53 protein-coding genes, 3 tRNA genes and 3 pseudogenes (1 of these 59 cut by a window edge) are annotated in these 56944 nt (G+C 70.6%); 31 read left to right on the forward strand and 28 right to left on the reverse strand.

Annotation, left to right across the window (positions count from 1 at the left end):
- The coding region (locus SM447_RS03430) for an ISL3 family transposase (RefSeq protein ID WP_474571263.1) at positions 1-1050 on the forward strand (1050 nt) is incomplete at its 5' end.
- Positions 1051-1234: 184 nt separating this feature from the next.
- On the opposite strand, the gene SM447_RS03435 is transcribed toward SM447_RS03430, so the two are convergent.
- The 3 genes from SM447_RS03435 to SM447_RS03445 all read right to left on the reverse strand — a co-directional run bounded on the left by SM447_RS03435 (position 1235) and on the right by SM447_RS03445 (position 2500).
- A tRNA-Arg gene (locus tag SM447_RS03435) sits at positions 1235-1307 on the reverse strand.
- A gap of 35 nt (positions 1308-1342) precedes the next feature.
- Positions 1343-1433 (reverse strand) — tRNA-Ser (locus tag SM447_RS03440).
- Between the two features lie 62 nt (positions 1434-1495).
- Positions 1496-2500, reverse strand: a complete 1005-nt coding sequence (locus tag SM447_RS03445; protein WP_474571264.1) for a hypothetical protein — start codon at positions 2498-2500, stop codon at positions 1496-1498.
- On the opposite strand from SM447_RS03445, the gene SM447_RS03450 reads away from it, so the two are divergent.
- Positions 2469-3248 (forward strand): hypothetical protein, encoded by a 780-nt coding sequence (locus tag SM447_RS03450; RefSeq protein ID WP_474571265.1) that lies wholly within the window; start codon positions 2469-2471, stop codon positions 3246-3248. The genes SM447_RS03445 and SM447_RS03450 overlap by 32 nt on opposite strands.
- A 111-nt stretch (positions 3249-3359) precedes the next feature.
- Here SM447_RS03450 and SM447_RS03455 read toward each other — a convergent pair whose 3' ends face one another.
- Positions 3360-4130: a CPBP family intramembrane glutamic endopeptidase gene (locus SM447_RS03455; RefSeq protein ID WP_474571266.1), complete on the reverse strand. Its 771-nt coding sequence runs from the start codon at positions 4128-4130 to the stop codon at positions 3360-3362.
- Positions 4131-4284: 154 nt separating this feature from the next.
- Here SM447_RS03455 and SM447_RS03460 point away from each other — a divergent pair, with 154 nt between their 5' ends.
- Positions 4285-5406 (forward strand): globin domain-containing protein, encoded by a 1122-nt coding sequence (locus SM447_RS03460; protein WP_474571267.1) that lies wholly within the window; start codon positions 4285-4287, stop codon positions 5404-5406.
- A gap of 160 nt (positions 5407-5566) precedes the next feature.
- Here the strand turns inward: SM447_RS03460 and SM447_RS03465 are convergent, their stop codons facing one another.
- Positions 5567-7081: a peptide deformylase gene (locus SM447_RS03465; protein WP_474571268.1), complete on the reverse strand. Its 1515-nt coding sequence runs from the start codon at positions 7079-7081 to the stop codon at positions 5567-5569.
- 353 nt (positions 7082-7434) lie between these two features.
- Between SM447_RS03465 and SM447_RS03470 the strand changes: the two genes are divergently transcribed.
- Positions 7435-8151 carry a hypothetical protein gene (locus tag SM447_RS03470; RefSeq protein ID WP_474571871.1) on the forward strand — a complete coding sequence of 239 codons (717 nt, stop codon included), beginning with the start codon at positions 7435-7437 and terminating at the stop codon, positions 8149-8151.
- 14 nt (positions 8152-8165) lie between these two features.
- On the opposite strand, the gene SM447_RS03475 is transcribed toward SM447_RS03470, so the two are convergent.
- Positions 8166-9992, reverse strand: coding sequence for a DUF6311 domain-containing protein (locus tag SM447_RS03475; protein WP_474571269.1), 1827 nt, complete (start codon positions 9990-9992; stop codon positions 8166-8168).
- Positions 9993-10205: 213 nt separating this feature from the next.
- On the opposite strand from SM447_RS03475, the gene SM447_RS03480 reads away from it, so the two are divergent.
- A complete protein-coding gene (locus SM447_RS03480) occupies positions 10206-10916 on the forward strand; it encodes a class I SAM-dependent methyltransferase (protein ID WP_474571270.1) in 711 nt (236 codons plus the stop codon).
- Between the two features lie 94 nt (positions 10917-11010).
- On the opposite strand, the gene SM447_RS03485 is transcribed toward SM447_RS03480, so the two are convergent.
- The gene (locus SM447_RS03485) at positions 11011-11544 is read right to left on the reverse strand and encodes a YbhB/YbcL family Raf kinase inhibitor-like protein (protein ID WP_474571271.1); all 534 of its coding nucleotides are present in this window, start codon (positions 11542-11544) and stop codon (positions 11011-11013) included.
- Between the two features lie 149 nt (positions 11545-11693).
- Here SM447_RS03485 and SM447_RS03490 point away from each other — a divergent pair, with 149 nt between their 5' ends.
- Complete coding sequence (locus SM447_RS03490) at positions 11694-11849, forward strand: hypothetical protein (RefSeq protein WP_474571272.1); 156 nt, start codon at positions 11694-11696, stop codon at positions 11847-11849.
- A 16-nt stretch (positions 11850-11865) separates the two neighbouring features.
- Here SM447_RS03490 and SM447_RS03495 read toward each other — a convergent pair whose 3' ends face one another.
- The gene (locus SM447_RS03495) at positions 11866-12219 is read right to left on the reverse strand and encodes a hypothetical protein (protein WP_474571273.1); all 354 of its coding nucleotides are present in this window, start codon (positions 12217-12219) and stop codon (positions 11866-11868) included.
- A gap of 85 nt (positions 12220-12304) precedes the next feature.
- Positions 12305-12781, reverse strand: coding sequence for a hypothetical protein (locus SM447_RS03500; RefSeq protein ID WP_474571274.1), 477 nt, complete (start codon positions 12779-12781; stop codon positions 12305-12307).
- 321 nt (positions 12782-13102) lie between these two features.
- On the opposite strand from SM447_RS03500, the gene SM447_RS03505 reads away from it, so the two are divergent.
- Positions 13103-14050 (forward strand): DUF6414 family protein, encoded by a 948-nt coding sequence (locus SM447_RS03505; protein WP_474571275.1) that lies wholly within the window; start codon positions 13103-13105, stop codon positions 14048-14050.
- 656 nt (positions 14051-14706) lie between these two features.
- Here SM447_RS03505 and SM447_RS03510 read toward each other — a convergent pair.
- The 4 genes and pseudogenes from SM447_RS03510 to SM447_RS03525 form a co-directional block, all read right to left on the reverse strand.
- Positions 14707-15306 (reverse strand): annotated as a pseudogene (locus SM447_RS03510) (HAD family hydrolase).
- Entirely contained in the window at positions 15303-16163 is an 861-nt protein-coding gene (locus SM447_RS03515) for a winged helix-turn-helix domain-containing protein (protein WP_474571276.1), read from the reverse strand. Before SM447_RS03515 ends, SM447_RS03510 begins: the two are co-directional and overlap by 4 nt.
- Positions 16164-16304: 141 nt before the next feature.
- Positions 16305-16520: a hypothetical protein gene (locus SM447_RS03520; RefSeq protein WP_474571277.1), complete on the reverse strand. Its 216-nt coding sequence runs from the start codon at positions 16518-16520 to the stop codon at positions 16305-16307.
- Between the two features lie 644 nt (positions 16521-17164).
- Positions 17165-17251: transfer RNA gene (locus SM447_RS03525), tRNA-Ser, on the reverse strand.
- A gap of 136 nt (positions 17252-17387) precedes the next feature.
- Here SM447_RS03525 and SM447_RS03530 point away from each other — a divergent pair.
- The gene (locus SM447_RS03530) at positions 17388-18365 is read left to right on the forward strand and encodes an NAD(P)H-quinone oxidoreductase (RefSeq protein WP_474571278.1); all 978 of its coding nucleotides are present in this window, start codon (positions 17388-17390) and stop codon (positions 18363-18365) included.
- 13 nt (positions 18366-18378) lie between these two features.
- Here SM447_RS03530 and soxR read toward each other — a convergent pair whose 3' ends face one another.
- Complete coding sequence (soxR, locus tag SM447_RS03535; protein ID WP_474571279.1) at positions 18379-18816, reverse strand: redox-sensitive transcriptional activator SoxR; 438 nt, start codon at positions 18814-18816, stop codon at positions 18379-18381.
- Positions 18817-18862: 46 nt separating this feature from the next.
- Here soxR and SM447_RS03540 point away from each other — a divergent pair, with 46 nt between their 5' ends.
- Positions 18863-19588, forward strand: a complete 726-nt coding sequence (locus SM447_RS03540; protein WP_474571280.1) for a transketolase — start codon at positions 18863-18865, stop codon at positions 19586-19588.
- Positions 19589-19590: 2 nt separating this feature from the next.
- Positions 19591-20481: a transketolase family protein gene (locus tag SM447_RS03545; protein ID WP_474571281.1), complete on the forward strand. Its 891-nt coding sequence runs from the start codon at positions 19591-19593 to the stop codon at positions 20479-20481.
- Positions 20482-20581: 100 nt separating this feature from the next.
- On the opposite strand, the gene SM447_RS03550 is transcribed toward SM447_RS03545, so the two are convergent.
- Positions 20582-21286: a glycosyltransferase family 2 protein gene (locus SM447_RS03550; RefSeq protein WP_204009047.1), complete on the reverse strand. Its 705-nt coding sequence runs from the start codon at positions 21284-21286 to the stop codon at positions 20582-20584.
- Between the two features lie 125 nt (positions 21287-21411).
- Between SM447_RS03550 and SM447_RS03555 the strand changes: the two genes are divergently transcribed.
- Together SM447_RS03555 and SM447_RS03560 are read left to right on the forward strand one after the other, a co-directional pair.
- Positions 21412-23679 carry a hypothetical protein gene (locus SM447_RS03555; RefSeq protein ID WP_474571282.1) on the forward strand — a complete coding sequence of 756 codons (2268 nt, stop codon included), beginning with the start codon at positions 21412-21414 and terminating at the stop codon, positions 23677-23679.
- A 186-nt stretch (positions 23680-23865) separates the two neighbouring features.
- Positions 23866-25464, forward strand: a complete 1599-nt coding sequence (locus tag SM447_RS03560) for a ricin-type beta-trefoil lectin domain protein (RefSeq protein ID WP_474571283.1) — start codon at positions 23866-23868, stop codon at positions 25462-25464.
- A gap of 77 nt (positions 25465-25541) precedes the next feature.
- On the opposite strand, the gene SM447_RS03565 is transcribed toward SM447_RS03560, so the two are convergent.
- The 6 genes and pseudogenes from SM447_RS03565 to SM447_RS03590 all read right to left on the reverse strand — a co-directional run bounded on the left by SM447_RS03565 (position 25542) and on the right by SM447_RS03590 (position 31215).
- Complete coding sequence (locus SM447_RS03565; RefSeq protein WP_474571284.1) at positions 25542-26132, reverse strand: hypothetical protein; 591 nt, start codon at positions 26130-26132, stop codon at positions 25542-25544.
- Positions 26133-26233: 101 nt separating this feature from the next.
- Positions 26234-27621, reverse strand: a pseudogene (locus tag SM447_RS03570) (sensor histidine kinase).
- On the reverse strand, positions 27614-28306 hold the full coding sequence (locus tag SM447_RS03575) for a response regulator (RefSeq protein ID WP_474571285.1): 693 nt from the start codon (positions 28304-28306) through the stop codon (positions 27614-27616). The pseudogene SM447_RS03570 and the gene SM447_RS03575 overlap by 8 nt, the downstream one beginning before the upstream one ends.
- A gap of 70 nt (positions 28307-28376) precedes the next feature.
- Complete coding sequence (locus SM447_RS03580) at positions 28377-28886, reverse strand: hypothetical protein (protein WP_474571286.1); 510 nt, start codon at positions 28884-28886, stop codon at positions 28377-28379.
- Between the two features lie 88 nt (positions 28887-28974).
- The gene (locus tag SM447_RS03585) at positions 28975-29967 is read right to left on the reverse strand and encodes a phosphotransferase (RefSeq protein ID WP_474571287.1); all 993 of its coding nucleotides are present in this window, start codon (positions 29965-29967) and stop codon (positions 28975-28977) included.
- Positions 29968-30042: 75 nt separating this feature from the next.
- The gene (locus SM447_RS03590) at positions 30043-31215 is read right to left on the reverse strand and encodes a thiolase family protein (protein WP_474571288.1); all 1173 of its coding nucleotides are present in this window, start codon (positions 31213-31215) and stop codon (positions 30043-30045) included.
- Between the two features lie 136 nt (positions 31216-31351).
- Here SM447_RS03590 and SM447_RS03595 point away from each other — a divergent pair, with 136 nt between their 5' ends.
- On the forward strand, positions 31352-31807 hold the full coding sequence (locus SM447_RS03595) for a PH domain-containing protein (RefSeq protein WP_474571289.1): 456 nt from the start codon (positions 31352-31354) through the stop codon (positions 31805-31807).
- 7 nt (positions 31808-31814) lie between these two features.
- Here the strand turns inward: SM447_RS03595 and SM447_RS03600 are convergent, their stop codons facing one another.
- Together SM447_RS03600 and SM447_RS03605 are read right to left on the reverse strand one after the other, a co-directional pair.
- Positions 31815-32726 carry a rhomboid family intramembrane serine protease gene (locus SM447_RS03600; RefSeq protein WP_474571290.1) on the reverse strand — a complete coding sequence of 304 codons (912 nt, stop codon included), beginning with the start codon at positions 32724-32726 and terminating at the stop codon, positions 31815-31817.
- Positions 32727-32870: 144 nt separating this feature from the next.
- A complete protein-coding gene (locus SM447_RS03605; RefSeq protein WP_474571291.1) occupies positions 32871-33398 on the reverse strand; it encodes a peptidylprolyl isomerase in 528 nt (175 codons plus the stop codon).
- 59 nt (positions 33399-33457) lie between these two features.
- Here SM447_RS03605 and SM447_RS03610 point away from each other — a divergent pair, with 59 nt between their 5' ends.
- On the forward strand, positions 33458-34255 hold the full coding sequence (locus SM447_RS03610; RefSeq protein ID WP_474571292.1) for a hypothetical protein: 798 nt from the start codon (positions 33458-33460) through the stop codon (positions 34253-34255).
- 151 nt (positions 34256-34406) lie between these two features.
- On the opposite strand, the gene corA is transcribed toward SM447_RS03610, so the two are convergent.
- From corA to SM447_RS03630, 4 genes are all read right to left on the reverse strand, one after another.
- On the reverse strand, positions 34407-35465 hold the full coding sequence (corA, locus tag SM447_RS03615; RefSeq protein WP_474571872.1) for a magnesium/cobalt transporter CorA: 1059 nt from the start codon (positions 35463-35465) through the stop codon (positions 34407-34409).
- A 466-nt stretch (positions 35466-35931) separates the two neighbouring features.
- On the reverse strand, positions 35932-37026 hold the full coding sequence (locus SM447_RS03620; protein ID WP_474571293.1) for an aminotransferase-like domain-containing protein: 1095 nt from the start codon (positions 37024-37026) through the stop codon (positions 35932-35934).
- A 129-nt stretch (positions 37027-37155) separates the two neighbouring features.
- Positions 37156-37614, reverse strand: a complete 459-nt coding sequence (locus tag SM447_RS03625) for an ester cyclase (protein ID WP_474571294.1) — start codon at positions 37612-37614, stop codon at positions 37156-37158.
- Positions 37615-37711: 97 nt separating this feature from the next.
- Complete coding sequence (locus SM447_RS03630) at positions 37712-38104, reverse strand: CBS domain-containing protein (RefSeq protein WP_474571295.1); 393 nt, start codon at positions 38102-38104, stop codon at positions 37712-37714.
- Between the two features lie 115 nt (positions 38105-38219).
- Here SM447_RS03630 and SM447_RS03635 point away from each other — a divergent pair, with 115 nt between their 5' ends.
- The 5 genes from SM447_RS03635 (at position 38220) to SM447_RS03655 (ending at position 42022) form a co-directional block, all read left to right on the forward strand.
- Positions 38220-38669: an NUDIX domain-containing protein gene (locus tag SM447_RS03635; protein ID WP_474571296.1), complete on the forward strand. Its 450-nt coding sequence runs from the start codon at positions 38220-38222 to the stop codon at positions 38667-38669.
- Positions 38666-39409, forward strand: a complete 744-nt coding sequence (locus tag SM447_RS03640) for a hypothetical protein (RefSeq protein WP_474571297.1) — start codon at positions 38666-38668, stop codon at positions 39407-39409. The genes SM447_RS03635 and SM447_RS03640 overlap by 4 nt, the downstream gene beginning before the upstream one ends.
- A gap of 126 nt (positions 39410-39535) precedes the next feature.
- Positions 39536-40267, forward strand: a complete 732-nt coding sequence (locus SM447_RS03645; protein WP_474571873.1) for a phosphocholine cytidylyltransferase family protein — start codon at positions 39536-39538, stop codon at positions 40265-40267.
- Entirely contained in the window at positions 40255-41322 is a 1068-nt protein-coding gene (locus SM447_RS03650) for an iron-containing alcohol dehydrogenase family protein (RefSeq protein ID WP_474571298.1), read from the forward strand. The genes SM447_RS03645 and SM447_RS03650 overlap by 13 nt, the downstream gene beginning before the upstream one ends.
- Positions 41306-42022 carry a CDP-alcohol phosphatidyltransferase family protein gene (locus tag SM447_RS03655; protein ID WP_474571299.1) on the forward strand — a complete coding sequence of 239 codons (717 nt, stop codon included), beginning with the start codon at positions 41306-41308 and terminating at the stop codon, positions 42020-42022. Before SM447_RS03650 ends, SM447_RS03655 begins: the two co-directional genes overlap by 17 nt.
- A gap of 98 nt (positions 42023-42120) precedes the next feature.
- Here SM447_RS03655 and SM447_RS03660 read toward each other — a convergent pair whose 3' ends face one another.
- Complete coding sequence (locus SM447_RS03660) at positions 42121-43425, reverse strand: glycosyltransferase (protein WP_474571300.1); 1305 nt, start codon at positions 43423-43425, stop codon at positions 42121-42123.
- Positions 43426-43449: 24 nt separating this feature from the next.
- Here SM447_RS03660 and SM447_RS03665 point away from each other — a divergent pair, with 24 nt between their 5' ends.
- The 12 genes and pseudogenes from SM447_RS03665 to SM447_RS03720 all read left to right on the forward strand — a co-directional run.
- Positions 43450-44310 carry an Fpg/Nei family DNA glycosylase gene (locus tag SM447_RS03665; protein ID WP_474571301.1) on the forward strand — a complete coding sequence of 287 codons (861 nt, stop codon included), beginning with the start codon at positions 43450-43452 and terminating at the stop codon, positions 44308-44310.
- A gap of 266 nt (positions 44311-44576) precedes the next feature.
- The gene (locus SM447_RS03670; protein WP_474571874.1) at positions 44577-46148 is read left to right on the forward strand and encodes a sugar transferase; all 1572 of its coding nucleotides are present in this window, start codon (positions 44577-44579) and stop codon (positions 46146-46148) included.
- 50 nt (positions 46149-46198) lie between these two features.
- Positions 46199-47425, forward strand: coding sequence for a sensor histidine kinase (locus SM447_RS03675; protein ID WP_474571302.1), 1227 nt, complete (start codon positions 46199-46201; stop codon positions 47423-47425).
- Entirely contained in the window at positions 47422-48201 is a 780-nt protein-coding gene (locus SM447_RS03680; protein ID WP_474571303.1) for a LytR/AlgR family response regulator transcription factor, read from the forward strand. Before SM447_RS03675 ends, SM447_RS03680 begins: the two co-directional genes overlap by 4 nt.
- A gap of 101 nt (positions 48202-48302) precedes the next feature.
- Entirely contained in the window at positions 48303-48749 is a 447-nt protein-coding gene (locus tag SM447_RS03685) for a hypothetical protein (protein WP_474571304.1), read from the forward strand.
- Between the two features lies 1 nt (position 48750).
- Positions 48751-50391, forward strand: a complete 1641-nt coding sequence (locus SM447_RS03690) for a sodium/solute symporter (RefSeq protein ID WP_474571305.1) — start codon at positions 48751-48753, stop codon at positions 50389-50391.
- Between the two features lie 91 nt (positions 50392-50482).
- Positions 50483-51247, forward strand: coding sequence for an ABC transporter ATP-binding protein (locus tag SM447_RS03695; RefSeq protein WP_474571306.1), 765 nt, complete (start codon positions 50483-50485; stop codon positions 51245-51247).
- Positions 51232-52923, forward strand: a complete 1692-nt coding sequence (locus tag SM447_RS03700) for an ABC transporter permease (protein ID WP_474571307.1) — start codon at positions 51232-51234, stop codon at positions 52921-52923. Before SM447_RS03695 ends, SM447_RS03700 begins: the two co-directional genes overlap by 16 nt.
- An 87-nt stretch (positions 52924-53010) precedes the next feature.
- Entirely contained in the window at positions 53011-54375 is a 1365-nt protein-coding gene (locus tag SM447_RS03705) for a hypothetical protein (RefSeq protein WP_474571308.1), read from the forward strand.
- Between the two features lie 44 nt (positions 54376-54419).
- Positions 54420-54953, forward strand: a pseudogene (locus SM447_RS03710) (flavin reductase family protein); the annotation flags it as partial.
- Positions 54954-54999: 46 nt separating this feature from the next.
- Positions 55000-55974: an NAD-dependent epimerase/dehydratase family protein gene (locus tag SM447_RS03715; protein WP_474571309.1), complete on the forward strand. Its 975-nt coding sequence runs from the start codon at positions 55000-55002 to the stop codon at positions 55972-55974.
- 66 nt (positions 55975-56040) lie between these two features.
- On the forward strand, positions 56041-56944 hold the 5' portion of the coding sequence (locus tag SM447_RS03720; protein ID WP_474571310.1) for an LCP family protein. Its footprint extends 323 nt past the window's final position; 904 of the gene's 1227 nt are visible here — the first part of the coding sequence; it begins with the start codon at positions 56041-56043; its stop codon lies off the right edge, out of view.

Here is a 56944-nt window from a genome sequence, read left to right on the forward strand (position 1 = left end):
GTCGACGACTTCGCGCTGTGCCGCCGTCGCCGTTACGCCACCGTCCTGATCGACGCGGTCACCCGTGAACGCATCGATATGCTGCCCGACCGCAAGGCCGCAACGCTGGAAACGTGGCTGCGTGAGCATCCCGGTGTCGAGGTGGTGTGCCGGGACTCCTCCGGCGCCTACGCCGAAGCGGTCCGCCGCGCCCTACCCGAGGCGGTGCAGGTCGCCGACCGCTGGCACCTGTGGCACAACCTCGCCGAAGCCGTCCGCAAAGAGGTCACCGCCCACAGCACGTGCTGGGCCACCGGCCTGCCGCCGCAGGACGGTAAACGGGCGGTGACCACCCGGCAGCGGTGGCAGCAGGTCCACGACCTGCTCGACAAGGGCGTCGGCCTACTCGAATGCGCCCGCCGACTCAACCTCGGCCTCAACACCATCAAACGCTACGCCCGAATCAGCGAACCCGAACGCCTGGTCCGCGCACCGCAGTACCGGCCCACCCTCGTCGACCCCTACCGTGACCACCTGCGCCGACGCCGGGAACAAGACCCCGCCGTCGGCGCCACCCAACTTCTCGCCGAGATCAGGGAACTGGGCTACACCGGCAGCCTCAACCTGCTCTACCGCTACATCACCCAAGGCCGCGTCGAAGCCGACCGCCCAGCTCTGTCTCCCAGGCGTTTGACCCGCTACCTCCTGACCACACCTGACCAGCTCACAGACCATCAGCGCACGCTCGTCAACGCTCTCACCAGCGCCTGTCCACAGATGACCGCGCTGGCCGCCTTCATCGGCTCGTTCGCCGCGCTCCTCACACCCACAGCCGGTAACGGCGACCGTCTCGACACGTGGATCGCCGAGGTCAAGGCCACCGACCTACCCCACCTGCACACGTTCACCCGCGGCCTCGGCCTGGACCGCGACGCCGTCAACGCCGCCCTGACCCACCCCTTCCACAACGGCGGCACCGAAGGCGTCAACACCAAAACCAAACTGATCAAACGACAGATGTACGGACGAGCGGGCTTCGCTCTCCTGCGCCATCGAATCCTGCTCGGCTGACCAGCACCCTCCATCACCACCGAATGTGAGACAAAGCCGAAATCTACGCAGTCCCCTGGACCGGCCGGGACACGAGGGATGCTCGTCGCACGAGCACCATCCGAGCAACCAACCGACCACAACGGACACAACAGGGAAGGGGCCTGACTGCCCGTTCCGGCAGGTCAGACCCCTTATGATCTTGCGCGCCCGAAGGGACTCGAACCCCTAACCTTCTGATCCGTAGTCAGATGCTCTATCCGTTGAGCTACGGGCGCTGGTGCTCGGCCAGTTTACACACCCGGCCTTCGCGCGGAGACTCCGGGATTCGAACCCGGGAGGGGCTTTAAGACCCCAACCGCATTAGCAGTGCGGCGCCATAGACCAGACTAGGCGAAGTCTCCCAGGTGGCCCGCAGACCACCGCGCCCGAGGATACAGGCCCCGGCCGGCCGGGAGCAAAGCGACTACCGGAACAAGCCCCGCTCCGGCGGCCAGGACGGCTCGCGCTGTGCGTTGCTGTGATCCAGACTACGCTCCATCGACATGCAGGAGCAGTCGCCCAGCGAGCAGAACCGCCGTGAACCTGCTGAGGGAGCGCGTCGACGCTCCCCGGAGGCGACCTTCACGCCGCCTCCGGCACCGGCACCACCGCCTCGGAAGGAAGAGGAGAACCCTCCTGCTTCCCGCCCTCGACGAGCGAAGGCCGCGCCGAGCGTGCTCTTCCAGCCACCACCCGTGCCGGAGCAACCACTGCCGCGCCAGTCCCGGCCGGCGACGTCCGGGCCGCCGGCCGTTCCGCCGTTCACCACCGGCGCCGGTGTGGCCGGAGATAGCGACCGGACCGCTCCACCGGCCGCCGGGCCGGGCGGTGAGATCGTCCCCGCGCCCAGCTCACGTCGCCGTGGTAGTACCGACCGGCCGGCGACGGGCGACGACACCACTGGGAATGACGCTTCCCCGGCCGCCGTTCGACCGGCCCGGAGGAGGGCCGCCACGAGAACGGCATCGCCGTCCGAGGCCGGGCCATCCCGCGCCGGGAACGAATCGCTGCCGGACGCTGCCTCCGACACCGGGGAGACGGGCACCGAGAGTGCGGTCGCCGCGACGGCCGACGCCGGAGATAGCGACAGCGCACCGCCCGCCGAGAGGATCGACGTGCCGCCCGCCGATGCCACGGGAACTCCGGCGGGGAAGGCAAAGACCAGGAAGACAACGGCCAGGACGACGGCGCGCAAGAGGGCGGTACGGCCGAGCGACGAGCAGGCAGAGACGCCGGAACCGACGGTCGAGCCGACCAGCGTCGCGAAGCCGACGAGGAAGGCTGTCAGACGTCCGGCAACCGGTGCGTCAACCACGGCGCACGCGACCGCTCCGACGGGGCCGACGTCGATCGGGCAGGAGCCGGTGAAGACGGCCAGGAAGACCGCGAAGAAGGCGGTGCGGAAGACGACCGCCAGCGAGGCGAACACCAGCGAAGTAACCCCGGAACTCCGGTCCGAGGATCCGGGCAGCGGGCTCGCAGTTTCAGCGGTCGGAGCCGTACCCGTCGGTGAAGGTGGTCCGGAGGGCTCGGGGCGTACGCGGGAAATGGAGCTGCGGGCGCTCGTGGCGCGGGCGCTCGATCATCCGGGATTTGCTCCGGAGCTGCTGGCCCTGACCGCTGTGGAGGCCCTCGGGCCGGGCGCGGCCGAGTGGGCGCGGCGGCTTCGGGAGATGTACCCGAAGGCGGGTGCGGACGGGCTGGCCCGGCTGGCCACCCGGCGCTTCGTCCGGCAGGCCGGCGTCGGTGGGGCCACCGCCGCACTGGCCGGGGTCTTCGCGCCGGTGGTCGAGCTGGCGGTGGTGGTGTGGTCGCAGGCGAACCTGGTGCTGCACCTGGCGGCGGCGTACGACCATGATCCGACGCATCCGGACCGGGCGGCGGAGTTGCTCACGCTGACCCAGGTGCACCCGGACCTCGCGAGCGCCGGATCGGCGCTGGCGGCGGCGCGGGCGGCGCAGGGTCCGGGTGAGGAACCCGGGCTCCGGGCGGTCGAGGCGGCCTGGCGGCTGGCGGCTCCACTGACCGCGCAGGCGGGCGGTTGGTTGGCTCTGCGGTTCGCGTCCCGGCTGCTGCCGGGTACGGCGGCGTTGACCGCGGCGGCCGGCAACTCGGCCGTGGCCGAGCGCCTGGCGGCCCGCGCCACCGCCCTCTACCGCCCACCCACCCCCCGCTGAGGACCAGGGCCTGTCGATCAGGAGGTTCGCGTCGCGACACGCCGATCAGGCGGACCGAACCTCTTGATCGTCGCGGAGCGGGGGCGACGGCGAGCGACACCGGGACGCGGGTCAGAGCCAGGTGAACCATTCGCGCGGCAGCAGGGTATAGCCGAGGAAGGCGACGATGTCGAGCAGGGCGTGTGCCACGATCAGCGGCATCACCCGGCGGGTACGCAGGTAGAAGAGGCTAAACACCACTCCCATCACCGCGTTGCCGATGAACGCGCCGAAGCCCTGGTAGAGGTGGTACGAGGCGCGCAGCAGCGCGCTGGTGGCGACGATCGCGCCGACCCCCCACTGGAGCTGACGCAGCCGGGTCATCAGGTAGCCGACCACGATCACCTCCTCCAGGATGCTGTTCTGGAACGCGGCGAGGATCAGCACCGGCACCGTCCACCACAGGTCGGGCAGGGCGGCCGGTATCAGGGTGGCGTTGATGCCGAGTTGGGCTGCCGCCCAGAACAGCGCCAGGCCGGGAAGCCCGATCAGCGCCGCCAGTCCGGCCCCCCGGGCCAGGTCGTAACCGGGCCGCCCGGCGTCCAGACCGAGCGTCCGCACCGGGTCGCCCGGGTCCCGCGCCAGCAGGTGCAGGGCGAGCAGCACCGGCAGCAACGCGAACACGATGCCGAGCAACTGGTACGTGAGGTCGAGGTACGGGCGTGCGGACGCGGAGGTGTTCAACGCGGCGGTCTGCCGGGACAGCCCGCCCTCCGCGGTTAACTTCGCGATGATCGAAACGGTGGCGTAGACGGCCGACTGACCGAGGGAGAGGCCGAGCACCAGCATCGTCTCGGTGCCGAGCGTCCGGCGGGACACCGGGCGGGTGAGCTCAACGGTCACCGGACCACTCTGCCTGACCGGAGGCCCGCTGGTGACATTCGCCCTCCGGCGAGCAGCTCTCACGATGCGATCGCACATTCTGTGCGACCTTCATACACGCTCCGTGGAGATTCTGTCTGGGCCCGATCCGCCGTCAGAAGAAGGAGCGCCCCCGGTGGACAACTTCGCGCGGCTGCTGAAGGAGAGCTGGACCCTGGTCGAGGAGGACCGGGTCCGGCTGAGCGGTTACTTCTACGCCCGGCTCTTCCTCCTCGATCCCGAGCTGCGCAAGCTCTTCCCGGTCCAGATGACCGGCCAGGGCGACCGGTTGCTCGAAGCGATCATCGCGGCGATCCACACGGTGGACGACCCGGAGGGCTTCGACGAGTTCCTCCGCGCCCTCGGCCGGGACCACCGCAAGTACCACGTCGAGGCGGCCCACTACGACACGATGGGCGTCGCGCTGCTGGACGCGTTGCGCAGCACCGCTGGCGACGGTTGGAACCTGGAGTACGACCAGGCGTGGCGGGACGCGTACGCGGCGATCGCCGAGAAGATGCTCGCCGGGGCAGCCGCGGACGACGATCCGCCGTTCTGGCACGCCGAGGTCCTGACCCATCAGCGGTACGGCCCGGACACGGCCGTCGTCACCTGCCGGGCGCTGCAGTACCCCCTGGCGTGGAAGGCGGGTCAGTACGTCAGCGTGGAGGTGCCCCGGCACCATCCCCGTGTGTGGCGGACGTACTCGATCGCGAACGCGCCGAACGACGACAACGTGCTGGAGTTCCACGTCCGTACGCCGGCCGACGCCGCCGGCTGGGTGTCCGGCGCGCTGGTCCGCCGGACCAAGCCGGGCGACCTGCTGCGGGTGGCGGCGCCGATGGGTTCGATGACGGTGGACCGCTCGTCCGAGCGGGACATCCTCTGCGTCGCCGGAGGCGTCGGACTGGCTCCGATCAAGGCACTGGTCGAGGAGCTGACCGGCTACAACCGGGCCCGCTGGGTGCACGTCTTCTACGGTGCCCGCACCGAGGCGGACCTCTACGGGCTGGACCGGTTGCGGGAGATGGTCGCCGCCCACCCGTGGCTGTCGGTGACCCCGGCGTGCAGTGACGACCCGGCGTTCGACGGTGAGCAGGGCGACATCTCCGACGTGGTGGCCCGGTACGGACCATGGACGGCCCACGACTGCTTCGTCTCCGGATCGGCGTCGATGGTGCGTTCGACGCTTCGGGTCCTCGCCGCGGACGACGTACCACCGCAGCGCACCCGGTACGACACGTTCGGCAACCTGTAGAGCTTTGCTCCCCCCGCACCGGGGCGCGTGCCCCTGCCCCCTGGGGCACGCGCCCCGGTCCCCCGATCGGGCGGACCGGCACCGCCCCGCGCCATCTCGCCCGTCCGGCCGTCGTTCCCACCCGGGCGGGCGAGGTGACGCCGCGCGGAGCTGGCCACGTTCAGTAGCGCCAGGGGTGGCCGGATTCGCGGTACTCCTCGATTGGCACCAACGGCACGCCCGGTGCCATCCGGTCGACGTAGAGCCGGCCCTCCAGGTGGTCGATCTCGTGCGCGACCAGCCGGGCCATGCCGAACTCGAAGGACGTGATGATCCGGCCTCCGTCGAGCTGCGCGTGCTCGACGTCCAGCCGCAGCGGTCGCGGCACCAGTCCTCGGTGGTCGAAGAAGGAGAGGCATCCCTCGTACTGCTCATCGGTGTGTGGTGCGGCGTCGACCACCCGGGGGTTGAGCAGCACGACGGGCTCGGCCGTACGGTCCGGCGGGCGGACCACCGCCGCGGCCCGACCGATGTCGAGTTGCGGGGCGGCGATTCCCACCCCCTTGGTGAACGGGTGCAGTTCGTCCAGTCGGGCCAGTGCGGTGACCAGGCGGTCGACGATCTCCCGGGCGAGCTGCTCCTCGCGGGGCAGGTCGAACGGGCGGGCCGGCTGCCGCAGCAGGTCGGCGCCGCGCTGGACGATGCCGAGCCCGCGCATCCGGTCGGACGGTCGGACCCGGCCCCCCTCCGGCTCTGGCTCGGGTTGCGCCCGGAACCGCCATTGCAGCCGGTACCGGGCGTTCAGCGGCGGATCGTCGGTGGCCCAGTCGAAGATCGCCCGGTCGTCCTCGTCGCGCCGGGTCACCGCGGTGCGCAGCGGGCCCTCCTCCGCCGAGAGCGAGGTCTCCGCGCCCCAGACCTGCGGGTCCAGCCCGGCCGGCAGGTTCAGGCGTACGGCGAGGTGCCGGGTCGGTACGCGGACCGCACGCTGGAACCACGGCCCCCACTTGTCCTGCCCGACGGTGTACGCGTACTCGATGGTGGCGCGGCGGCCCGGGTAGAGCGGGAAGCGCCGTTCGGCGTTCTCGAAGAGCAGCCAGATCTCCTTGAAGGCGTCCCGGTCGTGCTTGGCACGCCAGTGCATGGCCTCACGTTCGCCGGCCTCCTCGCGGCACGCGCGCAGTTGCAGTTCGGCGAAGCTGAGCGGGTGTTCCCGATGGTGCCGATTGGAGCGGCCGGGGTCGCTGGGGTAGCGGTCCACGGCGACGCGGACCAGGTAGCGGGTGACCGGCTCGACTCCCGCGTTGTACAACTCGCGTCGGATGACGCAGCGGTAGGCGTCGTCGGTGTGGGTGAGGGTGGCCGTCTCGCGTTCGACGATCAGGCCGGTGCCCGGGGGCATCCACTGGCCGGGCAGGCTGGACTCGCGGTGGTTGCGTTCGCTGCGGGCGTGGCGCAGGTCGTCGTATTCCCGGAAGCGCTGCCAGATCGCGCCGCTGGCCTCCAGGACGGCCTCGGCGCGGCGGGCGAAGTCCTCCGTCGGCCGGTGCCTCCGTCCCTCGACGTGGCTGACGTACGACGGGTCGAAGCCCATCAGGTTGGCTAGTTGCTTCTTGGACAGCCCCCGCTCCGTCCGATGCCGTGCGAGTTCGGCGGCGAAGGAGTCGGCAGCCCGATCGAGCGGTGAGGTCGTCATCAGCTTCCTCGTGGCCGGGAGTACCAAGTTTCACGTTGAGTCGCCGGTCGCACACATAACTGGCACCTAATCGACAGGAGCCTTGACTGTTGACTGTTTCGTGTCGATACTGCCCCGAGTCCCCGAACCGCCACGCTGAGTAGTTCTCGTCCCGGCAGATGGAGCGGGTCACCCGCCTTACCCCCCGCTGGGTTTCCCTGCGCCAGAAGTGTGGTTAGGCTAGCCTTAGTGCGGTCAAGACGCTTCGAATCGATGGGCCAGATGGCGTGGGGGTGGATGAGGTGACAGCGGTGCTGCCCGTCCGGGACCCCGCCACCACACCCCTGGCCCCGGTCACCGCGACCCTGCGGGCCATGTTCGGCACCGACGACCTGCCCGGGCTGGCACCGGGTCTGCTGGTCGTCGACGAGGCCGGTTGGGTCCCGGCGACGACGCTGACCGGAGCACGGCTCCCGGAACTGCTCGACTCGGCCGTTCGCCTCTGGGGTGGCACACCACACGCCTCCGCCGCGCTCGCCTGGAAGGCGTACAGCTACTGGGCCGCGCTGCCGGTGGTGCTCGGCTGGGCCGCCGCCCGACGGGTGCCGCTGCTCGACCATGACGCGGCCCTGATCCACTTCGCCGACCGTCGCGCCCTGGTGACCCTGGGACTACGGGAGTCGATCCCGGTCGCGGTACTGCCCAACGACCCGCTGGCGCTCGCCGGGGTGCCCCAGGTCCGGGTCGTGGCCGACGAGCGGGAACTGCTGGACGCGCTGCGTGCCTCGCTGCTGGACGCGCACCTGTCCCCGGTGGTCGCCGCGATCCAGGGTGAGGTCCGCATCGGTGCCCGTACCCTGCTCGGCTCGGTGGCCTCCGGCGTCGCCCACGGGTTGCTGCGCGCCGCCGACGCGCTGCCCGGCTCCGCGGTCGACGCGATCGGCACGCTGCTTGACGCGCTCGACCTCGCCGACCTGGTGGAGCTGGTGCCGGGGCCGAACGGCGAGCCGATCGTGCAGCGCCGCACCTGCTGCCTGGCCTTCACCCTGCCGAAGCCGAAGGTCTGCCAGGGCTGCTGCATCCGCAGCTGAGCTGGTCCCTTCACTCACCCCGTCAGCGGGCGCACGTCCCACACCCAGACGCCACCGACGAATTCCGGCTCGATGCCGGTCAGTTCGGTCATTCCCGCACGCAACGCCTCGGCGTGCTCGTGCGGGCCGAGGATCACCACGCCGGCCCGCCAGTAGCGCAGGTCCTCCACCGCCTCCCGGCGGGATCGCTCGGTGACCGGCGGCACCTCACCGGTACGCCGGATGGTGCCGAAGAAGCTGCTGGTGGGGCGCGGTGGCGCGGTGAACAGGGCGACCCGGTTCCGGCCCGGTCGGGTGTCCGGGCCGAGGAAGTATCCCCGGGCAATCGGCATCTCCAGCCGGGTCCGCGCCGACCACCGCAGCGGTTCGGCGTACTCGGTGTCGGGCAGCGGCAGGGTCACCACGCTGCGCCCGCCGGCCAGGTAGGGACGCCAGGCCCCGGAGGTGACGAATTCCGGGACCGGTTCGAGCCGCTTGGTCGGCAGCGGAGTGGGCAGCACCGGCACCAGCGCCATCGCCAGGCCCACCACGGTGGCGAAGCGGATCTGTGGGCGGTGGTTCGGGTACCGCCCCGCCAACTCGCGGACCCGCTCGGCACCGTAGGCCAGCAGCAACCCGATGATCGGGGTGATGGCCAGCGCCCAGCGGGTCGGCACCACCGAGTGCAGGACCGGAAGGTCCTCCAGCAACGCCCACGGTCCGGGTACGCCCGTCCCGCGGCGGTCGAAGCGGATCTCCCGGCCGAGCGAGAGCACCGCGAAGAGCAGCCCGAGCACGGCCAGGCCGATCACCACGGCGTTGCGGCGCAGCCACCACACCAGCGCCAGCACCAGGATCACCAGTGGCCAACCGAAGAAGGCGTTCTCCTCGGTCGGGTTCTTGGCCAGCCCGGCGGCGCTGCGGGCGTCGCCGGCCAGTGACTCCCGGGAGTAGGCGAAGAACGAGGCCAGGTCCGTGGAGTAGCCCCGGATCAACCAGGGCAGCCCGTGATAGGCACCGGGACCGAAGAACTGCACGTACAGCGGATAGGCCAGCAGCACGGCGGTGACGGCGGCGGCGACACCGAGTCCGGCGAGGAATGGGCGGGCCCGGGCTCGCAGCTCGGGCCGGCCGATCACCATGGCGACGACCACCACGCCGAGGCCGATGGCGACCATCAGCAGGATCTCCAGGTTGAGGAACGCCTGCCAGACGATCACCAGGGCGAGCAGGAGGCCGTTGCGTAGCCAACGTCCGGGCTCGGCGAGCCGGAGCGTACGCCAGATGATCAGTGGCACCACGTACTGCGACACGATGTTCGGATGCGCGTTGGCGTGCGAGACCATGGCCGGCGCGTACGCGCAGAACGTGGCGCCCAGCCAGGCCGGCCCCCGCGAACCCGGGAGGATGACCCGGGAGAGCAGGAGGTACCAGGCGGTGGCGGTCGCGATCATGCCGAGGGTGAGGAAGAGCAGGAACGCGGCGCGGGTACCGAACAGCAGGGTGATCGGCGTCATCGGCAACGAAACGGACAAGACGGAGGTGTTTGCCATCAGATTGACCGATTCGGGCACGTTCATCCGATCCGACGAGAACGGATAGGCGAATTCCGTCACGACCCGGGCACCGTGCGCCATCATCCATTCGAACTGCGCCATATCGGTCGGATTATCCCGAATTCCATCACCGGGGTTCAGCCACATCCGCGCGGTGACCCAGAAGCCGAGGGCGGCGAAGCTCGCCACCGCCGCGATGTCCTTCCACCGCCCTGAGCTGGCCCTGTTGGCCGTCCCGCGCGCTCGGACAGTCCTCCTTCCCGGGTCGGACTGCTCGACAGGTCGGTCCGAATCGGGAGTAGTCATAACAATTCAGAGCGTAGTCCGCCTATGTGGCCACCGTGCAGGGTTCGGGGCACTGGCGTAGTATCGGCCGGGTTCGCTGACCACCACCGATCGTGTGCACCCAACCCCGACCGTTATTCGGCCATCGCGGGCCCCGATATCCCCGCCGTCCGGGCGGATGGTTCACTCAGTCGGTCCCGGCGCGGGTCGAGTCGTATCGTGAGGAATCGACGCATGGCAGAAATCACTGGGGATCAGCGCGTGCAGTCGGAGGTCCTGGAGGGCCTCGCCACCGCCGTCAATCACCGGCGCTGGTTCGTCGAGCTGGCCGTGCCGTACCTGGGCGACAACCCCATCGAGATCGGCAGCGGCCTCGGCGACTACGCCCTGGAGTGGAGCGAGAGCTTCCCCCGGTTCACCGCCACCGAGGCCGATCCGGACCGCCTGGTGGCCCTCAAGGAGCGCCTCGCCGACCGGCCCTCGATCGAGGTCCGCCAGATGCTGCTGCCCCACTCCGAGCGGGGCGACTACAGCGCCGCGGTCTCGTACAACGTGCTGGAGCACATCGAGGACCACGTCGGAGCGCTGCGCAGCATGGGTCAGCTGGTCCGGCCCGGGGGCGCCGTGGTCATCATCGTGCCGGCGTTCCAGTTCGCGATGAGCCCGGCGGACATCGCCACCGGCCACGTCCGCCGCTACACGAAGAAGACCCTGTCGGCGGCGATGACCGAGGCGGGCCTGCGGGTGGAGAAGATCCACTACGCGAACGCACTCGGCCTGATCGGCTACTTCATGGCCACCAAGGTCTTCCGCCTGATGCCGAAGGAGGGCCCCATGGTCAAGGTCTACGACACCCTGGTCCTCCCCGCCACCAAGGCCGCCGAACAACTGGTCCGCCCGCCCTTCGGCCAGTCCGTCTTCGCCGTCGCCCGCACCCCGGCCTGACCTGACCACCCCTCCCCCGTTGATCATGAGGTTAGCGGCACTTTTATAGATCAACTCTGCCGCCAACCTCATGATCAACCGAGGGTGGGCCGGGTCAGCCGGTGATCTGGTAGGTGGGGCGGATGGTGGCTCGCGCCAGGGTGTGGAAGGCGAGGTTGAAGCCGACGTAGGCGGGGGTCGCCTCCGGGGTGACGTCGAGGCGCTCCACGTCGAGGGCGTGCACCGCGAAGACGTACCGGTGCGGACGGTCACCCGACGGCGGCGCGGCGCCGCCGAAGCCGTGCTCGCCGTAGTCGTTGCGCACGGTGAACGCACCCCGCAGGTCATCGCCGGTCGCGCCGCGCGGCAACTCCGTCACCTCGGCCGGCAGGTTGACCAGTACCCAGTGCCAGAAACCACTGCCGGTCGGCGCGTCCGGGTCGAAACAGGTCACCACGAAGCCCTTGGTCTCCGCCGGGAAACCCGACCAGGCCAGATGCGGCGACACGTTGTCACCACCGGTGCTGCCGTGGGCGTGTGCCGCGTCCATCGGCTCACCGTTCTGTACATCCTCACTGGTCAGCGTGAAGGAGGCGACGGTCGGCAGCAGCTCGTACGGGTCCGGAGCGATGGGGCGTTCCAGGGTCATCGACACAGGTCCTTCCGGTGGAAGTGATGTTCTGCGACCCCTTCATACCCTGTGACGCGCTGGCATTCGACAGAACCGACCCCGAGTCCGCCGTAACCGAAAGCACCTCACGGCGGTTGTCACCCTGCACCATCTAGCGAAGGAGTCTCTTGGCCGGGGTCTGGCGCGACTTCATCACCGCCGTCATCGACGCCGTACGTCGTCGTGACGAGGCGGCCCTCAGCGAGGAACGCCGCCGGGCACTCGACCGGCTCGCCGACGAGAAGATCCGCGAAGAACAGCAGAAGCGTCCACCGGAGGGGTGACACGACCGTCCGCAGATCACCCCTTGGTTCGGATGTCCTCGCTGCCTTCGACGTTGAGGAGCTGGATGACGGGGTCGCCTGGGGCGAACGACGAGAACCGTCGCCTCCTGGCCTCTCCCGCCACCACGCTGCCGACAACCGCACCCAGCACCGTGCCCAGCCCCGGCAGCAGCACCGAGCCGATCACGGAGCCCGTGAAGGCTCCCGTGGCCGTACCGCCAGTCCAGGCCGGACCTCCCACGGCTTTCGCGAGATCGTCCTTGGACGCGAACTCGGTGAATGCCCGGCCGACCGACTCGCCCGGTTCGACGCTCACAATCTTCAGCAGGGCGGAGTGGACCTGCCGGTTGTCGATGATCGCGAACCGCATGCCGACCTCGACCCCGTGCCGGGCGCCTATGTCCAACCGGAAGCTCTGATTTCCCAGCACCTCACGAACTCGACCCTCAAGTCGGTCAACCACGCCACACCTCCGCCGACCGATTCGGAGACACAAATTCCCCGCTGCGGATCTTTCCCAGTTCCCCAGGGTGGAAGTGACGCCACTCATCGATCATGTCGCTCGCGTCTTCCTGCACGTACGACAGCAGCAGACCGATCTGCCCCAACGCCTCCCGGCTCTTCACCGTGCTGCCCGAGTCCTTGGTCATGTTCGCCCACTGTTCGGCCTGCTGGGCGCGGAGACCGATCCGGGTCAGCCGGGTGACCGCGCTCCGCGCGTGTCCCGGGTCGACCTTCCCCGCTCGGGCCGCAGCGGTGGCACCGAGGATCTGGAACAGACCGGACAGTACCGTGAGGAAAGCGGTCGTCACTCCGTCGAGCGGTTGTGCGGACCCGCCCTTCACCGCCACCCACACCGTGACGCCGAGGCTGCACAGCACCAACGTTCCGGCTGCAAGATATCCACGGATCCGATTGGCACCAATAGTCACGCGCGCATGGTCGCAGACGCCCGCCGTTGTGGCTGTCCTGAAGAGGACAACAATGCCGAAAACTTGCTCAGGGCGGAGGGTGTGGGATTCGAACCCACGAAGACATTGCTGCCTTACCGGTTTTCAAGACCAAGAGCGTTGGGGCTCTGAGCTGCTGCTATGCGGTCCATCAGCCACTCTGCGACACAAACACGGCACGCGCGTCGCGCTTGGGTCCACACCCCGACTTCTACTCACGTCCCTGCCATCCGCCGCACCTCGTGTCGTCGCGTGGAACGTGAGTTTCGGTCCTATGCTGAGGCGCTACCCCTAGGAAGGACGATGACTGTGGCAAGGACAACCAAGACCAGCTCAATACTGCTCGCACATCCTGTCTACCTCGATGTGCCGATGATGGTCAGCTTCCTGGCAACCCTCGATGACGGAGTGGCGTACACCAGCGAGGTCGCCGAGCGCCTTGGATCAACAAAGGAGGGCGAGGGCGAGGGATCCGCCAAGGCGGGTGTCCCTAGCCTCGCCCAGTGGCTCGGCCTTACTCTAAGCGCCGAGGGCAGGTACCGCAGACGTTCGCAGAGCGACGAATCAGTCGAGGCCAGGCTAGTTCGTGAACACACATCAGCCTCGCTATTCAACATCCTTCGGCAACGGCTCGAATCAGCCAACGCGATTAAAACTTTTGAAGCTTCCACGAAACTGTCAGATGTTCAAGTTGGCGACCTCGTGGAGGTAAGGGGGACAATCACCGGAGACCCGCTGCGGAAAGTGATCGACCTCATGTCCGCCATCGCTCCTTATGTCGGCTGGGATTTGGATGGCGATCCGAAGGCCCAGGCGTCCCGGCCAGCCAAGAGGAAGGGCAACCAGAATACCTCTTCGCAGAGCCAGAGCCTCGAACCCGACAACCTTGAAATGTTTCGCATCCTAAAGGCGGACATAGCGAAGTCAAGCGTTCTAGACCTCACGATGACCCTGGACAATGACCGACACGCCATCTTGGCAGCATCGAATGAGTACATTACGGAAGCTACACAACAGCACATAATGGCTGGATCGTTTACAGCGCTGGGAAAGGTGACTCAGATCCTCCAGCCGGGCGAGAAGGTGAACCTTCTCCGGCGGACAGTATTCTCCGTACTTGATGCAACGGGAACGGGATCTGCCGAGGATGCTTTCTCCGGCCTGCGGGATGCGATGCCGGGCATGGACCTCTCGAACTTGGCAATAACTGGCCCTGGGATCCAGGTTCTACCCCTGGCGATCTACGTCTAGTGAGCCGTACCGTGCCAATCCTCGACAGCAAGGATGCTTGGATAACGCCGAGCATCGCCGTGGCAGTCCTGGCCCTACTCTTTACAGTTGCCTCCTTCTGGTGGATTCAGGTTCGGCGCGGGCGTCTGCGCTGCTACACCTCTCATGCGTACAGTGGATCTTTTTCTTCCAACAAGTTGGTCCTTGTGCTTTCACTGGTCTTACACAACCCTGCCCCTGCCGCGTTGGTTGTGACCGACCTACGGCTTCACATCGATCGGAAGGGTGACCCTAGTAGTGAGAAAGATGATCTACCCATGAAGCTCCGGTGGATCGCCTCCCACACGGCCGTTTACCCTAAGAACGAGACACGCACATTCGCGTCCCCCTTCACAGTTAACGGCCGGTCGGCTGAGGAGCGCTTCATCGAGTTTCAGCGCGATAACCCTTATAGCACGCTTGAAGACGGACCCTACAAGGCAACAATCGAAGCGCTTGTCGAGCCTCGACCATGGTGGGGCCGCCGTAGGTGGACCCCTCTCTTGACATATACGTTCAACTCGCAACTGGCGGTGGCCAGCCGAACGAGCCTCATACCTCGCACCAACGACCCCGACCTCTTTGGCGATGGCGATGAAGTCTGGCAGTGATGCGTCCGGGTAAGGCCCTGCTGTGAATCAGATCCGTTCTATCAGTACGCCGGCTATCTCGCCCCATGCTCTTGATTAGCACGTCCGCCCCGGCAGCCCGGAACGCCTCAACCTTGTGCGACCGGTTCGCGTAGCCGATTACGCGCACTCCTGCGCCACGTGCCCCGTTGATATCCGAGAGCGAATCGCCCACAAGCACGCATCGGCTCGCCGACTGGCCGGCGGCATGCATAGCTTGCAGAATTGGTTCCGGATTGGGCTTCATACGGTCAGGTTCGGCGCATGCCCGGCCAACCACTGGCGATACGTACCTCGCGAGCCGGTGCGCTGCCAAGTAGGCAGTCACAGCACCAGCGGAGTTGTTGCTGACCACCGCTACCGGCATTCCGGCTTGACGCGCCGCGACAATGACTTCCCGGCCGTACGGCGTGGGTTCGGCAGTGTCGACGGCCCGGCGTTCGGCTGCGCAGAGCGCGTCCTCTAGACCCCGTGCCGCCGAAGTACATCGACCAGTTCGGCGGCAACCTGAGGTGCCGGGCACCCGGCGAAGACGCTGCACACCGGTCCGTCGAAGTCGAGTAGCAGCGCGTCTACGTCGCCGAGCAGTCGGCCGAGGTCGGCGTTCATGCGTCGTACCGGTAGGCGATGGTCGTCCACACTGAGTCGAACCATTGGCGGGACGCCTCTACGAACTGCGTGCCGTGTGAGGTGTCGTCGTCGGTCACGGCGTAGTGGAACAGCGGCACGTCCTTGCCCATCAGGTCATAGATGGCCATCGGCTCACCCTTGATCGATACGGTGCGCTCTACGACGGGATAGAAGCCGTAGAAGACCTCTTCGCTGTTGAGGATGTAAAGCTTGAACAGCGGGGACGCTCGGTGCATTCGTACCTCAACGGTGGTCGACCGGATCAGGCCGAGGTCGCCTAGCTCGGCGACCTGATCGATGATTCCGTCTGCTGCTCGGCGAGTGATTCGCTCCGCGCGTTCGCGTACCGCAGGGTCGTCGGCCTGTGTCTCAGCCCGTGATGGCAGTGCCATCGGCGCGGCCATGTCGGAGATCAGGATTCGCACGGCGATCGTCTCCGGCGCGAGCCGACCGACACGCACCTTGTCGAGTGTTTCGGCGAGCGCGTCGCGCAGCGTCTCGCCAGAGAATCCGGCGAAGTCGATGCTGACGTGTGGACGACCGAACGCGGCTTCGATGTGCGGGCGCAGCTCGACGGCTCGCTGTGTCTGCGCCCGGACGTATGCCCCACTGCCCTGCCGGGACACGATCAGTCGCTCTGCCCGGAGCAGGTCTAGGGCTCGCTTGACTGTCTCTCGTGCCACGCCGTAGCGGGTGGCTAGCTCAGGCTGCGACGGCAGCTTGTCACCGGGGGCGAGTCGGCGCGTGAGGATGGCCGCCCGCAGCTTGTTCGCGATCTGCTGTGACGGCGTTGGATCTGCTGCACGAATACATCGGCGTAGCGGCTTGCTGGACAAGGGCTGCGCATCCCACGCTGCGCGTTCCACCACCGCCGACGGCCATCCGATGAGCCCGCACGGCCCGCAAGACCTGCGGATCGTCGGACGTCAAGCGGTCCCGGCCATGCTCGTAGATGGCCGTCGGGGTTAGCGTCCTTGTCAGGGGGCAGGCTGCGGTGGTGGTGGGCCATCGGGCCGGTGATTGAACACCACGCCCATAAGGGTCGAGCTGACATTAATGGTCAGCTTCAGCCATTCCGGAGGGGTCTCACCCTTCTCCTCGTAGTACTTCCTCGCGGCAAAGTGTGCACCCCAGTTCAGACCTGCACAGCCGCCGCCAACTAAAAGCTTCACGGCCAAGGTCGGTCCAGCCATCCGGCACTCTCCTGTTGACTCCGGCCGCAGGGCCGAAGGTTACAGAATATCTATGCCACTAGATCAACTCAATATGTGGGGATCCTAACGCCTGTCCGCAATTCCGAGATGATCCTAATCGGCACCTACGCCGGCCTAGCCGATTCGACGCCACACCTGCGCGCCTATGTTTGCCAGAGAGTCACTGCCCCGCTGGACGCGATCAATGGGCGCAGCCACGAGGAGATGGCAAGCACAGGCTGAAGGTCACTACAGCCAGGAAGGTCGTCGCCGCGCGCCTGGCAGCGATGGTCGGAACCCGCGCAAGGGCGTCACTCACACGCTCATGAGGTGACAACTGAGTTGGCGGACGTGGTGCTCACCGCCTTGATCGCGATCGCTTCGCTTGGTCACACCCCACGCAAGGGCGCGCGTGCCGTTCAGGACCTACGCTTCGTGCATCGACGGCCAGGATGAAACCACGGAAGCGGATCGCGGGAAGCGTCAACACTGAAGATCAGGCCGAGATGCGCCGAGCGACGCCGACACGTACACGACACGACCAGCGACACACGGCGGCACTGGGCGAGAAGTGAGACTCTTCCCCATCAATGGACCGCCCGGCGTTTGGCGCTGGTCAAGGAGTGTTTTGCTGTCAAGGTGGGCGGAGGGTGTGGGATTCGAACCCACGAAGACATTGCTGCCTTACCGGTTTTCAAGACCAGCGCCATCGGCCACTAGGCGAACCCTCCCGGACCGCGCGGTGCGCGGCCGTGCCTAGTCTGCCACGGCCCGGGTACCGGCGATCGCCGAGCCACCCCGTGCGCCGACGAAACCGGACGGGTCCCAGCGACGTGGACCGGGCGTCGGATCGGGTATGACTGGGCCATGCGCGCGATCACCATTCCGGAGCCCGGTGGACCCGACGTACTGACCTGGAGTGAGGTGCCCGACCCGCAGCCGGGTCCGGGTGAGGTGCTCGTGGACGTACGGGCCACCGCGGTGAACCGGGCCGACCTGCTGCAACGGCAGGGGCACTACCCGCCACCGCCGGGCGCGCCCGCGTACCCCGGGTTGGAATGCTCGGGGGTGGTGAGCGCGACCGGTCCGGACGTGGCCGGCGTCCGGGTGGGTGACCAGGTCTGCGCGCTGCTGGCCGGCGGCGGGTACGCCGAGCGGGTGGCCGTGCCCGCCGGGCAGGTGCTGCCGGTGCCGGCCGGCGTCGACCTGGTCGACGCCGCCGCGTTGCCGGAGGTGGCCTGCACGGTCTGGTCGAACGTGGTGCAGGTGGCCCGGCTGGCGGCGGGCGAGACGCTGCTGGTGCACGGTGGCGGCAGCGGCATCGGCACGTTCGCGATCCAGCTCGGTGCGGCGCTCGGCGCGAGGGTGGTGGCGACCGCGCGTGGTGCCAAGCACGAGCGCCTGCGCGAGCTGGGCGCCGATCTGCTGGTCGACTACCGGGAACAGGACTTCGTTGAGGAGGTCCGCCGGGTCACCGACGGCCGGGGCGCGGACGTCGTCCTCGACATCATGGGCGCGTCCTACCTGGGCCGTAACGTTGCCGCCCTGGCCGCGGACGGGCGGCTGGTGGTGATCGGCATGCAGGGCGGTCGCAAGGGTGAGTTGGATCTGGGTGCGCTGCTGACCAAGCGTGGCACGGTCGCGGCGACCGCGCTGCGGGCCCGGCCGTTGGCGCAGAAGGCAGCGATCGTGCGCGGGGTACGCGAGCAGGTCTGGCCGCTGGTCGAGGCGGGTCGGGTGCGTCCGGTGATCGACCGGCGGCTGCCGATCACCGACGCGGCCGAGGCGCACCGGCTGGTCGAGTCGAACGAACACGTCGGCAAGGTCCTACTAACGGTCGGGTGAGCGCGGCGGGCCGCTAGCCGGGCAGCACGAGGCGGGCCCCTGGGCCCTCACCGGCCAGATTGTCCTCCGGGTTGTAGAGGGTGCAGCGACGCAACGACAGGCACCCGCAGCCGATGCAGGCGTCCAGGTCGTCGCGGAGCCGGCTCATCAGCCGGATCTTCTCGTCCAGCCGGGCCCGCCAGGCGGTGGAGAGCTTGGCCCAGTCCTCGGCGGTCGGGGTACGGGAGGCGGGCAGCGAGTCGAGCGCGGCACGGATCTCCTCCAGCGAGATGCCGATCTGTTGGGCGATCCGGATGAACGCCACCCGGCGCAGCTCGCTGCGGTGATAGCGGCGCTGGTTGCCGCTGGTCCGCTCGGCCCGGATGAGTCCCAGCCGCTCGTAGTAGCGCAGCGCGGACTGCGCCACCCCGCTGCGGGCGGCGAGTTGGCCAATGGTCAGAGCTTCCTGCATCACGTCGCCTTGATTTGAACCTCGCTTCAACTTGCAGGCTATCCGCATGACGACACTCGCCACCACGATCCGGGTCGCCGAGGCCGCCGCGCCACTGGACGGGCGCGACCCGGTCGCCCAGTTGCTGGAACGCGTTCGCGCTGGCCGGCAGTTCGGTCCGAACGTCCGGTCGACCCTCGACGTGCTCCAGGTGCTCTACGACCGGGTCCTGCGGATCACACCCGGGACCGTGGACGATCCCGACCGCGACCGGTTCCTGCTCTCCAAGGGACACGCGGTGGCCGGCTACTACGCGCTGCTCGCCGCGAAAGGCTTCATTCCACCCGACTGGCTGGACGATCAGGGCGGGCCGGAGAGCCGGCTCGGCGACCATCCGGACCGCACGTTGATCCCGGGCGTGGAAATCGGCTCGGGGTCACTCGGCCACGGCCTGGGGCTGGGCGTCGGCACCGCGCTCGGGCTGCGCGCCCAGGGTCTGCTCGACCCCCGGGTGTACGTGCTGCTCGGCGACGCCGAACTGGACGAGGGCTCGAATCACGAGGCGATCGCGTACGCCGGAGCCGTCGGCCTGGCCAACCTGACCGCGATCGTGGTGGACAACTCCTCCGCCACCCACGGGTGGCCGGGCGGCCTGGCCACCCGGTTCACCGTCAACGGGTGGACCGCCGCGACGGTCGACGGGCGGGACCACGCCGCCCTGTACGCGGCACTGACCGGGCACCACGGACACCGGCCGCACCTCGTGGTCGCGGTCGTCGAGAACGGGGAGTGACGATGCGGGACAGGTTCATCGAGGCCACCACCGAGTTGCTCGCCGAGGATCCGCGTACCGCGCTGGTGCTCGCCGACATCTCCGCCGCCGCCTTCGCCCCGGCGGCTCGTCGGCATCCCGACCGGGTGCTCAACGTCGGCATCCGGGAACAGTTGATGCTTGGCGTCGCCGGAGGGCTGGCGCTGACCGGGCTGCGGCCGATCGTGCACAGCTACGCACCGTTCCTCGTGGAGCGGGCGTACGAGCAGATCAAGCTCGACCTCGACCACCAGGATGCGAGCGCGGTACTGGTCAGCATGGGTGCCTCCTACGACCGGGCGGCGGCGGGGCGTACCCATCTCGGCCCGGCGGACGTCGCACTTGTCGACACCTTGTCCGGGTGGACGGTGCACGTACCCGGTCATCCCGACGAGGTACGGGCACTGCTGCGTGCGGCGGTGGCCGCCGAGGAGTCCGCGTACCTGCGGCTGTCGACGCTCAGCAACGCCGGACCGCACGGCGGCGACGGCGCGCTCGTGGTGGTACGGGACGCGGGGCCGGGCGCGGCGCTGCTTGTCGCGGTCGGACCCACGTTGGACGCCGCCCTCGACGCGACCTCGGACCTGCCGGTCACCGTGGCGTACACCCACCGGCCCCGCCCGTTCGACACCGCCGGCCTGCGGGCGCTGGTCGACAGTGAGGTGATCCTGGTCGAGCCCTATCTGGCCGGCACCTCGGCCCGGGTGGTCGCGGCGGCGCTCACCGACCGGCCGCACCGGCTGCTGGCGCTCGGGGTGACGCGGAAGGAGTTGCGGCGCTACGGCTCGGCCGAGGACCACACCCGTTGGCACGGGTTGGACGCGAGCGGTCTGCGCCGCTCGGTCACCGGCTTCCTGTCACCGGCGCTGGTCTGACCGCTGTCCCGGTTCACGGCATGTCGCGGTCTCAGCGCCGGCGTACACCCCGACATGCCGCAACCGGCGCGGACGCTCACGGAGAGCGGACGCCGGGCGGTCAGCGGGGCGCGGCGTCGCGGTTGCGGCGGGTCCGTTCGCGGCCGAGGATCCAGAGCGCCTCGACGCCGTCCCGCCAGGTGATCTTCTTGCCTTCCTCGCGGCCCCGGGCCCGGTAGCTGATCGGCACCTCGTACGGCCGGATCCGCCGCCGCAGCAGCTTGCCGGTCACCTCGGCCTCCATGCCGAAGCCGCGGGAGCGCACGTCCAACGAGCGGTAGAGCGCGACCGGCATCAGCTTGAAGCAGGTCTCCAGGTCGCCGATGTAGGAGTTGAACAGCACGTTCGCCGCCATGGTGACGCCCTTGTTGCCCATCACGTACCAGAAGCTGTAGGCGCTGTGGCTGCCGAAGGTGCGGTTGCCGTAAACCACCGTCGCCCGGCCGTCCAGCACCGGAGCGAGCAGCTTGGGGATGTCCTGCGGGTCGTACTCCAGGTCGGCGTCGAGGATGACCATGTACTCACCGTCGGCGTTGGCCACCGCCGTGCGGATGGCCGCGCCCTTACCCGCGTTGCGCTGATGCGTGATGACCCGCAGCCGGGCGTCGTCGGCACGGCCGAGGATTTCCCCGGTGCCGTCGCGGCTGCCGTCGTCGACCACCACGAGTTCGATCTCGCACGGATACTCGACCGCCAGTGCCTGCTTCAGGGCATCCGCGATGCGTTCTTCCTCGTTGTAGACCGGCATGAGGATCGACAGCTTCACGGGAATCTCCACGAGGGCGGGCAATGTGTCGGCCATAGCGTAGCCCGGCAGGTCAGTCAGGTGGCCACGACCACCGACGGCGATCCATAGTCGGGCACCCAGGCTGATGGTGTTTACTTCCGGCCATGTCGGTCGCCGGCTTCCCGTTCGTCCTGGTTCCCGTCGCCGCGCTCGCTCTACTCAGCGTGGCTTTACGGCCACGCAGCGCGGACGCCCCGGCACCACGGCGACTCGCGGTGATCCGGGCGACCCTCGCCGTCGGCGTCTTCGCGGTGTCGACGGTCGAGGTGCTGGGCGCGCTGCGGCTGCTCACCGCGCCCACGTTCGGCGCTGCCTGGCTGCTCTTCCTCACCGCGGCGGCGCTCGCCGCCGGCTGGCGTCGGCGGGTCGACACCATCGCCCGCACGGCCGACGCACCCGGGCTCCGCACCGCCGCGACGGCGTCGGCACCGGACCCGGTCCGGTCCGCCTCGCCCGAACCGGCGGGCGTTCTGACCGCAGCGTCGGGCACCTCGGCCGAGGCGGCGGTCGGTAGGACCGCCCGCACGGCCACGGTGGGACCGGAGGTGCCGACGACGCCGTCCGACCGGGACGAACCGTCGGCCGCCGGCTGGCGCACCGCCGCAACCGGATTCTGGCGTACGGCCAGCCGGGGCGAGCGGCTGCTCGCCGGAACGGTCGCGGGGCTGCTCCTGGTCGAGCTGCTGATCGCCCTGCTGGCCGCACCCAACAACTTCGACTCCCAGACGTACCACCTGCCCAAGGTGGAGCGCTGGGTCGCCCAGGGCGATCTGACGTTCTGGGCGACCGCGATCCACCGGCAGGTCACCATCCCGCCGGGGGCCGAGTATCTGCTGCTGCACCTGCGGCTGCTCACCGGTGGCGACGCGCTGCACCACCTGGTCCAGTGGGCCGCCGGGGTGGTCTGCCTGCTCGCGGTGGCCCGGGTTACCGCCCAGCTCGGCGGTGGCCGGCGGGCCCAGTTGCTCACCGTGTTCGTGCTGGCCACCACGCCGATGGTGACCCTACAGGCGACCAGCACCCAGACCGACCTGGTCTGCGCCGCCTGGGTGGTCTGCGCCGGCACGGTCGCGCTGGACGGGCTGCGCCGCCGCGCCCACCTGGGTGACCTGCTCGCCCTCGGTGCGGCCACCGGGCTGACGGCCGTGACCAAGACCAGCGGGCTGCTCGCGGTCGGTCCGCTACTCGTGCTCTGGGGGCTGGGCCAGCTACGTCTGGCGTACGTCGCCCGGTCGCCCGCGCGTCACGGAGCCCCGGTCGCCGCGATCACCCGCACCATCGGGGCCTCCGTGCTGATCCTGCTGGTCGCCGCCACGGTGGTCGGCCCCTTCCTGACCCGGGTGTACGCCGAGTTCGGCCACCCGCTCGGGCCGGAACGGCTGCGCGAGTCGGTCCCGATGGAGCGGCACGATCCGCCGTCGGTGCTGGTGAACGCGCTCCGGATCGGGCACACCGCGCTGGACACCCCGTTGACACCGCTGCGCGAGGTCACCGCCGACGCGATCGTCGGGGTGGCCGGACTGCTCGGGGTCGACCCGCAGGACCGGGAGATCACCTTCGGGCGGGAGGTCTTCCCGGCGGTGTCGTGGTACCCCGACGAGGACCGGGTGGCCTTCCCGCTGGCCGGCACGCTGGTGCTGATCGGTGCCGTGGCGGCGTTGCGCCGACCCGCCCGGATCAGCCCGGACGCGGCCGGCACGCTGCGCGCGTACGCCCTGGTGGTGGTCGTCGCCGTGGTGCTGCACACCGCGATGATCAAGTGGCAGCCGTGGGGCAACCGGCTGATCCTCTACGCCCTGGCGGCTTCGGTGCCGCTGGCCGGTCTCTGGCTCGACGCCGTGCTCCGTCGCTCGGCCCGGGTCGTGCGCTCCGGCGACGACCGGCCCGGCCCGGCGAGGGCGGGTGGGCGGCGTCCCGTGGCCGCCGGGCTCGCCGTGACGGTGTTGGCCACCTGCGCGCTGGCCGGGGTGCTGTCGGTGTCGTACGGCTTCCCGCGCCGGCTCGTCGGTTCGGGCTCGGTCTTCACCACCACCGACTGGGAGAGCCGCTTCCTCCGGCGTCCGCACTGGGCGGAGGAGTACCGCTGGGCGGCCGAGGCGGTCCAGGCCGCCGACGCGCGCCGGATCGGACTCTCGCAGCGCAACGACGACTGGGAGTACCCGTGGTGGCTGCTGCTCCGCGGCGCGGACGGTACGTCTCCCGACCTGCTGGCCCTCCAGTCGGTACTGGACGACCGGCCACCGGCGGATCCCGCCTCGGTCGACGCGATCCTCTGCGTCGGCAGCCGGACGCTCTGCGCCGACCTGCTGCCCGACGGCTGGCGGCTGGAGTTCCGCGGCTACGTGGGATACGCCCTGCCCGAACGAGGCTGACCGGTCGCGGCTCGACGCCGGGCGGTTCGGCGAAGGACGCCGGGCGGTCCAGGCGGAAAAGGGGCCATTTTCCCTGTTAGGCGTAGCACGCAAGTATTCCGAGACGTATTCACATACCCGCATCGCACGCGTTACCGTCCGGTAACTCGATCGACGTCCCGCGATCGAGCCGAAAGGAGTGCGTCGATGTCTGGTACCCACGCCAGGCGTGACCGGACGCCTCGACGGCGCCTCACCGAGGTCGCCGTCCTCGCCACCGCTCTCGTCCTGCCGATGCTGGCCACGGCCCCACCCGCCGCCGCGGCCGACCGTCCCGCCGTCCAACCGCTCCCCGCTCACCTCGAAACCATCCGCGCCGCCGAGGCCACCGCCCTCTACGGCACCCCCGGCATCCGCCCGATCGAACAGCGTCGCACCGCGCTGATCACCATGGGCGACAGCCAGATCTCCGGCGAGGGGGTGGGCAACTACGTGCCCGGTACCCACCAGCCGGGCAACTGGTGCGACCGCTCGTACGACCAGGCGGTGTTCCGTACCGGCATCGCCGCCGACGAGCGCTACAACATCGCCTGCTCGGGCGCCACGCCCTGGAACCTGATCGCGGGCGGCCCGACCCAGCACAACGAGCTGAACCAGGGCGACCACCTCGCGATCAAGGCGCGCAACACGCACATCAAGCTGATCTGGGTGGTGGCCGGGGCCAACGGCGACGGCACGATCCAGTTCGGGCCGGTGGCCACGGACTGCGCCGTCCGGCGCGTCTTCTTCCAGGGCCCCTGCTGGCCCACCTACACCGACCAGTGGACGGTACGCACCGACGGCAGCCGCCGGGCCGTCGAGGAGGCCCTGACCGACATCCGCCGGACCATGACGAACGCCGGCTACCTCAACTCCGACTACGAGCTGGTGTTCATGTCGTACTCCAGCCCGGCCAGCCCGGACGTGGAGGACAACCCGAACTTCCCCGGCTGGTACTCCGGCGGCTGCCTGCTCTACCTCGCCGACGCCGCGTTCGCGCGGAACAAGGCGGTGCCGCTGTTCGAGTCGGCGCTGCGGGCGGCGGCGGCCAACACGGGCACCCGCTACCTCGACGCCAGCCGTCTCTTCCACGGCCACGAGGTGTGCACCGACAGCACCTCGGTCCGCGGGCTCTACATCGAGATAGGGGTCTGGGACGAGAACGCGGCCCGCCAGTCGTTCCACCCGAACTACCGGGGTCACGGCATGTTCGCCCAGTGCATCACCCAGTTCTACGCCTCCGGCCAGCAGCGGGGCACCTGCGTCGACCCGGCCAGCACCGGAAGCGGGGTGCTCTACCCGGGGCTGATGGAGTTCAAGCAGCTCCGCAACGCCGCCACCGGGACCTGTGTGGACGGCAAGGGCTACGACTCACGCAACGGCACCGCCCAACAGTCGTACCGCTGCCACGGGGGACGTAACCAGGGCTTCTGGTACGACCCGGCCCGGCAGTCGCTGCACTCCGAACTCTCCCACGACCGCTGCCTGGACGTCGCCGGCGGTTCGCTCAGCTCGGGCACGGCGGTCAACATCTACGACTGCCACGGCGGCACCAACCAGAGGTTCACCTTCTCCGGCAACCAGCTCCGCGCCGCCGGTAACACCAACCTCTGCCTGGCCTTCGACAACCCGCTGCTCGGTACGCCCCGACTGCGGCTGGCCAATTGCTCCAGCAGTTCGCGGCAGCAGTGGACGTTCGAGTCGCGGTCGTTCGCCCAGCCCGTCGGCTACGGACGGGACGACTTCATCGGCTCCCGCGTCTACTGACACCGAGAGGGAGGCCCGCCGCGCCCGGCACCGGATGATCGATCCTGATCAACTCGCCGGGCTCGGCGGGCCCACGGTCACTTCTGGTCGAACGGAACGACGATCAGGCGGGCCTGTGCCTGCTCGCCGTTGGTGCTGCCGGCCACGCCCAGCTTGGTGCCGACCTTGATGTCCGTGGACGTGATCGACTTTCGCCGTTCGACCACCCGCAGGTCGTCGGCGAAGGTCCAGGTACGGGTGAAGCCGTCGGTCGATTTGACCGTGATCTTGTCGTCGGCGAGGGCGGTCACCTCACCGCGCTGCACCGCGACGGTCTTCGTACCGCCGTCCCTGGTCTGCACCACGACCTCGCCGTGCAGCGTGTTCTGGCGCAGCAGCACTCGGGCCGCCCGACGCTTGCGCCACTCCTCGACCCGCTCCTGGCGCTTCCTGCCCGCGCTCGGGGTCGGCTCCACCGGCGCGGCCGCGCTCGCCTCGGGGTCCAGTTCCTCCGGGTCCAGACCCAGCGCGGCCAGTGCCTGGCCCTCGGCACCCATCGCGGCGACCACCTCGACGGCGCTCTCCGCCGTCGTGTCCCCCTCGGCCCGGCCCACTCCGCAGCCGGCGGCGACCAACGCAACAGTCACCAGCAGCGCGCCGGTGGCGGTGAAGGATCCCCTGCGTGCCATGCCTCATCCTCTCGTCGGTGCTGGTCCGCCGGATCTCGTCGGTGCGACATGGCCGACGATGATCCGTCCACCCAGCCTGGGCCAGCCGGATGAGCCGACCGTCAGGTCGAGGTACGAGTCAGGTAAGGATCCCCGGCAGGCGGATGGTGAACGCGGCCCCGCCCTCCGGGGCGTGTCCGGCGGTTATCTCCCCGCCGAGCCGGCGGACCAGGCCGGCGGCGAGCGCGAGCCCGAGCCCGCTGCCGACCTTGCGCAGCCCTCGGTAGCGTTGGTGCAGCGCGCCGCGCTCGAAGGCCACCGTCAGGTCGTCGTCGGTCAGTCCGGGCCCACCGTCGCGGACCTCGACCACTCCGCCCTTGGCGGGGTCGGCACCGGACGGCCGGACCGCCAGCACCACCGGCGCCCCCGGCGGCACCATCCGCAGCGCGTTCTCCAGCAGGCCGTCGAGCACCTGTCGGATCCGCCCCGGGTCGGTGTACGCCGGCACCGGCTGCCCCGGCAGTTCCATCCGCAACGTCACCCCGACCGAGGAACACCGGTCCACCCAGGTCCGGCCGGCGTCAGCGGCGAGGCCGACCAGATCCACCGGCACCGGTTCGAGCGGAAAATCGACCGCCTCCAGCCGGGCCAGGGCGAGCAGGTCGGCGACCAGCCGATCCAGGTGCTCCGCCTCCGCGAGCATGGTCCGACCGGTCGCGGCCGCCGCCGACGGTTCGACCACCCCGTCGGCCAGCGCTTCGGCGTAGCCGCGGATCGCGGTCAACGGGGTACGCAGTTCGTGCGAGACGGAGAGCAGGAACTCCCGCTGTCGTCCCTCGCTGGTGGCCAGTGCGGCGGCCAGCCCGTTCAGGGCGTACGCCAGGTCGGCCACCTCGGCCGGCGACTCGACCGGCACCCGGACGGTGCGGTCGCCGGCACGCAACCGGGCCGCGACGAGGGCCGCCCGGCGGATCGGCCGCGCCAGCCGGCGGGCAAGCAACGAGCCCGCGACCGCACCCGCGCCCAGCCCGGCGAGCAGCGGAAGCCAGAGGCCACGCAGCACCTGACGCCACACTCCGGCGCCGAGCGGTCTGGTCAGCACCACGCCGTCGCCGCCGGGCAGGGCCCGGCCCTCGACGAGCGCCCGTTTGCCGTCGACAAGCCGCCGGCCGGAGAAGTTCCGCCCGTTGGACACCCGGTTCACCACCTGTGGAGGCAGCCCGGCACGGTCGACATCGCCGCCAGAGATCAGGTAGATGGTGGCGCCCTGGTTGCCGAGTTGGCGAATCAACCGCTCGCCGGCCAGCTCGCGGACCCGACCGGGCCGCGCCCGCAGCAGCTCGGCGGCGAGCTGCGCCTGCGCGGCGAGCGCCTGCCGGTCCCGCCGCTCGGCGGCACGGACCGCCAACGGCACTGCGACCACTGCGGTCACCAGCACCGACACCAATGCCACCGCGCAGGTCACCAGCACCGCGCGAGCGGTGAGCGTACGGCCGGGACGGTCAGCCATCGGCGGCGTACCCGACCCCGCGATGGGTCCGGATCACGCTCGCATCGCCGAGCTTCGCCCGGACCTGCGCCACATGCACGTCGACGGTACGGGTACCGCCGTGTGCCGCGTATCCCCAGACCGCGGCCAGCAGTTCCTCTCGCGAGAAGACCCGACCCGGCCGGCTCATCAGGTGGGCCAGCAGGTCGAACTCGGTGGAGGTGAGCTGCACCGGGACGCCGTCGGCAGTGACCGACCTGCGGTCGGGGTCGACGGTGACCCGGCCGAGTACGACGGGCTGCCCGGCACCGCCCGGCGGGCCGGCGGCGCGACGCAGCACCGCCCGCAGCCGGGCCACGAGTTCACGAGGGCTGAACGGTTTGGTGACGTAGTCGTCGGCTCCCAGTTCCAGGCCGACGACGCGGTCCACCTCGTCGTCGCGAGCGGTCAGGAAGATGACGGGGGTCCAGTCGCCGGCCTCGCGTAACCGGCGGCAGATCTCGGTGCCGGCCAGACCAGGCAAGGCGATGTCGAGCACGCAGGCCACCGGGCGCAACCGGCGGGCCGCCGCGAGGCCAACGTTGCCGTCCCGTTCGACATGTACGCCGAAACCGTCGCGGCTGAGGTAGAGCCGGACCAGGTCGGCGATGCTCGGTTCGTCCTCCACCACGAGGACCAGCCCGCGCTGCGGGTTCTCGGCGGTCACTGGGCCATGATTGCCGATCGACGCGGCCCGGCAGCGTCAGGCTGTGTTCGGATCTGGTAAGAAGACCCGGTCAGCGGGCCACGACGGGTCGGAAGGTGACCGGTCGGGCCGTCGGCGTCTCGGCGACAGTGGCCACGACCCGCGGCTGTGCGCTGCGTACGCGGGTGCGGAAGGCGTGGTTGAGCAACGCGTCCAGCTGCCACACCTGCTTCGGATGCTGGGTACGGATCAGGAAGCGCTCGCGGATGCCGTCGATCGCGGTGGCCGCCAACTCGACGCTGTGCAGTCGAGGATCGGGGCTCCAGGTGACGTGGCTCAGCTCGCGCAGCTCCGTGTTGAGGTGCAGCCGGAGCCGGTGCAGTACCCGGGTCTGCCGGGTGATCACGAGCCGCCGGTGGGTGAGCAGCAGCAGGTACTCCCCGTCGACCGGGCGGTCGGGTCGGCTGCACCGGGTGACCAGGATGGTGGCGTCGCCGGAGCCCACGCAGCGGCGGAACACCGGCATGTGCCGGCTGGCGGTCTGCAACGCCAGGCCGGCCTCGGCCGCGGCCGGAAGGAACGTTCGGGAGAAGACGTCCATGACCTGCCCAACGAACCCGCCGGTGCGGTGACGTGGCCGATGGACATGCTTTTTGCAAATTCCACATCAGGCGGCCGTGGGCGAGCCGTCAGTCCGTCCCGGTCGTGATCAGTTCGGCCAGCCAGCCCGGCACGGCGGCGGCGTACTCGGCACGCGTGGGGTCGGCGGTGGCCAGGGCGCGACGCCAGGACAGTGCCCGGCTGACCGTGGTCACCCCGGCGGCCACCTCGGCCAGTTCCCGCAGGGTGTTCAGGTCCCAACCGTCCGTCCACGGCTCCAGGTAGGCGTCCCGCAGTCGTCGCAGTGCCGGGTCGGCCCGATCGAGACCGGCGGCGTACGCGACGGACCGCAGCGTGACCAGCAGGCTCCCGAAGGGGTGAGCGATCGAGGCGTCGCCCCAGTCGAAGAAGAGGTGCCGGTCGGCGTCAACGAAGACGTTTCCGTCGTGCAGGTCGTCGTGCTGGATCGCAGGCGGAACGCCGCTGTCGGCCAGTCGGCGGCAGCGGTCCGCGTACCCCGGCAGCAGGGCCCGCAGCCGCGCGTGGTCCTCGACGGTCAATCCGTCCGGCGTACCGGACAGCAGCGCCGCACGGTCGTCGAGCAACTCCGCGAGGAGCACCGGCAGAACGTCCGGCCGATGGTCGGGCACGCCGAGGGCGAGCAGTTCGTCGACGTGCGCGGTGGTCGCCCGCTGGAGTGCGGCGTACTCGGGCAGCACACGTTCCCAGCGGGTGAGGTCACCGCCGGCCGCCGCGCGAAGCGTCGGACCGCCATCCGGCAGCAACGCCCAGCCCTGGTCCGGGTCCGCGGCGATCGGTTCGAGCACCCGGCCGGGCGCGAGCCGGGACAGCGCTGCCAGCAGGGCGGTCTCGTATCTCGTGCCCGCGCCGTTGGCCTTGAACCACACCTCGCCCTGGTCGGTGGGCACCCGCCAGACCAGCGACCAGGGCCGGACCCGGGACTCGACGGCACCGGTCATCCGACGACCGGTGTCGGCGAGCGCCCTGGTCACCCAGTCCAGGGCGGCGGCCCGCCACTGCGGGTCGGCCCACTCGGCATGCGGTTCGGCAGCGGTGGTCATCCGGGCACGTTAGCCCCGGCCGGCCCTGGCCCGCGACGCGGTTTTCCGAGTGCTCCGACCAGCCGCGCCGCGCGCTCAGACCAGCTCGACGATTGTCGCGTTGGCCATGCCGCCGCCCTCGCACATGGTCTGCAGCCCGTAGCGGATCCCGTTGTCGCGCATGTGGGCGAGCATCGTGGTCATGATCCGGGCACCGGAACCACCGAGCGGGTGCCCGAGAGCGATCGCACCGCCGCGCGGATTGAGCCGCTCCGGGTCCGCCTCGGTCTCGGCCAGCCAGGCCAGCGGTACGGGGGCGAACGCCTCGTTCACCTCGTACACCCCGATCTCCTCGATGCCCAGCCCCGCGCGGCGCAGCGCCTTCGCGGTCGCCGGGATCGGCGCGGTCAGCATGGCGACGGGATCGTCGGCCGCGACCACCGCGGTGTGGATGCGGGCCAGCGGGCGCAGCCCGTGCCGGCTGGCCCATTCGCTGGTGGTGACCGCGAGCGCGGCGGCACCGTCGGAGATCTGCGAGGCCGAGCCGGCGGTCACCACCCCGTCGGGGCGGAACGGGGTGGGCAGCTCGCCCAGCTTCTCCAGCGAGGTGTCGCGTCGGATGCCCTCGTCCACCACGAACTTGCCGCCGTCGGGGAGCGCCACCGGGGCGATCTCCGCCTCGAACGCGCCCGCGTCCTGCGCGGCGGCGGCCTTCTCGTGGCTGGCCAGGGCGTACTCGTCGAGCTGGGCACGGGACAGGCGCCACCGCCGGGCGATCAGCTCCGCGCCCACGCCCTGGTTGAAGGGGAGCGGGGAGTCCTCGGCGACACCCTCCACCCCCCGGTAGCGGGCCAGGATCTGCTCGCTGAACGGCACTCCACCGGCCACACTGGAGCCCATCGGCACCCGGGTCATCGACTCCACGCCACCGGCGACGACCAGATCCGCCTGCCCGGAGAGCACGGTGGCCGCCGCGAAGTGCAGGGCCTGCTGGCTGGAGCCGCACTGCCGGTCCAGGGTGGTGCCGGGCACCGACTCGGGCCAGCCCGCGGCCAGCACGGCGTTCCGGGCGACGTTCCACGACTGCTCGCCGACCTGGGAGACGCAGCCCCAGACCACGTCCTCGACCTGGGCCGGGTCGATGCCGGTGCGCTCGGCCAGGGCGCGTAGCACGTGCGCCGAAAGATCCACCGGGTGGACCGTGGCGAGGCTGCCCTTGCGCCGCCCGACCGGAGTACGAACCGCACCGACGATAACCGCGTCACTCATGTCTACTCCCCGGTAACTTGGGCTGCTCCCGATCCTACGCCCATCCGGACCGTTCATCCCGTCCGCGTCCTCGCCGGCCGGCGGCCCGCATCGTCGCCCGCTCCCGGCCGGCCTGCCGGTGTCGCGCGGCGCTGGCATGCTGGGTGCCGTGGCGTACGACGCGATCGACCGGCAGTGGCGGGTGCCTGCGGCCCTACCGCTCCTCAAGCTCGCCGCGGGGGCAGCGGTGCTCGCGCTGGGGATCCTGCTCGCCGAGGGTGACCCGCTTCGGCCGGTGTTCGGCGGGTTGGCCGCGGCGGTCCTCACCGGTTGGGGGCTACGTGACCTCGTCGCACCGGTACGGCTGGCGGTGGACGCCACCGGCATCACCGTGCGGACCGGCCTGCTCGGTCGGCGCCACCTGCCCTGGCCGACGGTGGAGATCATCCAGGTGGAACGGCGCTCCGGCCGCGGGCTCGCCGGGCCGACCTTGGAGATCGACGCGGGCGAGTCGCTGCACCTGTTCAGCCGGCTCGATCTCGGCGCCGACCCGGCCGAGGTCGCCGACGCGTTGCTCGCCGCCCGGGCAGCCGCCCCCGGCGGCGCGGGTTGACCAGCGGTCAGCCCAGTAGCACGGCGGTACGGACCAGGGCCATCCCGAACAGCGCCACCATGATGATCGCCCCACCACCGAACTGCACCAGCGTCCGGTGTGACCGCGGTGCATAGGCCAGCACCAGGGCCATCAGCGCGCCGAACACCAGGCCGCCCAGGTGACCGGCGATCGAGATCTGCGGCACGGTGAAGGTGAAGATCAGGTTGATCACCAGGATCGGGAGAATCGCCGAGGTGTCCCGGCCCAGCTTCCGCATGATCACGAAGATCGCCGCGAAGAGGCCGAAGGTGGCGGTCGACGCTCCGGCCGACATCTGGTTGGGCGCACTGAACACGTAGACCGCGACGTTGCCGCCGAAACCGGCGACGAAGTAGAGCGCGGCGAAGCGCAGCGGCCCGAGCACCGCCTCCAGCGAGCGGCCGAGCACCCAGAGCGCCCACATGTTCAACAGCAGGTGCACCACGCCGTAGTGCAGGAACATCGCGGTGACGAGGCGGTACCACTGGCCCTCGGCGACCCCGCCGATGGTGCCGTCGAGGAACATCGCCCGGCCCAGCACCGCGCCCCACTCGGTCAGCGGGGTGCTGCCGCCCAACAGCCCGCCGAAGCCGGTGCCTCCGGCCGCCGCGTCCCCGCCCCGGTCGGAGGCGATCGACACCAGCATCACCAGCAGGTTGAGGGCGATCAGGGTCTTCGTGACGTAGCCGTGCCGGCCGGCGACACCACCGCCGAAGGCGGTACGCGCCGGCCGTACGCTACGGCGACCCTCGGCCACGCACTCCGGGCACTGGAACCCGACCGACGCCTCGTTCATACAGTCCGGGCAGATCGACCGGTCACACCGGGTGCAGCGGACGTACGTCTCCCGTCCGGGGTGGCGGTAGCAGGCCGGCGTGGTCGGCGGGGACTCGCTCATCGCTGACCCCAGATGCCCGAGCGCTCAGTCATGCGAGCAAAGGTACCCCGAGCGGGCCGAGGCGGGCCCCGGCCTGCCCCGCCCGCGCGCCCGGTCCGGCCCGCCGCGCCCAGCCCCGGCCGGCGGGCCGGACCACGACGCGGATCAGGCCGAGCGCTCGATCTCGATACGCTCGATCACGACGTCCTGGAGTGGCCGGTCGCTCGGGCCGGTCGGGGTGTTGGCGATCGTCTCGACGACCTTCGCGGACTGCTCGTCGGCCACCTGCCCGAAGATGGTGTGCCGGTTGTTCAGGTGCGGCGTCGGCGAGACGGTGATGAAGAACTGCGAGCCGTTGGTGCCGGGCCCGGCGTTCGCCATCGCCAGCAGGTACGGCCGGTCGAACCGAAGCTCGGGGTGGAACTCGTCGGCGAAGGTGTAGCCCGGCCCGCCACGACCGGTCCCGGTCGGGTCACCCATCTGGATCATGAACCCGCTGATCACCCGGTGCGAGATGGTGCCGTCGTAGTACGGACCACTGCCCGGCTGCCCGGTCCGCGGGTCGGTGTACTCGCGCGTGCCCTCGGCCAGCTCGACGAAGTTGCGGACGGTCTTCGGCGCGTGGTTGGCGAAGAGCTCGAGCCGGATCGGGCCGGCATTGGTGTGCACGGTGGCGTAGACAGCCTCGGCCACGGGTACTCCTTACTCGTTGGTCAGTTCCATGCGGATCCTCCCATGTGCCCGATCTGGACATGCGGAGGCATCCAAAGGTGGAGGATGAGACAGAGCAACTCCCAGGAGGTGGGACCGTGTTTGGAATTCTCCGGCGCAAGACCCAGGCGCAGTTGGCCCGGGCCGAACTGAACCGCGGCATCGGTCACCTACGGCAGGCCGCCACACACGCCGCGCGAGGAGCCGGCGACACGGTCGGCCCGCGATTCCAGGCGGCCCGTGGTGCGGTGGCGCCGACCGCCGTCGTCGTCCGTGACCGGGCATCGAGCGGATTCGCGACGACCGCCGCCGCCCTCGCGCCGCTCGCCCTGGCCGTACGTCACGCGCAGTCCGAGGCGGCCGATCGGGCCGCCAAGGGGAAGAAGGCCGCGGTCGCCAAGCAGGCCTCGGTCAGTAGGAAGGCGAAGAAGATGAAGGCGAAGAAGAAGTCCCGCCGCAGCGGCACCATGATCGGGCTGCTGGCCGCCGGCACGGTGGCCGGGCTGGCCGGCGCCATGGCCCTGCGGCGGCACCGCGAGCAGCAGGAGTGGGCCGAGTACGACACGGGTGCCGCGCTCGAGCCGATGCACGAGGAGGTGGAGACCATCGAGGTCCGTACGGCGGGTCCGGCTGGTGCCGCCAAGGCCTCGACCGGAGCGGGCAGTTCGGCGGTGGCCGGCGGCGACAGCGCCTCCACCACCCCCACGGCCACCAAGCCGTCCACGGTCACGCCGACCAACAAGGTCCCCTCGGTCGCCGAGGGTGCCCGGACCAGCAGCGGCCGCCCCGCCGACGACCTCAGCAAGGCCACCAACAACAGGTCGAACACCCGCTCCTGACCCCCGCCGGCCCACCCTCCCCGCCCACCTCCACTCAGGTTGATCATGAAGTTGTTGTCGCTGTCACGGGCGTGGCGCGGCAACAACTTCATGATCGGCGCGGCAGGAGAGAGGGGCCGGGAGGGGGCCGGGGGACGGGCGGGGTGGGTGGTCAGAGCCAGTCGTTGCTGCGGAACCAGCGGTAGAGGGCCAGTGAGATGCCGAGCATCAGGGCCAGCACCACCGGGTAGCCGTAGGTCATCTTGAGTTCGGGCATGAACTCGAAGTTCATGCCGTAGATGCCGGCGATCGCGGTCCACACGGCGGCGATGGCGGCCCACGCGGCGATCTTGCGCATGTCGTTGTTCTGGTCGACGGTCACCTGGGCCAGTCGTGCCTGGAGGATCGAGTTCAGCAGGTCGTCGTAGGAGTTGACCAGTTCGACGGTGCGGCTGAGGTGGTCCTGCACGTCCCGGAAGTAGCGGCGTACCTCCTTGGGCACGTCCCGGTTCATCTGCGTGGTCAGCGACAGCAGCGGCCGCTGCAACGGCATCACCGCCCGCTTGAACTCGACCAGTTCCCGCTTCATCTGGTAGATCCGCTGGATCCGGCCGCTGGTCTGGCGGTCGAACACCTCCGTCTCCAGCACGTCCATGTCGTCCTCGAGCTGGTCGGCGACCTCCAGGTAAAGGTCGACGATTCGGTCGGTGATCGCGTACGCGACCGCCCAGGGGCCGTTGAGCAGCAACTCCTGGCGGGCTTCCAACTCCTCGCGTACGGGTGCGAGCCGGCAGGCGTCTCCGTGCCGGACACTGATCACGAACTGCGGGCCGATGAAGAGCATCACCTGCCCGGTCTCCACCACCTCGGAGTTCTCGGTCAGCTCGGCGTGCTCGCAGTACCGGGCGGTGCGCAGCACCAGGAAGCTGACCTCGCCGAAACGTTCCAGCTTGGGACGCTGCTGGGCCTTCACCGCGTCCTCCACGGCCAGCTCGTGCAGGCCGTAGGTGGTGGCGATCTCGGTCATCTCGGCGAGTTCCGGCTCGTGCAGGCCGAGCCAGACGAAACCCGACTCGGCGGAGCGAGCCGCGGCCAGCGCGTCGGCGTAGTCCCAGTCGCCGGCCTGCCGTCGACCGTCGAGGTAGAGCGCGCAGTCGACCACGGCGCTGCGGCGTCGGTCGGCCGGCGACTGGCCTGGCGGTGATCCGTCCGGACTGAGCCGGCGCGTCATGGCCCGCACGGGCGACCAGTTCCGGGGCCGCAGGGCGCGGCCTCCGTTGGCGCTCGCGGTCTGTCCGCCCCCGGTGGCCGGCTCGCCCGGGGAGGTGGTCCCCACGCGCGGCGTCCGCTCCGTCATCACGCCCCCTCCCCCGACCGGCTGCGGCTTGCAGGTTACGCCGCCGCGGCGATCATGGCCGCGCGGCGGCAGGGGTGGCGCCGGACGGACCGGACCGCATCGGGGGGTGAGGGGGCGATCCGGCCCGCCCGGCGCCGTGGGGGCGGGGGGTTGTGCTGGCCGCGTCACACCAGCGCGGGCGCGGCCGGGCCGCGCCGGTACCGGGACCGTGACGACGGCGGCCGCCCCGATCGCCCGTACGCGTGGTGAGTGACGCTCGCAGCATTGTGGGCTGCGAGCCGCCCCAGCGGGAGACCCGGGGCGGCCGGTATCGCCGTTCTGTCGGAAATCCGACAGAAATTCAGCCGCGCACCGCCTTCATCGCCTCGGCCAGCCGCCGAACGCCCTCGTCGATCCGGTCCGCCGTCACCGCCGAGTACGCCAGCCGCAGCGCGTGCCGACCACCGTCGATGACGAAGTCACTGCCCTTGACCACCGCGACGCCCCGCTCCGCCGCCGCCGGGGCCAGCCGGTCCACGTCGACGTCCTCCGGCAGCTCCACCCAGAGGAAGTAGCCGCCGTCCGGCTCCACGAAACGGGCCTCGGGGATGTGCCGGCGCAACGACTCGGCCAGCACCGTGGCGCGCTCGCCGAGGGCCGACCGGACCGTCTCGATCGAACGCCCGATGTCCCCCGAGACGCAGAACTGGTGCACGATGGCCTGGGAAACCATGCCGGGGGAGATGTAGAGGCTGGTCGCCTTCTTCGCGATGTCGCCGATCAGATCCGCCGGGCCCACCAGGTAACCGACCCGCACGCCCGGGCAGACGGTCTTGGTGAAGCTGGAGGCGTGCACCACCACGTCGCGGGTGTCAATCGACAACATCGACGGCAGGGCCTCGCCCCGGAACCGGATGTCGGCGTAGGGGTCGTCCTCGAAGATGGTGAAGCCGAACTCGGCAGCGAGGTCCAGCAGCTCGTGGCGCTTCTCCAGGGAGAGCGTCACACCGGCCGGGTTCTGGTAGTTCGGGATGACGTGCGCCAGCCGGGGACGCACCCCGGACTCCAGCAGCTTGCGCAGCTCGGCGGTGTCCAGCCCGTCGGGCTGGATGGTGACGGCGTGCAGCTCACTGCCCAGGTTCCGCAGGTTGAGCAGGGTGCGGTCGTAGGTGGGACGCTCCACCACCACCGCGTCACCGGGGCGGACCAGGTGATCGAAGAGGAAGGCGTCGGCCTGCAACGAGCCGTTGGTGACCAGCACCTGCTCCGCCTCGACGCCGTGCTTCTCGGCGATCCACTTGCGGAGCGGGACGTAACCGACGGAGGTGCCGTACGCGGTCACCCCGGCGGGGTCGGCGTCGAAGGCACGGACGGCGGCGGCCTTGAGCCCCTCGACATCGACGATGTCCAACGAGGGGGCGCCACGGGCGAAGGAGATCAGCTGCTCGGCGGTCATGGCTGTTCAGCGTACGGGCGGTGGTGGGACGTACGCGGACGGCACGGCGATGTCCGCATCCTGAGCCACCGGGTCGGGTGATACGGATGGGCCCACCGGTGGACGCGTCGGCGCCGGCTGTGCGGCAGATCAGGCCGGGAGGCTGACCGGATCCTCCAGCGGCCGCCGGGACATCCCCGCCACCCGCAGACCGAGCAGCGCCATCAACTGCCCCCAGTCGAAGTAGGACCGCCAGGCGGCGATCCGGCCGCGGCGCACCCGGACCACGTCCACCACCTCCCAGGAGACGTCCCGGCCGGTGGGCGCGACGGTGCCGAACGGGGTGTGCAGCACGCCGGTGTGGGTGCCGGTGAGCAGGTGCTCGACCGCCGCGCCACCGGCCGTTCGCACCGCGCCGAGTGGATCGACCCGAAGGTCGGGAAAGGCACCCGTCCAGGTACGCAGCAGGGCCGGCAACTCGGTCGGACGCACCGTCACGCCGGGCATGGCGTACCGGGCGTCCGTCGCGTACAACTCCGGCAGGCGGGCCACGTCCCGTCTCAGGAGCATGTCGTACTGCTGTTGGATCAACCGGTCCGCGCCGCGCATCGAAGCCTCCCCGCCGAGCACGGTCGGCCCGCGCCCGCACAGGGAAGCAGTACCCGCCGAACGGCTGGTCGAACCACGACCGGGACCGGTGACCCGCTCAGCCGGTGCCGACCATCCGGCTGGCCGCCCACACCCGCATGATGTCGCGTACCGAGATGACGCCGGCCACCTCACGACCGTCGAGGACGACGAGGTGCCGGAAGCCGCCCCGGGCCATCGCCGCCGCCGCCTCCTCGATCGTCCATTCCGGCCCGGCGTAGACGACGTCCCAGGTCAGGTGGGACCCGGTCCGCTCGACGTCACAGTCCAGACCGGCTCCGATCGCATTGAGCACGTCGCGCTCGGTCATGATGCCGATCCCCTCGGAATCCGGATCGATCACCACGGCCGACCCGATGCGGCGCTCCGACATCATCCGCGCCGCCTGGCGGAGCGTGTGCTCCGGACCGACCACGAGGATCTCACTGGACATCGCTTCCCGAACCTGCATGACACATCACCCCTTTGGGACGGCTGCAACCGGTACCGCAATGGTGAGCCCCGCAGGTTTCCAGGACAAGACCGGACATCGTGCCGGCCGGACGGCGACGGTTACTGTTCTTGACGTGTCCACCGAGCCGCTGCGCTGCGCGGGAGCGCTGATCGTCGCCCCCGACGGACGCCTCTTCTTCCAACGTCGATCGCCGCACCGACGCCTCTTCCCCAACTGCTGGGACATCGTCGGCGGGCATCTCGAACCGGGCGAAACCGTGCGGGAGGCACTGGACCGGGAGGTCGCCGAGGAGACCGGTTGGCGGGTGTCCGAGGTGGTCGCCGAGGTCGGTGAGTACCGCTACGTCGGCGACGACGGCCTGGCCCGCGTCGAGAGCGACTGGCTGGTCCGGGTCGACGGCGATCTGGCCGCCCCCGTGCTGGAGGCGGGAAAGCACACCGAGTACCGCTGGCTCGGTCCCGACGACCTCGACCTGCTCGACGAGCACCGCGACGTCAACGACGGGCTGATCCGGCAGATCGCCGAGCGGGCCTTCACCATCCTGCGGTCCACCGGTTCGTGAGCGACACGGTCGAACTCCCTCCGCACCGGTACGCGGCGTTGGTGGCGCCCGCCGTGGACCGGGTCTTCATCGCGGCCGTGCAGGCCGGCCAGCACGGCGGTGGAGCCGAACTCAGCCAGCGGTACGGCGGCCCGCACGCCACCGGCTTCCTGGTGGAACTGCGCACCCGGCTGGCCGCACCGGGCGGCACGGTCGACGGCGCGGGTTTCGCCGCGGTGACCCGCTACCGGGATCCGGCCGCCTGCCGGCGGGCCCTGGACCGGCACGTCGCGTACGGCATGCTCCACCGCCGGCCGGACGGCGGGTTGACCGCCACCGAGCGGGGTGCGGCCTTCCTCGCCGAGCTGTACCAGGTGCACGCCGAGGTGACCGAGGAACTGTGGGCCGGACACCACGAGCGGGTGTTGCGGCTGGTTCAGTTCGCCGGCCGGCTGCTGCCCGTCGCGCCCGACGGCGAGGCGTTCCGTGCGGTGGCGCCCCCGTACGAGCCGGACGGCACCCCGCCCGGCGTGCTGCTGCTCAACCGGCTCGGCGCGCTGCGGTACCACCGCGCCGACGCGCACGCCGACGCGTGGGAGGCCGCCGGACACAGCTCGGCCAGCATCGTCGAACTGCCCGACGGCCCGCAGCGGCAGGCCATCGAGTTGGAGACCGACCGTCGGGCGGCCGGCCCCTACGCCGAGCTGACCGCCGAGGAGCGGTTGACGATGCTCGCCGACCTGGCCGCCCTGCCCGGCTGACGCTCGGGCCGACCGACCGTCCCACCGATCGCCGCCAACTGCCGGCCGGCTGACCGGCGGCAGCGGCCGCACCGGCGGCGCTATCCTCCTTCGGTGAACGCTGCGAGAACGGGAACTGATGCCGGCATGGTCGGAATGGTGCTGGCAGCTGGCGCAGGCCGCCGCTTGCGCCCGTACACCGACACCCTGCCCAAGGCGCTGGTACCGGTGGACGGCGAGATCACCATCCTCGACATCGCGCTGCGGAACCTGGCCGAGGTGGGGCTGACCGAGATCGTGGTGGTGGTCGGCTACGCCGCCGACGCCGTCCGGGAACGCCAGGCCGACCTGGAGCGCCGGTACGGCGTCACGATCACCCTGGTTCCGAACGACAAGGCCGAGGAGTGGAACAACGCGTACTCCCTCTGGCTGGCGCGTGACTGGTTCGCCCGTGGGGTGCTCCTGGTCAACGGGGACACCGTGCACCCGGTGAGCGTGGAGAAGACCCTCCTGGCCGAGCGTGGCCCCGGCCTGCTGCTGGCGGTCGACACCATCAAGCCGCTGGCCGAGGAGGAGATGAAGACCACCTTCGACGCCGCTGGTCAGCTCACCCGGATCACCAAGATGATGGATCCGGGCGAGGCTTACGGCGAGTACATCGGCGCCACCCTCATCGAACCGCACGTGGCCGACGCCCTCGCCGACGCGCTGGAGGCGACCTGGCGGCGCGACCCCGACCTGTACTACGAGGACGGCTACCAGGAGTTCGCCGACCGTGGCGGCGAGGTGCGACCCGCCCCGATCGGTGACGTGGCGTGGGTCGAGGTCGACAACCACGCCGACCTGGCCCGCGCCCGGGAGATCGCGTGCCGCTACTAGCCCGTACCGTCGCGACGCCGCTGTCGATCGAGGTCCGCCGGGGCGCGGTGGCCGACCTCGGCGCACTGCTGGCCGACCGCCGGATCTCCAGCGGCGGCGACGTGGCGGTGGTGGTCGGCCCGGGCCAGGGCGAGAAGATAGTCGAACTCTGCCGACCCTCGCTCGGTTCGGCCGACGTGTTCACCGTCGCCGGAGGCAGCGTCGACTCCGCCATTGAGCTGGGTGACCAGCTGCGCCGTCGCAACTACGACGCGGTGGTCGGCATCGGCGGCGGAAAGACCATCGACACCGCCAAGTACGCCGCCACCCGCTACGGCATGCCGATGGTCACGGTGGCGACCAGCCTCGCCAACGACGGCATCGCCTCCCCGGTGGCGTCGCTGACCCATGAGGGCGGCAAGGGCTCGTACGGGGTGCACATCCCCATCGCGGTCCTGGTCGATCTCGACTTCGTGGAGAACGGGCCGGACCGACAGACCCAGGCCGGGATCGGCGACGCGGTGAGCAACCTCAGCGCCTGCGCCGACTGGGAGCTGGCCCACGAGGTACGCGGCGAGCCGATCGACGGGCTGGCCGTGACGCTGGCCCGCACCGGGGCGGAGGCCCTGGTCAACCACCCCGGGAAGATCACTGACGACGGGTTCCTGACCACACTGGCCGAGGCGCTGATCCTGGGCGGCATCTCGATGTCGATCTGCGGCTCGAGCCGGCCGGCCAGCGGTGGTGACCACGAGATCTCGCACGCGATCGACCACCTCTACCCGAGCACCGCCTCGCACGGTGAGCAGGCCGGGCTGGGAGCCCTGTTCTGCACCTTCCTCCGGGGTGACCTGGAACGGTTCGGCCAGCTCGCCCGCTGCCTGCACCGGCACGGACTGTCCACCAGACCGACCGACCTGGGCCTCACCGACGAGCAGTTCGTCGAGGCGGTGGCCTTCGCGCCGCACACCCGGCCCGACCGTTACACGATCCTCGAACACCTGGCGCTGTCCGCCGACGACCTTCGTACCCGGCTGGGAGACTACGTTGACGCCCTTCGTGAGCACCTTGGCTGAGCCGTCCCACCCCACGGTCGCCGACTTCCACCGGGTGAACCGGGGCGGTGGCCTGTTCAGTGAGTCGGTCAGCCAGTGGATCGGCGCGGTCTTCGCGCTGGTCGCCCAGCGTCTCGGGCTGCGCCCGACCGCGCTGACCATCACCAACCTGCTGCTCGGGCTGGCCACCTCGGTCACCGTGGTCGCGCTCGCCGGCCCGGTCGCCGCAGGGGACGTGCCGGCGCCGCTGGTCGGGCTGCTCGCCCTCGTCGGCTGGCAGATCGCGTACGCCCTGGACTGCGCCGACGGTCAGCTGGCCCGGGTGACCGGGCAGGGCAGCGCGGCCGGGGCGCGGGTCGACGTGCTCTGCGACGTGGCCGCCCAGATCGCCCTGGTCGCCGCGTTGTCCGCCACCGCCGTGGCGCAGCATCCGGCTACGCCGACCTGGCTGGTAGCGGCGTTCGCCGGCACCTGGATGGTCAACCTGGTCACCTCGGTGATGCAGTCCGGCCCGAACGCCGCCAGCATGGTCACCTCCACCAGCCTGCCCGTACGCCTGGTCAAGCTGGTCCGCGACTACGGTGCGGTGATCTTCGTGGCCGCCCTGGTGCTGGCGTTCGCCCCGGCACTCACCCTCTGGGCGATGGTCGCCTTCACGGTCGTCAACGGCGGCTTCCTCCTGGCCAGCATCGCCTTCTCCGCCCACACCAGCCTGCGCTGACCCCCCAACCCCCGACCCACCCCGTTGATCATGAGGTTAGCGGCAGTATCTGATCTTCAAAGTGCCGCCAACCTCATGATCAACCCAGTTGGAGTCGATCAGGGACGGGTGAGGGAGGCGTAGACGTCGAGCAGGCGCTTGGTGACCACGTCCGGGTGGAAGGTGCGTTCGTAGCGGGACCGAGCCGGGGCGGACAGGGCGGCGGCGCCTGCTGCGGCCGTCGGTAGCGCGGCGGCCAGCGCAGCCGGCTCCGGGGGCACCACCCAGCCGGCCTCGCCGACCATGATCCCGGCCGGCAGTGCGCCCGCTTCGGCACCCTCGACTCGGCCGCCCGGACCGCCAGCGCCGGGCGGGCCGCCCGGACTGGCTGGGGCGGAGGCGACGGCGGCCGGACCGGTGCCGGCGGGTTCCCGGGGAGTGTCCGCGCCGACCAGGTACGGGATGCCGCCGAGCGCGGTGCCGAGCACCGGCCGACCGCTGGCCAGCGCCTCGATGATCACGGTAGGCAGCACGTCGTGCCAGGTGGAGGTGGCCAGCACCACGGCGGTCGCGGCCAGCGCCGCGCGGACGCCCGCCCGGTCCAGCGAACCGAGGTACGTCACGTCGGTGCGCTCCGCCGCGGCCGACTCGACGAGCGGACGCAACTCGCCGTCACCGGCGATCCGCAGCGGCCCCAGCGCGCCGTCGGGATGCCGACGCCACGCGTCCACGAGCAGGTCAAGGCCCTTCTCCGGGGAGAGCCGCCCGAGGAAGAGGAAGCCCTGGCCGAGCGGCGCGGGGGTGCCGGGGTCGGGAATGCCGTTCGGCTTGACCACGATCCGCTCGTCGGGGATGCCGTAGTCGCGCAGGTGGTCCGCGACGGCGGTGGTGAGGGCGATGAACCGGTCGACCGACTTCCAGGTGCCCCGGTGCACGGCCAGGGTGGTGGCCATCAGCGCGCTCTGCACCCGCGATCCCCGGTAGCAGCGGTGCACCACCGCCGGCACACCCAGCGCCCGGCCCCGACAGTCCTGGCAGATCATGCCGTCCCGGAAGTACAGCCCCGAGGAGCAGACCTGCCGGTAGTTGTGCACCGTCTGCACCACGGGCACCCCGTGCCGGTGCGCGGTCCGCACCACCCAGGGCGACAGCAGCGGGTACGGGTTGTGCAGGTGCAGCACGTCCGGACGGTGCTCGGTGAGCAGCCGAGCCAGGTCCTGCTGGGCACGGGGTGCGTAGATCGGGGAGATCGGCAGCAGTGCCTTCGCCGTCTTCGGCATCGTCGGGATCTCGTCGGAGCTGCGCAGGAACGGCAGCACCTCCACGCCGGCGGCGGCGAGCTGGGCGATCTCGGCGTCGACGATGGTGTTCTCGCCGGAGGGCTGAGCTTCCCGGTACCGGTTGTGCGCCACCACGATTCTCACGGGAAAGAAGGCTACCGTTGGGGTGTGCCCGAACTACCCGAGGTGGAGGCGCTCGCGGGTTACCTGCGGCAGCGCGCGGTGGGCCGGCGTGTCGACCGCCTGGAGGTCGCCGCGATCAGCGCCCTGAAGACGTACGACCCGGCCCCGACCGCCGTCGCCGGCCGGGCGGTGACCGACGCCCGGCGGTACGGCAAGTTCCTCGACCTGGTCTTCGACGGCGGCCTGCACCTGGTGGTCCACCTGGCCCGAGCCGGTTGGCTGCACTACCGGGAGGCGTTCGCCTCGACCGTGCCGTTGCGGCCCGGCAAGGGGCCGATCGCGATCCGGGTACGCCTCGACGACGGCTCCGGCTTCGACCTGACCGAGGCCGGTACGCAGAAGAAGCTCGCCGCCTACCTGGTGACGGACCCGCAGGCGGTGCCCGGGGTCGCCAAGCTCGGGCCGGACGCCCTCTCGGCCGACCTCGCCACCTTCGCCGGGGCGCTGCGCAGCCGCCGGGGGCAGGTCAAGGGCGTGCTCACCGACCAGGCGGTGCTCGGTGGGGTCGGCAACGCGTACTCGGACGAGATACTGCACGACGCGAAGCTGTCACCCTTCGCGTTGACCGACCGGCTGACCGACGATCAGATGGCGACCCTACACGCGGCGACGCGTCGGGTGCTCGGTGACGCGGTGACCCGGTCGCTGGGGCAGCGGGCAGCCGAGTTGAAGGGCGAGAAGCGTTCCGGGCTGAAGGTGCACGCCCGCACCGGGCTGCCCTGCCCGGTCTGCGGGGACACCGTCCGGGAGGTCTCGTTCGCCGACTCCAGCCTCCAGTACTGCCCGACGTGCCAGACCGGCGGCAAGCCCCTTGCTGACCGACGGTTGTCCCGACTCGTACGGTGAGTAACGCCACTCGCTGATTACGGAGCGGAACCGGACGCGCGGTGCGCAACCACCGGTCCGGCGCTCTACCCGGGCCGCCATCCATCGGTATAGTGGCCCGGTCCCCGGCTTCCGAATGGCATGGGGCCGGCCAGATCCCAGGCGGAAGGTGGCCACCGCGCAATGTCCCTCGGGTCGGCGACGGAACGGAACACGCGTGGGAAACTGGAACGGTGGGCGACCCGGGCGGTCACGGCGAGTGAACGCGGCGGGTCATGCGGGAGGACATGGGTGAGGTGACGGCTAGCCTCCAGCGCCCGGTGACCAACGAAGGCCGGAGCAGACTCGTGCGGCACGTCGACAGCTTCGAGATCCAGCCGCCGAACCCGCCGTCCCCGAGCGGCGTACCCCGGTCGGCGTGGGCCCGGGCTCGACGCCGCGTCTCCCGCTGGCACCGCCCCTACACGACGATCCTGCTGCTGCTCGACTTCGCGGCGGCGGCCTTCGCCAGCTACACCGCGATCCGCACCTTCGACCAGGCCACCGCGGGCTTCCACGAGGCTCAGGACGACCCCACCCGGTTCTTCACCGTGGCCTACCTGCTGCTGCCGCTGGGCTGGCTGGTCATTCTCTGGTTCAACGGGGCCTACGACCGACGCTGCCTCGGGCTCGGGCCGGACGAGTTCAAGCGGGTCATCCGGGCCGGCGTGGCGGTCTGCGCGACCGTGTCGTTCCTCGCCTTCGCCACCAAGACCGATCTGTCCCGGTTCACCGTCGGCACCGCGCTGCTGCTGGCGCTGTTGCTGATCCTGCTGGGCCGGATCCTGGCCCGCTTCGTGCTGCACGTGATGCGCCGCAACACCCAGCAGGCGGCGCACCGGATGGTGCTGGTCGGCACCCTGCCGGAGTGCCTGGAGGTGTACACGGCGGTCACCCGGACCCCGGCCGCCGGCCTGGTCCCGGTCGCCATCCACATCACCGACGGGTACGCGGCGGCCAAGGGCGTCCAGACCCCGGTCCCGGTGTACGCCGGCCGGGACGTGCTGGCCCTGGTCCGGGAGGTCGGCGCGGACACCATCGCGGTCTGCGGCTCGGCCAGCGCGGAGCCCGGCGAGCTGCGCCGGCTGGCCTGGCAGTTGGAGGGCTCCGGCGTCGACCTGGTGGTGGCCCCGCAGCTGACCGACATCGCCGGTCCGCGGGTGCACATCCGCCCGATCGAGGGCCTGCCGCTGCTGCACGTCGAGGAGCCCACGCTCTCCGGGCCGGCACTGCTCGCCAAGAGCATGATGGACCGCATCGGGGCCGGGCTCGGCCTGCTCGTGCTGATCCCGGTCTTCCTCGCCATCGCCGTCGCGATCCGGATCTCCGATCCGGGTCCGGTCTTCTTCCGTCAGCCCCGGGTGGGGCACGAGGGGCGCACGTTCCGGGTGTGGAAGTTCCGGACCATGTACGTCGACGCGGAGGACCGGCTGGCCAGCCTGGTCGACCAGAACGAGACCGACGGCATGTTGTTCAAGATCAAGCAGGATCCCCGGGTCTTCCCGGTGGGCCGCTTCCTGCGCGCCTCGTCGCTGGACGAGCTGCCGCAGCTCATCAACGTGCTCAAGGGTGAGATGTCGCTGGTCGGGCCGCGCCCGCTGCCCGCCGACGACGGCGACTTCCTGGGTGATGTACGGCGTCGACTGCTGGTCCGTCCCGGTATGACCGGTCTGTGGCAGGTGTCGGGTCGCTCCGACCTCTCCTGGGACGAGGCGGTCCGGCTGGACCTGTACTACGTCGACAACTGGTCGCTGGCGTACGACCTGAGCATCCTGTGGCGCACCGTCGGCGTGGTGGTGGCGCGCAAGGGCGCCTACTGACCCCCGCCCACCCCTTTCCCACAGCGCCCGCAACCAGCAGGATCGTCGACGTGGGTGGCAACATCTCCGCCGTGGTCGGAGTCTTCTCCCTGGTCTCCGTACTGGCCGGGGCGCTGTTCGCGGTCAGCAGGCTGCGCGGGCGGCGCGGCATCGCCACGCCCGGGCAGCGGGCCACCTACGAGGTGCTGCACACCGCCGGGCTGGCCGCGGAGCCGCTGCGGGCCGGACTGAACCCGGCCGGCGCGGCGAAGGCCGCCCGCCACCTGCGCACCCTCGTCGGCGCGGAAGGGCTGGCGTTGACCGACACCGACGACCTGCTCGCGCTCGACGGACGCGGCGCGCACCACCGGGAGCAGTTACGTACGGCGGCCCGACGGGTGATCGCGTCGGAGCGCTCCACCGTGCTGGGCGAGTCGGAACTCGTCTGCGACCGGATCGACTGTCCGATCCGGGGCGCGGTGGTGGCGCCGCTCGGTGGGGCGTCGGGTCGGATCGCAGGCGCCCTGGTCGCGGTCACCGACGGCGCGCCGGCCCCGGGTCTGGTGCAGGCCACCCTGGAGACCGCGCACTGGGCCGGTAGCCAACTGGCCCTGGCGGAGCTGGACTCGTCCCGGGAGCGGCTGGCCCGGGCCGAGGTACGGGCGCTGCGCGCCCAGATCAGTCCGCACTTCATCTACAACGCGCTGACCGCGATCGGCTCGTTCGTCCGTACCGACCCCGAACGGGCCCGGGACCTGATCCTGGAGTTCGCCGAGTTCACCCGCTACTCGTTCCGGGCGCACGGCGAGTTCACCACGCTGGCCGAGGAACTGCGGTCGATCGACCGCTACCTGACCATCGAACGGGCCCGGTTCGGTGACCGGCTTCAGATCCGGCTGCAGATCGCCCCCGAGGTACTGCCGGTGACCCTGCCGTTCCTCTGCCTCCAACCACTGGTCGAGAACGCGGTCCGGCACGGCTTGTCGCGCAAGCCGGGCACGGGCATGGTGTGCATCGAGGCCCGGGACGCGGGCGCGGAATGCCACATAACGGTGGAGGACGACGGAGTGGGGATGGATCCGGCCACCCTGACCGCGGGGATCGCCGAGTTGGCCGGGTCCACCGGCGATCCGGGCGACGATCCGGGCCAGCACGTCGGGCTGTCGAACGTCGACGAGCGACTCCGGTCGGTCTTCGGCGACGGCTTCGGCCTGGTCGTCGAGACCGGTGTCGGATCGGGTACGAAGGTGAGCATGCGGGTGCCGAAGTTCCACCCTGGCGTTCGGGCGGGCTCGTGACCGGCTCCGGCGGGCCCACTGCCACCGGCTTCCTCCGGGTGCTGGCGGTCGACGACGAGCCACCGGCGTTGGACGAGCTTGCGTACCACCTGCGGGCCGACCCCCGGGTGGCCCGGCTGCACACCGCCGGCGACGCCACCGAGGCGTTGCGGGTGCTCCGCGACGACGACGTGGACGTGGTCTTCCTGGACATCCGGATGCCCGGCCTGGACGGCATGGAGCTCGCCCGGGTGCTGCGTCGCTTCGCCCGACCTCCGGCGATCGTCTTCGTGACCGCCTACGACGACGGCGCGGCGGACGCCTTCGACCTGGGCGCCACCGACTACGTACGCAAGCCGGTGCGCGCGGAGCGGCTGGCCGAGGCGCTACGCCGGGTGGTCGGCTCACGGGTGGCACCCGCCCACCCCGCCGCGCTGGCCCGGGCCGAGGAGGATCCCACGATCCCGGTCGAGCTGGCCGGCACCACCCGGATGCTGCCCCGGTCGGCCGTGCGGTGGGTGGAGGCGCAGGGCGACTACGCCCGGCTGCACACAGCGGAAGGATCACACCTGGTGCGGGTGTCGCTGGCGACGCTCGCCGAGCGGTGGGCCGACGCCGGGTTCGTCCGGATTCACCGGTCGTACCTGGTGCAGCTACGGCTGATCGCCGAACTTCGCCTGGTCAACTCGGGGTACGTCGTGGTGGTCGACGGCACGGAGCTGCCGGTGAGCCGCCGACACACCCGGGAGCTGAAGGACCGGCTGGTTCGGGCCGCCAAGCAGGAGTGGAGCCGCTGATCGGCGGCGGTGTCCACCTGGTTTTCCACAGGCCCGGCGCGTTGTCCACAAGTTGTCCACAGCCCGCTTGACATTCCCGTCGGGCGGACGAGACTGCCGGGATGGCCGCCGAGGATGCACTGCCGGCACCCCGCCGACCCGAGCCCACCGGGACCGCCGACGAGTCCGGCGGGTCCGGACCGCCCGCGCGTACCCGGGTGGTGTTGGCCGAGGTGTCCCGCCGGCCGCACTGGCCGGCCGGTACCCACACCGAGCTGACCCAGCAGACCCGGGTCGGTGAGGCACTCGTCCGCGGCCTGGTCCGCGCTCAGCTGGCCCTCGCCCTGCAACTGTCGGCGGTGGTGATGGTCGGGTTGGGCGGGCTGCCCTGGCTGTTCGCCATCGCGCCCTCGGTCGGCCGGATGACCGTGTTCGGCGTCAACCTGCCGTGGCTGCTGCTCGGACTGCTCTCCTTCCCGTTCCTGGTCGCCGTCGGCTGGACGTACGTGCGGCTGGCCGAGCGCAACGAGCAGGACTTCACCGACCTGGTCCAGCGGCCGGAGCGCTGAGGTGGGCAACGACCTCGTCGTACCGGCGATCGTGGCGGTCACCCTGGTCACCGTCGCGATCGGCTTCTACGGGCTGCGGCTGGCCCGCACCACCTCCGACTTCCTGGTCGCCTCCCGGGTGGTCAGCCCCACCTGGAACGCCGCCGCGATCGGCGGAGAGTACCTGTCGGCGGCGAGCTTCCTCGGCGTCGCCGGACTCATCCTCAAGTACGGCGTCGACGTGCTCTGGTACCCGGTCGGCTTCGCCGCCGGCTACCTGGCCCTGCTGCTGTTCGTGGCCGCGCCGCTGCGCCGCTCCGGCGCGTTCACCCTGCCGGACTTCTGCGAGCTGCGGCTCGGGTCCCGCCGGCTACGGATCCTGGCCACTGCCTTCGTGATCTTCATCGGCTGGCTCTACCTGGTGCCGCAGTTGCAGGGGGCCGGTCTGACGCTGGCCACGCTGGCCGGTTCGCCGTACCCGGTCGGTGCGCTGGTGGTCGCCGCCGTCGTCACCGCAAACGTGGCGCTGGGCGGGATGCGGGCGGTCACCTTCGTGCAGGCGTTCCAGTACTGGCTCAAGCTGACCGCGCTCGCCGTACCGGCGATCTTTCTCGCGCTGCAGTGGCAGGCCGACGGTCGGCCGGCGGTGACGCCGCCCGACGGACCCACGTTCCGGACGGCGACCACCGTCGTGGTCGAGCACCGCGCCGTGCTCACCCTGCCCGACGGTCAGACCCGGGAGGTACGCCCCGGCGACGAGCTGAGCTTCGCCGAGGGTGAGCCGGTGCCGGAGGTCTCCGGCGTGGCCACCGGGGCCACCGACTGGCTGCTGCCCAGCGCCGCCGGCTCCGACGACCGAGGGCTGTTCGCCACGTACTCGCTGATCCTGGCCACCTTCCTCGGCACCATGGGGTTGCCGCACGTACTGGTCCGCTTCTACACCAATCCCGACGGCGCTGCCGCCCGCCGAACCACCCTGGTGGTGCTGGCTCTCGTCGGGGTCTTCTACCTGTTCCCCACGATCTATGGCGTGCTGGGCCGGATCTACACCCCGCAACTGCTGGTCAGCGGCCAGACGGACGCGGTGGTGGTGCTGCTGCCCGAGGCGGCGCTGGGTGCCGGGACCACCGGCCGCCTGCTGGCCGCCCTGGTCGCCGCCGGGGCCTTCGCGGCCTTCCTGTCCACCTCGTCCGGGCTGCTCACCAGCGTCGCCGGGGTGATCTCCACGGACGTGCTCGGGCGAGGATCGGTGCGCGGCTTCCGGCTGGCCACGGCGATCGCCGGGGTGGTGCCGACGGTCCTCGCCCTCAACGTCTCCGGGCTGGACGTCTCGCAGGTGGTTGGGCTGGCGTTCGCCGTGGCCGCGTCCAGCTTCTGCCCGCTGCTGGTGCTCGGCATCTGGTGGCGGGGGCTGACCGACGCCGGTGCCGCCGCCGGGATTCTCGTCGGTGGCGGTGCCGCCGTGGTGTCGGTCCTGGTCACCGTGCTCGGTCCGCCGCTGACCGGCTGGCCGGCCACCCTGATCGCCCAGCCGGCCGCCTGGACGGTGCCGCTGGCGTTCACCGTGATGTTCGCGGTTTCCCTGGCCACCCGCCGCCGCGCGCCGGCCGACATCGGCCGCACCATGCTCCGCCTGCACGCCCCCGACGCCCTCCGCTCATGACCAGGGCGGCGTGGGCTCCGCCTCGGGGAGGAGCCGGGGATCATTCCCCGGTCTGGCGGGATGCTGGTCGTGACCGGATACGGTCGGGCGCATGACTGGTGAGCACCCGGCGCTGGCGCTGCGCGGCCTGGCCAAGAGTTTCGACGGCAAGGTGGCGGTGGCCGGCGTGGATCTCGACGTCCCGGCCGGCTCCTTCTACGGGCTGCTCGGCCCGAACGGTGCCGGCAAGACCACCACCCTGTCGATGGCGGTCGGGCTGCTGCGGCCCGACGCCGGGAGTGCCTGGGTGCTCGGCCGCGACGTGTGGGCCGACCCGGTGACCGCGAAGCAGTTACTCGGCGTCATGCCGGACGGCGTCCGCCTGTTCGACCGGCTCAGCGGCGGTGAGCTGCTGGCTTACCACGGTCTGCTGCGCGGCATGGACCCGACCGTGGTCGACCAGCGGGCGGCGGAACTGCTCGACGTGCTCGCACTCGCCGACGCCGGCCGCACCTTGGTGGTGGACTACTCCGCCGGCATGAAGAAGAAAATCGGGCTGGCCTGCGCGCTGCTGCACGGACCCCGGCTGCTCGTACTGGACGAGCCCTTCGAGGCGGTGGATCCGGTGTCGGCGGCGCTGATCCGGGACATCCTCCAGCGGTACGTGGCCGGTGGCGGGACCGTGGTCTTCTCCAGCCACGTGATGGAGGTCGTGCAGCGGCTCTGCTCACACGTGGCGATCCTCGCCGAGGGCACCATCAAGCGGGTCGGCACCCTGGAGCAGGTACGCGGCGACCGTTCGCTGGAAGAGGTCTTCGTCGAGGTGGTCGGCGGGCGTACCGCCACGGGTGAGGAGCTGGCGTGGCTGTCCCGGTGACCGGACCGGCTACCCGGGCGCGGCCGGTCTCGGCGCGTCACTTCGTTCGGCTCAAGCTGCGGGTGATGGGCAACAACTTCCGTGGCCAGGGCTGGCGCGTGGCGCTGTTCCTGGTCGGCTCGCTGATCGGGCTCTGGTTCGCGGTCGGCGCCTTCTTCGGCCTGGCGGCGCCCGGGCTGGTTGGCGACGACCGGTACGCGTTGCTGGTCGCGTCCTTCGCCGGTGGGCTGACGGTCCTCGGCTGGCTGCTGCTGCCCCTGGTCTTCTTCGGGGTGGACGAGACACTGGACCCGGCGCGGTTCGCGCTGCTGCCGCTGTCCCGGCGCACCCTGGTCACCGGGTTGTTCGCGGCGGCGCTGGTGAGCGTACCCACGGTCGCCGTGCTGCTGGCCCTCTCCGGTCTGGTGGTCACCGCCGGTGTCTTTGGCGGCTGGTCGGCCGCCCTGGTCGCCGCCCTCGGGGTGGTCTGCGGGTTGCTCCTCTGCGTCGCCGGGGCCCGGGCGGTGACCAGCGCCTTCGCCTCCATGCTCCGCTCCCGCCGGGTACGCGACCTGGCCGCCGTGCTGCTCGCGGTGCTCGCCGCGCTGCTCGGCCCGCTGCAGATCGCCGGCGTGGCCGCGATCCAGGACACCGACTGGGACCGGCTCACCGGAGTGGCGACGGTGATCGGTTGGACTCCGTTCGGTGCTCCGTGGACCGTGGGTATCGACGTGGCGCAGGGTCGGGCCTGGGCCGCACCCCTGAAACTGCTGATCACCGTGGTGACGATCGTCGCGCTGCTGGCCTGGTGGTCACGCTCGCTGGAGTCGGCGATGGTGGGCGCGGCGAGCGCCGGCCCGAGTCGGGCGAGGCCCGGCGCCACCGGAGGGGTGGTGGCGCAGCTCTTCCCGCGTGCCGCCGGCTGGCTGCGCCGGGACCGGTTCGGCGCACTGGTCGCCCGGGAGGCCCGCTACTGGTGGCGGGACGCGCGACGACGCGCCAACCTGATCACCATCGCGGTGGTCGGTCTCTTCGTGCCGGTGATGGTCAACTTCGGTGGGCAGGGCTTCACGTTCGACAGCGAACAGGGCTTCAACGCGGTCGGGGAATCGTCGCCGGTGGTGGTCAGTGTCTCCATGCTCTTCGTCGGGCTGCTCGCCGCGGTGACGCTGGCCAACCAGTTCGGCTTCGACGGCAGCGCGTACGCGGCCAACGTGGTGGCCGGTGTGCCGGGCCGGGTGGAGCTGCGCGCCCGGATCACCGCGTTCTCCCTCTACGTGTTGCCGATGCTGGCCGTGGTCGCCGTGGTGATCGCGCTGGTGATCGGCGAGCCGACGTGGATCGGGTTCATGGCGGGTGCCCTGGTCGCCACCTACGGTGCCGGGCTGGCGGTCAACTGCCTCGTCTCCGTGCTGGGCGCGTACGCGTTGCCCGAGACCAGCAACCCCTTCGCCATGAACAGCGGTGCCGGGGTGGTCAAGGGTCTGCTGACCCTGCTGGCCATGGTCGCCACCGGCGCGATCGCCGTGCCCATGGTGCTCGCCGCGGCGCTGCTCGGCGACGCCTGGCTCTGGCTGGGCCTGCCGCTGGGCGTGGTCTACGGGGTCGGCGCGGCGCTGCTCGGCGCGTACCTGGCCGGCGACGTGCTGGACCGCCGCCAACCCGAACTCCTCGCCCTGGTCACCCCCCGCCGCTGACGCCCGGCGGGCCCCGCCGGGGAGCGACGTCGATTTGCCGTGCCGTGCTACCACCTGGAGGTACAACCGCGACCTGGTGGTGATCGCGTGGACGACGCAGGACCTCGACCTCGACCCCGGGCGGCCGCCGCGCCCGAGTTCGGACCGGATCCGATCGATTTCACCGGCGGAGCCGACGACCCGGCGCTGTTCGTGGATGACGAGTTCCTCCCGTGGCACGACGTCGACCTGTCCGAAGCCGGCGAGCCGCTGAGCGACGAGGAACCTCCCGGCCCTCCGGATCCGATCCCCTGGTGGATCATCCGCGGCGAGCAGATCGACGCGACCGCGCTGGAGAATCAGCAGACCCTCCGCGAGCGGGCCAGGCGGCTCGGTGGGTCGGCCGGTTACGACACCTTCTGGGGCTTCGTGGATGCCGAACCGGTGTCGGTGCTGCCCACGGTCCGGGCCGCGATTCGGCTACGGCGGGACGGTGAGCGTCAGCGACTGAACGGGCCGCGACCACGTCCGCTCATGATCGGCGTGGTCGTGGCCGCCGCAGCCGCGTTCGGCATCGCCGGGCTGGTGGCCGCCGCCACGAGCCTGGTCCTCGGGGTCTTGTCGGCGCTGCTCGTCCTGCGCTTCGCCGCTGCGTCCCGCACCGCCGCCCTCAGCGCCGCCGTCCCGACCGTGGCGTGCGTCGCGGTGTCGACCATGCCCACGGTCGACGGAACCCGGTGGTACGACCTCCTCGTGGGAATGGCGTTCGCCGGCGCCGGCCTGGTCGCCGCCGCACTATGGCCGTTCGCGCGGGCCTGGCGCGCCGAGCGGCTCCGATGGCGCGAACCCGACACGGCTCTGGTCGCCGCTCTGCTGGAATTCGGCGACCGTGTCGAGTTGAGTCCCGCCCCGGCGGGCCGGCGCCACGCGGTGACGGAACTCGACCGAGTTGCGCAGCGGTTCGAGCTGGCGTGGCCTCGCGAGAACCGAACCGGCGTCGACATCACCGATCGGCAGCTGCGGGCGTGGGCCGGCCGGATCCGCGCGGAGACGCGGGAGCTGCAGCGCCTGTGCGCGTTCGGCGCCCCGCAGACGATCGCCCTGCTCATGTGCACGTACGAGCTGATCCAGGCGATCGTCAACCGCTACCCGCTCACCAGCCACGAGGAGGCGTGGATCCGGCACGGCAGCTGGCGCCGACCACCGACGTCAGCCCTCGGCCGACTGTGGGCGCGCAGCCGACAGTCCGCTCGGTACGTACGCCAGTGCCTGCTCGCCGGTCTCATCGCGATCGCCGCGCTGCTTCTGCTGGCGGTCACGGTGTGGCCCGCGGTGCCGCCTTTCATCGGCACGCACGTCTCCGCTGAACTCGGCTCGGCGCTGAGCTTCGATCCGACCGTGCGACTGTTCGTCGCGGGGATCAGCCTGTCGATGTTTCCCCTCGCCGGGCGCGCGTTCACCCGTAGACGCTGACCTCCGGTCACCGGGCTCCGGCCCGCGAACCGGACAGGCGGGTCAGAATGTTTCACGTGAATCATGAGCCGGGTGCCCAGATCCACCACACCGACCCGTTCGCCGCGCCGGCCGACCAGCGTTCGCCGGTACGCCGGCTGCGGGGTCGGCTCGCCGTACCGGTGACGCTCTGGACGGCGCCCGGACCGGCCGGTCTGACGGTGTCGTCGACCCTGGTCGCCGACGGTGAGCCGGGGAGGTTGCTCGGTCTCATCGACGCCGAGTCGGAGCTGTGGGCGGCGGCCGAGGAGGCGGGCAGGTTCGCCGTGACGCCCCTCAACCCGTCGCACCGGCAACTCGCCGACCGGTTCGCCGGCCTGTTCCCGTCGCCGGGCGGTCTCTTCGCCATCGGCGACTGGGACGACACCCCCTACGGACCGGTCCCGGTCGACGCGGGCGGCTGGGCCGGCTGCCGCCTCGACGGCGCCCGGGAGTACGGCTGGGGCCTGCTGGTCGAGGCGACCATCGAGCGGGTGGAGCTCACCGAGGGGCCGGAGCCGCTGCTGCACCACCGGGGACGCTACCGGGAACTCGCCTGACAGCCCCGGGAAGATCAACGAGCCGCTCCTTATAGGCTGACCAGTCATGAAGGTTGAGCAGCGCTTCGGTCCCGGTCACCGCGTCCTGGTCACCGGCGGCGCCGGTTTCGTGCCCTCGCACCTGGTGGATTCCCTGGTCGGGCGCGGCTGCACGGTCGTCGCCCTCGACAACTTCGTCACCGGGTCGAAGGAGAACGTCGCACACCTGCTCGACACGCCGAACTTCACCCTGGTGGAGGCCGACGTCTCCGACGGCCTGCCCGCCCACCCGGCGCTGGCGGAACGGTTCGACGCAATCCTGCACATGGCCTCGCCGGCCAGCCCGACCGACTTCGAGAAGCTGCCGGTGGAGATCCTGCGGGTCGGCTCGGTGGCCACCCTGCACCTGCTGGAGCGGGCCGCCGCCGACGGCGCCCGGTTCCTGCTGGCCTCCACCTCCGAGGCGTACGGCGACCCGAAGGAGCACCCGCAGCGAGAGACGTACTGGGGCAACGTCAACCCCATCGGCATCCGCAGCGTCTACGACGAGGCCAAGCGCTTCTCCGAGGCCGCGACGATGGCGTACCGCCGCAGCCGGGCGGTGGACACCGCCATCGTCCGCATCTTCAACACCTACGGGCCGAGGATGCGACCGGACGACGGGCGCGCCATTCCGACCTTCATCTCCCAGGCGCTCCGCGGCGAACCGATCACCGTGCACGGCACCGGCAACCAGACCCGCTCCATCTGCTACGTGGCGGACCTGGTGCGGGGCATCCTGCTGCTGCTCGACTCGACCGAGAGCGGGCCGGTGAACTGCGGCACCGAGCACGAGATGAGCATGCGGGAGCTGGCCGAGACGATCGTGTCACTCTGCGACAGCCGGTCTGAGGTGACGTACGTCACCCGCAGTGCCGACGATCCGGAGATGCGTCGTCCCGACCTCACCCTCGCCCGGGAAGCGCTCGGCTACGAACCCACCGTCGCCCCGGAGGAGGGGCTGCGGCGCACCATCGAGCACTTCCGCCAGCGGCTGGGATAGGCGACGCCGACGGCGCACGGTTGTCGGTAGGGGCGACACTGGCTCCCGCTGCGTACCCTGAGTTACATGTCAGCGACCATTCCCGCCGCACTGCCGGCCCCTCACCTGCACCGCAGCTCCGGCCGTGCGGCGGTGCCGGGCCCAGGACGCGGTGGCCGGGCCGGTGGGCCGGCCGACACCCGGTGGTACCCGGCGTACGACGACGAGTCGCTCCCACCGAGCGACCCGGGGGGACCACGCGGCCCGGTGGGTCCCGGTGGTCCCGGTGGCGGTCCCCCACCCCGACGGCGGCGACCGCACTGGCGCCGCATCGCGCTGGTGGCCGGTGTCGCCGTGCTGGTGCTGGCGCTGATCGGCGGCACCGGTGCCTGGTTCTACGCCCGCAGCCTCGACAAGAACATGGCCCGCACGGATCCCTTCTCGGAGATCACCGGCGGTCGTCCGGCCAAGGCGGTGAACGGTGCCTTGAACATCCTGCTGGTGGGCACCGACTCGCGGGATCCGGACGCGCCGATGGACCGGGCCGGTGAGTGGCGGGCCGACACGATCATCGTCATGCACATTCCGGCCGACCACAAGCAGGCGTACCTCGTCTCCATCCCACGTGACCTGTACGTGCCGATCCCGGAGAGCGCCGGTGCCGAGTGTGACAGCGGTCAGCGACGCAAGATCAACGCGGCGTTCGCGTTCGGTGGGCTGCCGCTGGCGGTACGCACGGTCGAGTGCTTCACCGACGTGCACATCGACCACGTGATGGCGATCGACTTCGCCGGCTTCAAGCAGGTCACCGACGCCCTCGGCGGAGTGGACCTGAAGGTCGAGCGGACCATCACCTCGATTCACAAGCCGTACCGGAAGTTCACCAAGGGCACCAACCACATGAACGGCACCGAGGCGCTGGACTGGATCCGTCAGCGCAAGCAGTTCCCGGACGGTGACTTTGCCCGGATGCGTCATCAGCAGGAGTTCC

Source organism: Micromonospora aridisoli (assembly GCF_056150025.1).

Excerpts from the sequence above, each read along its gene's own strand:
- SM447_RS03465 (WP_474571268.1), bottom strand. The coding sequence starts at position 7,081 with ATGACGACCTCACCGCTCGATCGGGCTGCCGACTCCTTCGCCGCCGAA.
- SM447_RS03470 (WP_474571871.1), top strand. The coding sequence starts at position 7,435 with ATGTTCGGCACCGACGACCTGCCCGGGCTGGCACCGGGTCTGCTGGTC.
- SM447_RS03475 (WP_474571269.1), bottom strand. The coding sequence starts at position 9,992 with ATGACTACTCCCGATTCGGACCGACCTGTCGAGCAGTCCGACCCGGGA.
- SM447_RS03480 (WP_474571270.1), top strand. The coding sequence starts at position 10,206 with ATGGCAGAAATCACTGGGGATCAGCGCGTGCAGTCGGAGGTCCTGGAG.
- SM447_RS03485 (WP_474571271.1), bottom strand. The coding sequence starts at position 11,544 with ATGACCCTGGAACGCCCCATCGCTCCGGACCCGTACGAGCTGCTGCCG.
- SM447_RS03495 (WP_474571273.1), bottom strand. The coding sequence starts at position 12,219 with ATGCGGTTCGCGATCATCGACAACCGGCAGGTCCACTCCGCCCTGCTG.
- SM447_RS03505 (WP_474571275.1), top strand. The coding sequence starts at position 13,103 with ATGACTGTGGCAAGGACAACCAAGACCAGCTCAATACTGCTCGCACAT.
- SM447_RS03520 (WP_474571277.1), bottom strand. The coding sequence starts at position 16,520 with ATGGCTGGACCGACCTTGGCCGTGAAGCTTTTAGTTGGCGGCGGCTGT.
- SM447_RS03530 (WP_474571278.1), top strand. The coding sequence starts at position 17,388 with ATGCGCGCGATCACCATTCCGGAGCCCGGTGGACCCGACGTACTGACC.
- soxR (WP_474571279.1), bottom strand. The coding sequence starts at position 18,816 with ATGCAGGAAGCTCTGACCATTGGCCAACTCGCCGCCCGCAGCGGGGTG.
- SM447_RS03540 (WP_474571280.1), top strand. The coding sequence starts at position 18,863 with ATGACGACACTCGCCACCACGATCCGGGTCGCCGAGGCCGCCGCGCCA.
- SM447_RS03545 (WP_474571281.1), top strand. The coding sequence starts at position 19,591 with ATGCGGGACAGGTTCATCGAGGCCACCACCGAGTTGCTCGCCGAGGAT.
- SM447_RS03555 (WP_474571282.1), top strand. The coding sequence starts at position 21,412 with ATGTCGGTCGCCGGCTTCCCGTTCGTCCTGGTTCCCGTCGCCGCGCTC.
- SM447_RS03560 (WP_474571283.1), top strand. The coding sequence starts at position 23,866 with ATGTCTGGTACCCACGCCAGGCGTGACCGGACGCCTCGACGGCGCCTC.
- SM447_RS03565 (WP_474571284.1), bottom strand. The coding sequence starts at position 26,132 with ATGGCACGCAGGGGATCCTTCACCGCCACCGGCGCGCTGCTGGTGACT.
- SM447_RS03580 (WP_474571286.1), bottom strand. The coding sequence starts at position 28,886 with ATGGACGTCTTCTCCCGAACGTTCCTTCCGGCCGCGGCCGAGGCCGGC.
- SM447_RS03585 (WP_474571287.1), bottom strand. The coding sequence starts at position 29,967 with ATGACCACCGCTGCCGAACCGCATGCCGAGTGGGCCGACCCGCAGTGG.
- SM447_RS03590 (WP_474571288.1), bottom strand. The coding sequence starts at position 31,215 with ATGAGTGACGCGGTTATCGTCGGTGCGGTTCGTACTCCGGTCGGGCGG.
- SM447_RS03595 (WP_474571289.1), top strand. The coding sequence starts at position 31,352 with ATGCTGGGTGCCGTGGCGTACGACGCGATCGACCGGCAGTGGCGGGTG.
- SM447_RS03600 (WP_474571290.1), bottom strand. The coding sequence starts at position 32,726 with ATGAGCGAGTCCCCGCCGACCACGCCGGCCTGCTACCGCCACCCCGGA.
- SM447_RS03610 (WP_474571292.1), top strand. The coding sequence starts at position 33,458 with ATGCGGAGGCATCCAAAGGTGGAGGATGAGACAGAGCAACTCCCAGGA.
- corA (WP_474571872.1), bottom strand. The coding sequence starts at position 35,465 with ATGACGCGCCGGCTCAGTCCGGACGGATCACCGCCAGGCCAGTCGCCG.
- SM447_RS03620 (WP_474571293.1), bottom strand. The coding sequence starts at position 37,026 with ATGACCGCCGAGCAGCTGATCTCCTTCGCCCGTGGCGCCCCCTCGTTG.
- SM447_RS03625 (WP_474571294.1), bottom strand. The coding sequence starts at position 37,614 with ATGCGCGGCGCGGACCGGTTGATCCAACAGCAGTACGACATGCTCCTG.
- SM447_RS03630 (WP_474571295.1), bottom strand. The coding sequence starts at position 38,104 with ATGCAGGTTCGGGAAGCGATGTCCAGTGAGATCCTCGTGGTCGGTCCG.
- SM447_RS03645 (WP_474571873.1), top strand. The coding sequence starts at position 39,536 with ATGGTCGGAATGGTGCTGGCAGCTGGCGCAGGCCGCCGCTTGCGCCCG.
- SM447_RS03670 (WP_474571874.1), top strand. The coding sequence starts at position 44,577 with ATGGGTGAGGTGACGGCTAGCCTCCAGCGCCCGGTGACCAACGAAGGC.
- SM447_RS03685 (WP_474571304.1), top strand. The coding sequence starts at position 48,303 with ATGGCCGCCGAGGATGCACTGCCGGCACCCCGCCGACCCGAGCCCACC.
- SM447_RS03695 (WP_474571306.1), top strand. The coding sequence starts at position 50,483 with ATGACTGGTGAGCACCCGGCGCTGGCGCTGCGCGGCCTGGCCAAGAGT.
- SM447_RS03715 (WP_474571309.1), top strand. The coding sequence starts at position 55,000 with ATGAAGGTTGAGCAGCGCTTCGGTCCCGGTCACCGCGTCCTGGTCACC.